Here is a 57,671-nt window from a genome sequence, read left to right as displayed (position 1 = left end):
TCACGGTCGACTTCCAGGGCGACGGGCTGCTCAGCTTTGACGCCACCTCCACCGTCGGCGAACTGCCCAAGGACGCCAGCGGCAAGCCGGTCTCGGCGCTGGTCACCAATACCGGCGTCATCCGCGCCGATGGCGGCACGGTGCTGATGACGGCGCGCGCCGTCAAAGGCGTGATCGACAACGTCGTCAACACTGACGGCATCATCAGCGCGAAGTCGGTTGGCACGCAAAACGGCAAGATCGTGCTGTCTGGCGGCGACGCCGGCACCGTCAAGATCGCCGGCACGGTTGACGCCACGGGCGCAGGCGCTGGCCAGCAAGGGGGCAAGGTCGTCGTCACCGGCGAACACGTCGACGTGACGCGCAGCGCGGCCATCGACGTCTCGGGCGCCGCGGGCGGCGGCGAAATTGCACTGGGCAGCCTGGGCGTTGCGCCGGACGACGGCTCGGCCGCGTTCAGCAACAAGTCCGCCACCGTCAAGGTGGCCGCGGGCGCGACGCTCAAGGCCGATGCGCTTGTCAAGGGCAACGGCGGCAGCGTCACGATGTGGTCCAACGACGCCACGGCGTTTGCCGGCAGCCTGTCGGCGCGCGGCGGTGAACAAGGCGGCGATGGCGGTTTCGCCGAAGTCTCCAGCAAGAAGAACATCGGCCTGACCGGTTCGGTCGACATGCGCGCGCCCAAGGGCAAGACGGGCCTGTTGCTGATCGACCCGACCGACCTGCGCATCGTTGATTCCGGCAGCGGCTCGGGCGCGCTGGACGGCAACGCCGGCGACGGTACCGTCAACGGCGGCGACGCCAACGCCGCCAACAACACCGTGTCGCGCGGCCTGTTGGAAAGCCTGGCCGGCACCACGAACATCAAGCTGGAAGCCACCGGCCAGATCACGATTGCGGACATGGCCGCGATCAATCTGAAGACGACCTCGGGCAACAGCTTCACGCTGCGTTCGACGCAAACGGGCGGCATCCGCTTCGAGAATTCGAATACCGAAATCAGCACCCAGGGCGGCGCCATCACGCTGGAAGCGCTGGGCGTGGGCAGCACGCTGGACAACATCGGCAAGCTGAACAGCCGCGGCGGCGCCATCACGTTGAACGCCACCGGCGACATCAACCTGGCCAACGTCATTGACGCTGGCACCGGCGCGGCGCTGGTGCGCACCAGCGCGGGCACCATCCGCAACACGGGCGGCGCAAACCAGGTGGTGACGGGCAACACCGTCACGCTGGACGCCAGCGGCGGCAGCATCGGCGAGATCGGCAACGCCATCAACACCGACACCACCAAGCTGGCGCTCGCCACGGGCGGCAACCTGGCCGTGGCCAACCGCTCGGTGCTGAGCACGCTGGACATCACCAGCCGCCACGCGCAACCCGGCGTCAACAATTCGTACGCGCTGTCGTCCAACGGCTTGACGTTCGCACTGGCGGATAGCGGCAGCTACCAGCTGAACACGGTTGACCAGGCGGGCCTGAACTTCTCGTTCACCGGCGACCGCACGATCAACGTGGGCAACATCGCGCTGGGCACGGGCGCGCTGTCGCTGACGTCATCGGCCGGAGACATCCTGGCCCGCAACAGCCTGAGCACCATCGGCGCCAGCACCATCGCGTTGAAGGCGGCAGGCAGCACCGGCGGCAATGGCGCCATCGGCTCCTCTGCGCTGGCGTTGAACACGCAGACGGCCGCGCTCACGGCGGCCAGCGGCACGGGCGGCGTGTATGTGAACAACGCAGGCAACCTGGCCCTGCGTTCCATCGACACCACGGGCGCGCTGTCCGTGTGGACTGATGGCCATCTGACGGTGGGCGCCATCAAGGCCGGCACGACCGTGCTGACGTCCACCGCCGGCAACATCGTGGACGATGGCGACGACACCACGTCAATCGCCACCAGCATGCTGACCCTGTCGGCGCAGAATGGCATCATCGGCGCTGCGAACCGCAGCCTGAAGACCAACGCGAACGTCGTCGCCGCCACGTCTGGCACGGGCGTTTACCTGGACAGCACCAGCAACAGCCTGACCATCACGCAGGCGCAGGCGAACAACGCCGCCATCGTGATCACGGGCGCGGGCAGCGTGTCGGCCAACAACGTCAGCTCGTCTGGCGGCGCCGTCAACTTGACCGGCAACAGCATCTTCGCCGGCCAGGTCAACGCAGGTTCGGGCAACGTCACGCTCACCGCGCGCGCGGGCAGCATCACGGGCTCGTCGGCATCGCTCATCACCGGCAACGTCGTCACCCTGCTGGCCCCCGCGGCCAGCAGCGCCTACACCGTGGGCACCACCGGCACCTTCCTGCGCACGGCGGCGGGTGAACTGCATGCCACGGGCGGCGGCATCTACATCAACCAGGCCCAGGGCTCCGTGCTGCTGGACGACCTGAAAGCGTTCAACGGCATTTCCGTCACCGGCGTCGCGGACCTGACGGCCAACAATCTCGATGCCGGCACCGGCACGCTCTGGCTCAATGCCCAGGGCGGCAACATCCTGCGCGCCAATGCGAACAGCGCGCTGGCGGGCAACAGCATCAACCTGCAAGCCCTGCAACACATCGGCACGGCCAGCGATCACCTCAAGACCTCCACCACCAGCCTGACGCTGGCAAGCGGCGGCGATATCTATGTCGACAACCCCGACAAGACGCTGACGTACCTGTCGGTCAGCAACTGGCACGCCGACCCCGCCCGCAAAAACACCTTGCTGGTTTCGGCGCCCTTCCTTGCTTTCGACGTCAATGACGACCTGGGCAACGCGTACGAATTGAAGCAGGTCTATAGCTCGCTGCTGAGCCAGTTCATCTTCAACGGCGATCAAAGCCTGAAGCTGGGCAACATCCGCGCCAGCAACGGGATTTCGCTGACGTCCACGCAAGGCAGCATCCTGGACGACGGCAACGCCGAGACGCGCGTCACCGCCAGCTCGGTCACCCTTTCCGCCAACCAGGACATCGGCACGAGCGGCAACTTCGTCGCGGTCAACGCCCCGTTCCTGTCGCTGAGCACGCGCGGCAATCTCTACGCGACCAACATCGCCGACCTTTCTTCGCTGACGGTAACCGCTCGCCACAAGGGCGAAGACGACCACTACGTGCTGGACGTGCGCGCCCCGTCGCTGCTGTTCAACATCACCGACGATGTCAGCGGCCACACCATTCACGAGGTGCGCGACAGCAACTCGGTGAACTTCAGCTTCGTCAGCGACCGCGACGTCACCGTCGGCAGCATCGATGCGGGTTACAGCGGTTCCATCACGCTGAACACCACGGGCGCGATCAGCGACGACGGCAACAAGAACACGCTGTTGCTGGCCAACTCGGTGAACCTGACCGCTGGCCGCGCCATCGGCGCCGCCGGCACGGGCTATCTGGACATCCTGACCAGCAACCTGTCCGGCTCGGCCAGCAATGGCGGCTTCTACGCCCAATTGCTCAAGCCCACCGGCTCCGGCAACACCACTGGCATCATCACGCTGAACACCATCACGGCAACCGACGCGGTGCAGATCGACGCGCGCCAGGGCGACCTGGTGGTGTCCGGCGCGGTTCGCAGCTGGAATGACGACGTTACGCTGAACGCGGCCAACGGCTCCATCCTGGGCAATGGCTCGGGCAACGTGTACGCCGGTGGCGGCGACATCTTGCTGACCGCTTCGGGGGCCATTGGCGGCACCTACGCGGGCGCCCTGCGCTACGTGGGCGTGGGCGGCGCGGGCCAAGTCAACGTGGTGGCCAATGCGGGCGGCGACCTCTACCTGAACGGCACCACCAGCGACGTCAAGCTGGTCACGCTGACGGCAGGCGGCCAGCTCGGCTACACCCAGTCGGCGGGCGGCACGACCACCGTGGGCAGCGTGCAGGCCAACGGCCTCGCGTCGCTGGCCAACGCCTCGGGTTCCATCCTGGATGACGGCGACGCCGCCACGAAGATCCAGGCCAGCAGCATTGCCTTGTCGGCGGGCGGCCAACTGGGCGCAGCGGGCGCGGCGCTGACCTTGCAGGCCCCGGACGTCAGCCTGACCAGCGGCGGCGACATTACCGTTGACAACCTGACGGGTCTGACCCGCCTGGCCGTGACGCGCAACGGTTCGGGTTACGGCTCCTATGCCATCACCGCGCCCAACCTGGCGGCCTTCACGCTGACGGATGACGCCAACGGCATCCACCTGAAGGACATCGCCAGCGCCACCAATCTGGACTTCGGCTTTACGGCCAACAGCAAGAACCTGCTGGTGGGCAACATTGACGCCGGCGCGGGCGGCAAGGTCAGTCTGGCTGCGGGCGGCAACATCACGAACGACGATCTGGCCAACCCCGGCGCCATTCGCGCCGGCACCGTCGCGCTGACGGCGGGCTCGAATGGCTCGATCGGCTCGTCGGCCACGGGCGGCACGCTGGCGTTGAACGGCACGTCGGCGCTGAGCCTGACTGCGGGCAACAGCTTCTATGTCGCCAGCGACACCGTGCTGCGCAGCCTGGCCATCAACAGCCTGCGCGGCGCGGGCGCCACCAGCACCATCGCCGTGGGCGGCGGTGCGGGCCAGACCATCAAGATCAGCGATGACGGCACCACGCAGTACCTGGAGCAGATCACGGGCGGGCTGACGGACTTCAGCTTCACCAGCCGCAAGAACATTCAGGTAGGCGCCATCACCGCCAGCGACCTGGTAAGCCTGACGACGGCCAACGGCGGCGTCTATTCCAGCATCACCAGCGATGCCGGCAACGGGCGCATTACGGCCGGCACGGTCAAGCTGTCGGCAACCGGCAGCGACAGCTACACCGCGCGCGATGCGAACACGGGCGCCATCGGCAGCACCGGCCGCGCCCTGCGCACCATGGCCAACAATCTGGTGATCGCCAACAACGGAGACATCACCCTAAACAACGGCGGTCGGGAGGTCAGCAGCATCGACCTGAACCTGACGCGCCGTGACGCCTACAACGACACGATTGCCGATACCAACGCCTATTCCTTCGCCGGGCTGGGCACCCAATCGCTGTCGATCTCCGGTGGCACTACCCTGTTGATTGCGGCAAACATGCCCGGCACGTCGCTGGCCATCAGCGCCGATTCGGCCATTGCGACCGGCAACATCAATACGGGCGCCACGGGTTCGGTGACGCTGACCTCGCGCTACGCGAACAGTTTGCTCAACCCCACTATCTCGCGCAATTCCGGCCAGATCACGGGCGACTCCGTCAGCCTGAACGCACTGGGCGCGAACGGCAGCGTGTCGGGGTCCACCAACACCAACAACCTGTCCATCGCGTCGGCGGGCAACGTCAGCGTCTCCAACGCCAAGCAGCTGGCGTCGCTGTCGCTGACGGCAAACCACAGCAATACCACCGGCGCGCAGACCAATACGTACGCGATCTCGGCCACCGGCCTGACGTTCTCGCTTGGCGATTCGAACAGCGTCAATGGCATGACGGTCAACAACATCGCGTCCAACGGCCTGGCGCTGTCCCTGTCGTCGGACCGCACGCTGACCGTCAGCAACGTCAACACCGGAGCGGGCGGCTCGGTCACGCTGGCCAGCAACGGCAACATCTACGGCAACAGCTCCAGCGCCAGCAACCCCAACATCACCACGGGCGATCTGACGTTGAATACGGGCTCGGTCTCGGGTACGTACAACACGGTCCAACCGTTGTATGTCAGCGTCGACACGCTGTCTTCGAACGTGCGCGGCAGCCTGTGGGTGTCGAACAACAAGAGCCTGACGCTGCTGAACAACAGCGCCGCCAGCTCCGCACAGGTGAACGTCACCAACGGGTCGATCTTGCAAGGCGCTGGGGGCCGCTTCGTCGCTCCCGCGCTGACGCTGACCGCCACGCAATCCATCGGCGCCGCGGGCAATGCGGTGCAAACCGATACGCGCCAGCTGGTCACGCAGACCGGCCGCGATCTGTACCTGAACAACGCGTCGAACCTGTTCAGCCTGAACGTCACGGCCAACCACGCCAACCCGGCGGTGGACAACGTCGTCCAGGTTGCCGCGCAAGGCTTGACGTTCAACGTCACCGATACCGGCGGCTACAACCTGTTTGACGTGCGCGACACCACCGGCCTGAACTTCTCGTTCTCGGGCGACCGCACGCTGAACCTGGGCAACATCGACACAGGCCCGGCCCACACCGTCAGTCTGGCCGCCACGGGCGCGGGCAGCAACATCGTCAACCTGTCGCCGGCGTCGCACGTCACGGGCGATTCGGTGTCGCTGTTCGCCACCGGCCAGATCGGCTTGGGTTCGTCCGACAAGATCCAGACGACCACCACCGAGCTCTACCTGACGGGCGGCAGCCACGTCTACGTGAACAACGACCGCGACCTGGCCAGCCTGTCGCTGTACGCCACGGGTTCGGCGCCGTCCACCTACGACATCACGTCGGACCAACTGGTGTTCGACGTCGAACACAACGGCCGCCTGCAAGTCAACGAAGTCCGTGACAACACCGGCCTGAACCTGTCGCTGTCCAGCAGCGTGGGCCAGGACATCGGCATCATCGACACGACGTCCACCGGCACCGTCCGCCTGTCCAGCAACAGCAGCATCCTGGGCAGCGCCGACGACAGCCAGCGCATCACCGGGGGCCAGGTCACGCTGACCGCCCAAGGCACGGGCGGCATCGGCGCCGCAGGCCGCGAAATCAATTTGTCCGCGCCGATTGTCAGCCTTCAGAACACCGGCGACGTCTACATCGATTCCGACACGCACATCGATTCGTTGTCGCTGTACGCGATGGGCAACGCCGCGCGCACCTACAGCATCAACTCGCCGACGCGCGACGGCGGCTACATCGGCTTTACCGCCACCGACGGCGGCAGCGGCGACGCGGCCGGCCTGGTGCTGGGCAACATCACGGACGCGGGCGGCCTGAACCTGTCCGTCACCAGCGATCGCACCATCACCGTTGGCACGATCAACGTCGGCTATGACAACGTTGCGCTGACTTCCCGCAACGGCTCGCTGCTGGGTGACGGCGACGCCAACACCAAGATCGACGCCGCATCGCTGACGCTCAACGCCAACAACGCGATTGGCGCTGCGGGCGCCGGCAACGCCATCGACACCCGCGTCAGCACGCTGACCGGCCGCACCGCCAACGGCGGCGCGTTCATCACGGTAGAAGGCAACACCAGCCTGCCGAGCTTGACGACGACGGGCGCAAGCTCGGTCAGCAACACCGTGGGCGACATCGAGCTTGGCACCGTCAACACCAACGGCAACGCGTTCTCGGTCAACAACACCGGCGGCTCCATCCTGAGCGGCACGATCAGCAACGCCACCACCGTCGACCTGACGGCCAACGGCTCGATCGGCAACAAGAGCGCCATCCGCACCACCAACATCAACGGCCTTACGACGACCGTCACGTTGAGCGCCCGCAAGACGGCCACGGCGGACGGCAGCATCACGTTGACCGAAACCTACGGGCTGCGCGCCACGTCGGTCACCGCCGACGGCAACATCACGCTGACGGCCGACACCGCCGGCAGCGGCCGCGATCTGCTGGTGGGCACCATCAGCACCACCGATGGCGCGGTGGCGCTGAAGTCCGGCCAGGGCAACATTGTCGGGGTGGACAACAACAACCGCATCACCGGCAACAGCGTCACGCTGACGGCCGACTATGGCTCGGCACGCAGCATCGGCACGAACAACTCGAACCGCATCCATCTGGACACGCCGTCGCTGACGCTGAACACCCCGGGCAACATCTACGTCGACAACCTGGCCGACCTGACCGATCTGACCATCAACCGGAACAACGCCACGGGCAACCAGAATGGCAGCACGGGTTTCCTGACCATCGACGCCCAGAACCTGACGTTCAGCGGCGCCGATACCAGCAACAACACCGCGCTGACCATCGTTCGCGACACCACCGGCCTGAACTTCACGTACCTGGCGATCGGCTCGATCACCCTGAACGATATCAACGTGACGTCCAACGGTTCGGTCAACCTGTCGACCAATCCGTACTACTACACGGGCGGCTCCATCCAGGGCATGACCGGCTCGTCTAAGATCACGGCGGGCGACCTGACGCTGTCCACCGCGTCGGGCAACACCACCAACTCGATCGGCTCGGCCGGCCGCGCGCTGAACACGCAGGTCAACAACATCTCGGCAACCGCCTCGGGCGGCATCTGGCTGAGCCAGACCGGCTCGATCAACCTGGGCAACCTGCGCGCAGGCGAAGACTTGTCGGTGACGACGACCACGGGCGACATCCTGGTCGGCACGGTCAGCTACGGCACCAACAAGACGCTGACCTTGAACGCCCAAAACGGCAGCATCCTGGACGGCGGCGGCGCCATCTCGGGTTCTGGCACGGGCGCCATCACGCTGACGGCGAAGAACGGCATCGGCACGAACGACGCGGCGATCAAGATTGCGGCCCCGCTCAACCCGGTATCGGCCACCGTGACCGGCACGGGTTCACTGTTCCTGAACAGCACGACAAGCCTCACGGGCGGCCTGACGACGTCCGTCGCCAATGGTCAAACACGTGTCACGTCGGCGGGCAACCTGGTGCTGACCAGCATGACGTCGGCCACCGATGCGGCGGGCAACGGCATTTCGGTGAACACGACCGCAGGCAACATCACCGTCAAGAACGTGCAGGCCGGCGCCACGCAGGGCCAGATCACGCTGAACGCGGAAAACGGCTCCATCCTGGCGGATGCGGCGGGCGCCACCATCAAGGCATACGGTGTGACGCTGAACGGGCGCACGGGCATCGGCTCCAACAGCACGCTGGGCCGCATCAACGCAACCGGCCAGCGCGTTGAAGCCACGACCAACGGCGCGATGTACCTGGCGGCGGACAACAATTCCGTCTACTCGTACCTGTCGGGCAACATCATCGACATCGCCGCAGCCGGCAACCTGCAAATCGCCAACGCCATCGCCGCCAACGGCAATGGCGCGATCAAGATCGTGGGCAATGGCACGAACAGCCAGCTGGTCGCGGGCAACATCGACGCAGGCACGGGTTCGGTCAACATCGACTACAGCAAGGCAGGCAGCACCATCGTCGACGATCGCGAGCAGTCCACGCGCATCATCGGCAATTCGGTCACGCTGAAGGCCGCCGCGGGCATCGGCGGCGCCGAAGGCTCGCCGGACAACGTGCAGACCACCGCTGGCCAGATCACGGCCGAAGTCACCGGCAACGGCTCGATCTACCTGGACGACAACCGCGCGGCCGGCACGACGCTGATGTCGGTCATCACGCAGAACGGCGCCATCGGCATCACCACCGCCGGCCCCACGCTGGTCAACAGCGCCGTCACCAAGACGAACTCGGCGGCCAACGACATCTCGATCGCCACGTCCAATGGCGACCTGTCGATCAACACGATTGACGCCTTGCAGCTGGGCGACGTCAATTTGAAGGCGGCCGGCTCCATCCTGGGCGCGCTGTCGGGCAACCTGATCTTCGGCAACAGCCTGACGGCCACGGCCGGCGGCAGCATCGGCTCGGCCACCAACCTGGCCAACGGCACGGGCGGTATCGCGCTGCGCACCAACGTCGCATCGCTGGGCGACCTGACCACCGGCGCCGATGGCGCGGTCATCGTCCTGAACAACGTGGGCACGCGCGCCTTGACGCTCAACGGCGACGTCACCCAGACGGGCGACAACAGCTCGGTGTACATCCGCTCGTCGGGCGACCTGAACGCCAGTTCCGGCTTGTCGAACACCGCCGACAACGTGCTGCTTGCTTCGTCCGGCACGCTGACGGTCGCCAGCACGGGCGTGCAAGCCAATGACACCGTCACCCTGACTGGCACGCGTGACGTCGTCGCAGCCGGCGTCACGCCGCGCGACATCACCGTCCGGGGCGGCACGCTGAACTTCACGAGCGGCGCGGCAGGCGGCAACACGGCATTGACGACGGAAGTGGCGAACGCCACCGTCAGCCTGACCGGCGCCAGCGCGCCGGCGGACCTGACGCTGAACAACACCGGCGCATTGAATGCCACGCTGTCCACCGCCAACGGCAACATCACCGCCAACGCGACCGGCACGCTGGATGTGTCGGCTTCGGCCAGTGGCAACAATCGCACCATCAACCTGAGCTCGCAGCACGGTGACTTGGCGTTCGGCACCATCAATGCCGGCGCCACGAACGGCGCGGTCATCCTCGCCGCCGCCGAAGGTTCGCTGGTGGGCGCAGGCACGGACCTGACGACCAACAGCCTTGATCTGACCAGCTTGAACAGCATTGGCGACGGCAACGCCGCCTTCACCACGTCGGCGCGTTATCTCAAGGCCAACGTGCTGGGCGCAGGCGACATCGTCGTGGACGCGACCGGCCCCTTGACGCTGGGCAACATCGCGACGGCCGATGGCGACATCCAGATCGCCGCCGTGGGCGACTTGATCAGCACGGTCAAGCTTGCCGCGGGCAATCACGGCGACGTCCTGCTGGGTTCGTCGGCGGGCAACGTGGGCGTCAACCACGCCATCGCCAACACCGACGTCAACAACCTGACGGTGACCGGCGCGCAAATCGGCATGGCCGCCGTCAACACCGCTGGCGCGCAGACCTACGAAGGCAATGTCACGCTGAACGGCGACCTGACCGGCACGGCCATCGACATCACGGGCAACGCCACGCTGACGGGCGGCAAGCGCACGCTGACCGCGAATGGCGCGAACGGCGGCGTCAACATCGCGGGCGCGCTCAATGGCGGCAACCAGCAGGCCGTCATCGTCGCCAATGATGGCGACGTCGCGCTGGGCGGCAACGCCATCAACCTGGCCAGCCTGACCATCGACGGCGCCAACATCGGCCTGCAAAGCGTCACCACGACCGGCGCGCAGCAGTACAACGGCGACACGACGCTGCGTGGCATCTACACGACGAGCAACAGCGCCTTTGGTGTCGACGGCGCCACCATCCTGGGCAACGGTGTCAACGTGTCCACCGGCAACGGCGCGGTCACGTTCACGGGCAACGTGTCGGGCGCCAACGCCCTGAACATCACCACCACCGGCACGACCACGTACGACGGCGCGGTCGATATCGCCTCGCTGAACCAGGCGGGCTCGGGCGTTACCGCCATCAACGGCGGCGAGGTCACCACGTCCGGCACGCAGCACTACGCCGGCCGCGTGGTGCTGGGCGACGACACGACGTTGACCGGCAGCACCATCACGCTGAGCAATGGCGCAGACGGCGCGCACGCGCTGGAAATCGACGGCGCGGCTTCGCTGGCGGGCGCCATCGGCGCCAACGCCAAGCTGGCCAGCCTGACCGTGACCGGCCCGGCCACGCTGACAACAAGCAGCGTCGCCACCACCGGCAACCAGCACTACCAGAACGCCGTGACGCTGGGCAGCGACCAGTCGCTGTCCACCACCACCGGCAACGTCACGTTTGACGGCGCGTTGATCAGCACCCGCAACGTTGTCATTGACTCGACGGCAGGCGGCGACGTCAGCTTGAACGCCGTGGGCAGCGCTGGACAGCGTCTGGGCGACGTGACGGTCAATACCGCCGGCGCAACCACGTTCAACGGCGCGGTGTACGCCGCCTCGGTGCAGACGGACGCGCCGGGCACGGTGGCCATCAATGGCGGCCTGGTCGATACCACGGGCGATCAGACCTTCCGTGAACGAGTGACGCTGGGCGCAGACACCGTGCTCAAGGGCAGCACCGTCAATCTCTTGGGCGGCGGCAACGGCAAGCACGGCCTGACCATTGACGGCGAGACCGTGCTGAAGGGCGCGTTCGGGGCGCAAGATGCGCTGGCCAGCCTGACGGTGAACGGCACGGCCAGCCTGGACGGCAGCATTCGCACCACGGGCGAGCAGTCGTACAACGGCGCAGTGACGCTGGACGGCGACGTCGCGTTGGCAACGCAAGGCGGCAATATCACGTTCAACGACAAGGTCGTCAGCAGCCAAGGCGACGACCATGATCTGTCACTGGCCGCCAACGCCGGCAACGTGACCTTCACGAGCACCGTTGGCGATGCCACCGGCGGCCGTCTGGGCGATATCACCATTGCCAGCCAGGGCGCCACCACGCTGAACGACGTCGTCTACGCGGCATCGATCACGTCCGACGCTGGCGGCACGATCGCCATCAACGGCGGCTTGGTCGACACGACCGGCACGCAGTCCTACGGCGAACTGGCCGTGCTGGGCGGCGACACCGTGTTGAAGGGCAGCACCGTCAGCCTCTTGGGCGGCGGTGACGGCGCGCACGACCTGACGATTGACGGCGACGCCGTGTTGAAGGGCCCGTTCGGTGCGCAAGACGCGCTGGCCAGCCTGACGGTCAACGGCACGTCCACGCTGGGCCAAGGCAGCATCGCCACCACGGGCGACCAGTCGTACAACGGCGCGGTTACGCTGGGCGGCAACGTCACGGTGGCCAGCCGCGACGGCGACATCGGCTTTAACGGCTCGGTTGACGGCACGCACGATCTGGCGGTCTCGGCAGGCAACGGTGACGTCACCTTCGCCGGTCCGGTTGGCCAGGATTCCCGTTTGGGTAACGTGACGATCAACGCCGCGGGCGACACCGTGCTGAACGGCCCGGTCCGCACCGCCTCGCTGCAAACCAGCGGCAACGGCGACCTGCTGATCAACGGCGGCTCGGTCAACACGACGGGCACGCAGCTGTATGGCCAGCACGTCATCCTGTCTGGCGTGGACACCACGCTGACCGGCACCAACGTGCAACTGAAGGCAGGCGTGGACGGCACCGAGCCGGGTCAACAAGGCCTGATCATTGCCGGCAACGCCGACATCCAGGGCGACATCGGCGCCACCACGCCGCTGCGCGGCCTGGCGGTGCAAGGCACGACCACGATGGGTCCGGGCAAGGTCGTCACCACGGGTGACCAGGTCTACACCGGCGCGGTCACGCTGACGGGCGACCGCGAACTGACCAGCAGCACGGGTTCCGTTGTGCTGGGCAGCACGCTGGACGGCGGCAATGGCAACAACCTGTCCATCAACGCCGGCAAGAACGTGCAGGTGGCGGGCGACGCCACCGGCCTGGGTTCGCTGACCTTGCGCGCCGTTGACACCATTGTGTTCAACGGCGACGTCAGCGCCTACCGCGTGCAGCAGCTGGAAGCCAAGACCGCCAGCTACAACGGCGCGGTGCGTGCAACCGGCCCGGACGGCATCGACATCTCGGGCGGCACCGTGTCGTTCGGCAAGGATGTCACCGCCGACACCGGCGCGATCCGCGTCACCAACACCGATCCGGCCGGCACGACGACGTTCGCTGCCGGCTCCACGGTGAAGGCCGCGACGGGCTTCACCCAGACCGGCGGCGCCGGCCTGACGCTGCCCGCGCAACTGCTGGTGACCCAAGGCCCCATCAACCTGGGCGCCCCCGCCACGCTGCAAGGCGCGAACGCCACCATCAGCACCAACGGCGACATCACCGCCGTCGGCCTGTCTGGTCCGCAAACGACGTTGACGCTGGCCGCCGGCCCGCTGGGCGCGCTGCGCATCGGCCTGAACGACGCCAACCTGAGCCACAAGCTGGACGTGGCCGGGCTCATCGTTCCCACCGCCGGTTCGGCCGACGTGTGGGGCACGATTGGCGGCAAGACGGGCGCCTTGGCGGCCGCTTCCATCAAGAGCTCGCTGGTGGGTTCGCCGTATTACCTGAACGGCGTCACGTGGGGGCCGACGGGCGTCATCGACCGCTTGGCCGCCATTACCGCGCCGCAGCCGATCATCCCGAGCACGCCTACCGCCGAATCTTTGTTCCGTGGTACGGTCCCGTCTGATGGTTTTGGCCCTGATGCGCTGGGTGCATACGCCGATCCGCAGGTGCTGAAGGTGGCTACTGCGAGCTTTAACTGGCTGCTGCCTTCCGGCGACAACGCCATGCTGAACGTACCGGCCGGCAACACGTCGGTACTGCAAGCCCCTGGCAGCAACCCGCAACAACCTGTCGCCGAAGGCAATCCGTCTTCCGACGACGAGCGTCGCGACCACGACGCGCAATCCCGCACTCTTTGATTCGACACCATGACTACGCAGACTTCGCTTCCCCTGTTCTACGAACAACCCCGTCCTCTGGCTGCCGGCGTGCACGCCAACCTGTCGCTGGCCGGCAACACGGGCTTTGCCTATGCCGCCAACACGAACGCCGTGCCGCTGGTGGCTACCGAGCTGCCCACCGCGTGCCGCCACTTCCCCATCGTCTTCACCGATGGTGATCAACCCACGCCCGTCGCGGTGCTGGGCGTGCGCGGCCAGGAAAACCTGTTCGTCGACGCCGACGGCCAATGGCGCGCCGGCACCTACATCCCGGCCTACGTGCGCCGCTACCCGTTCATCTTCATGGAGAACGAAGACCGCAGCCAGTTCACGCTGTGCGTGGATGAAAAGGCCGCGTCCGTGGTGGAAGGCCGCGACAACCCGTTCTTCGACGATGCCGGCGAGCCCACCGACCTGGCCCGCAGCGCCCTGGAATTCTGCCGCGACTACCAGAACCAGCACGCCTACACGATGGAGTTCGCGCAAGCGCTGGCCGCTGCCGACCTGCTGATCGAGAACCGCGCCGACATCACCCTGCCCGACGGCCAGCGCCTGGCCATGTCCGGCTTCAAGGTCATCGACGAAGCCAAGTTCAACAAGCTGCCGGATGAAGAGTTTCTGCGCTGGCGCGCCAACGGCTGGCTGCCGCTGGTCTATTGCCACCTGCTGTCGATCAACACGTGGCCTGCCCTGATCAACCAGGTGCAGCCGGAGGCGGTGGCCGAGGAATCCGCCGAGGCGTGATTTCACGGCAGCGCGGCAAGACCGGTCACCGTACCGGCTTGCCCCCGCCCACTCGGAAAGTTTTTTCGAGGCCTTTAGGCGCCGACGCAATCGGCGCCTTTTTTTTGCCGGGCGCGTGGCCGGAGCCGGCCGTAGCCGGCGCCGGCGTTAAAAGTCCACCGTGGCCGACAGCAGGACGGTGCGCGGTGCGCCTATCGTCAGGCCGTTGGAAGAGGCGGAAGCCCAGTACGCTTTGTTGAAGACGTTCTCGACGGTGGCGCGCAACGTGACAGGAGTGTTGCCCGCGCGAAACGCATAGCGCGCGCCCACATCAACGCGCGTCCAGCTGGGGATCTCCTGACGGTTCGCGGCGTCCAGGTATTGCGACGTCGTGCGCAGCGCGCGCGCCGACATGGTCAGGCCGGCCAGAAAGGGCGTGTCCCATTCCACGCCAAGGTTCATGCTGTAGCGCGGCGAGCCGGGCGCGACGTTGCCCTCGGTGAGCGCATTACCGGTTTTCGTCAACCGGCCATTCAGAAGCATGACGCCCGCCAGCACGCGCACGTTGTTGACGGGTTCGCCGAACACGTTGAACTCCAGCCCGCGATTGCGCTGCATGCCGTTGACGGCGTAGATGCCTGTCGACGGGTCCGTGAGCCCGCTGGGGCGGCGGATCTGGAAGGCGCTGAACGTTGCGCCCACATCGCCGTATTCGACCTTCACGCCCGCCTCGATCTGTTCGGACTTGATGGGCGCAAACACCTCATTGGCGTTCACCGCGGTAAGCGGCGCGGTCGGCCCTTCGCTCAGGCCTTCGATGTAGTTGGCGTACACCGACACGTGCTGCGACGGCTTGCCCAGCAAGGCGATGGCGGGCGTGACTTTGCGTTTGTCGTACCGGCTGGTGTGATTGCCGTCCTCGTCGTACTGATCGGTGACCACGCGTTGCGAGCGCGCGCCCACCGTCAGTTGCAGCCGCTCGTCCCACACCGACAGCGTGTCGGCCAGCGCAAAGCTGGTCAGGCGCGATTCGCCAGACTTCGGAATGTCGGTGCTCAACCCCGCCACGGACGGTGCGGTGGTAGCAAGCGGGGCGTAGAGATTGGAGCGCACCGTGGCGAAGTCGTAGCTGAGATTGCCGAAGGTCTTGTCGAATTGCGTGGCGCTGAGCGACACGGCATGCGACACCGCGCCGGTGGCAAAGCGCGTGCGCGCACCGATCTCGCCGGTGCGGACCTCTTCGTCACGCAGGAAATAGCTGGGGCTGCCCGAGAAATTTCCCGCGGCATCGCGCGCCGTGACGTTCAGGCGCAGAAACTTGTAATCGCCCTGGCGGGCGCCGAACGCGCCATAGACCATCGTCTGCTCGGTGACATCATGCTCGGCGCGCAAGGCGATATAGCTGTCGCGTGAATTGGCATACGTCCAGTCAGGTGCGTATCCCCTGTCAACCCGCCCCGCGTCCGGCACCGGCACGCCGGCCGCCACGCCCACGCGTTCTTGCGGCGCGTCGACCTTGCGGTCTTGGTGGCCAAGATCGGCGGACCAGCGCGTGCGCTCGCCGCGGTAGTCCATGCCCAAGGTCATCAGGCCGCGCGTCATGTGCTGCGACCCGACGCCCGTGTCGCCGCCCTTGTAGGCGCCGTTGATGCGGATGCCGAGCTCGCCCTTGTCACCGAAGCGTTGGCCCAGGTCGACATGGCCGCCCGCCACGTCATGCGTGCCATAGCTGGCCGTGACCTGCCGCGTCGGGGTGTCTTCCGCCCGCTTGGGCACCACATTGATGGCGCCGCCCACGCCGCCCGACGGCGCCATGCCGTTGAGCAATGCGTTGGGGCCTTTCAGCACTTCGACGCGCTCCAGGCTTTCCACCGCCAGCGCATACGTCGGCAACACGCTGTACAAGCCGTTTAACGCAATGTCGCTATTCAAGACCGGAAAGCCCCGAATGGAGAACTGGTCGAAGCGGCTGGTCCTGGGGTTGGTGTTTTGCACGGACGCATCGTTGGACACGACATCGGCCACGCTTTGCGCCTGCTGTTGCTGCATCAGCGTGCTGGTGTAAGCGCTGACCGAAAAGGGCGTATCCATGATGCCTTTTTCGCCCAGCATGCCCAGGCTTGCGCCGCTTGCGACCTGGCCGCCCGCGAACGCCGGCATCAGTGCGCCCGAGTATGCGGCGGTGACGGTCACCGCCTCCATTTGCGCGACGGGCGCGGAAGCCGCGGACAAGGTGTAGGCATTGGCGCCCGCGCGCACCGCGGTCAGGCCGGTTCCGGACAGCAACGCCGCAAAGCCCGCGTCCACCGTGTAGCTGCCGCTCAAGCCCGGCGATTGCATGCCTTGCACCATGGCGCCCGCAAACGACAGACGCACGCCGGACTGGGTGGCGAACTGCGCAAGCACGGACCCCAGCGAGCCGGCCGGCAGCCGATAGTCGCGCGTGGCGGATGACGTGGCGGGGGGGTGTTCCTGCCCCTGCGCCTGCGCGGCGCCGGCAGCGGGCAATAGAACGGAAAGACAAAGCACCGCGGTCGCACGGGCTACGGAAGAACTGGACTGGGACATGAGGACGGCGCCGCGAAAGTGGATGTTCAAAGAAACGGTTTCGGATCGGAACTCAGCCTGATCCCGATGCGGTTTCAAGGCCTATATCCTGTACACCGTTCGACGCCGGAAAACATGCCACCTGCCTGTGATGCAACCCTGCGCAGCAAGCTGCCCGCGCCGGTCTGCTAGGCGTCGCGCGCCTGGATTTCCACCCAATACCGCGTGCGCAAGGCGATGCGCACCGGCAGGGTCCGCGCCAGCAGCGCCAGGCTGGCGTCGGTGTCTTGCAGCGAAAACGAACCGAAAACACGCAGGTCCGCGACGTTGCTGGCGCACCGCATGATGCCCGGGCGGTAGCGCGCCATGGCGTGCGTCCAGTCGGCCAGCCGCAAGTCGTCCGCGGTCAGTACGCCCCTCTTCCACGCGGGTTCGGCTTCGGGCAACGCGGCGTCTTGCGCCACGGTGGCGGCGTCAAAGCGCACCTGCCGGCCGGCGCGCACAACCTGGCTGCCAACGCCATCCCTGGGCCGCACCATCACCGCGCCGTCATAGACGTTGACCTGTGCGCTGTCTGCATGAAGGCTGACCGTGAACTGTGTGCCAATGGCCTGCACCATGCCCACGGGCGTCTGAACCAGGAAGGGGCGCGCGCGCGGTGCGGCGTCCGGGGCCGTCGCGACGAAGATGCGGCCACCCCGCAGCCACAGCAATCGCTCGGTATCCGAATACCGCACGTCCACTCGCGTGGCGGTATCGAGCGTCAGCGCCGTGCCGTCCGCCAGCGTGGTCTGGCGGATCTGGCCGGTGCCGCTTTCCAGATCCGCTTGTTGGGTGCGCCACGCCAGATAGGCGATGGGCGCCACTGCCGTCAGGCACAGCAGCCGCGCCGCCAGGCGCCGGCGATCCGGCTTGGCCAGGCCTTGCAGCGCCTGCGCACGCATGGCTGGCGGCACTTGGCCAAAGGTTCCCATCACGCGCTCGGCACGCGCCCACGCCTGCGCGTGCGCGGGACTGCATGCGATCCAGCGGGACAACGCCCGCAAGCAGGCTTCATCATTGGGGGCATCGTGCAATCGGGCCATCCAACCGGCCGCTTCGGCCAGCAGCGCGTCGGGGACGTGCGCGGACGTCATGCGTCGATCGCCGTCAAGCAAGCCAGATACGCGTGTTGCATGTGGCGATTGACGGTGCGCACCGACAAGCCGGTTTCAGCGGCGATCTCGGCATACGTCAGCCCATCAAGCTGCGCCAGCAGGAAGACATTGCGCACCCGGCCCGGCATAGCGTCCAGCATCCGGTCGATGCAGTACAGCGCTTCCAGAATCAGCGCGCGCGTCTCTGGCGACGGCGCGGTGTCGGGGGGCAGCGTTGCAACCGAATCGGCATAGGCCTGCTCGACATTGCGATGACGCCATAAATCGACGACCAGGCCTTTGGCGACGTGGGTGAGAAAAGCGCGCGGCTCCGGCATTTCCAGGGAGCGATTGCTGGAATACACGCGCAGAAACGTGTCGTGGGCCAGATCCGCGGCGTCCCATGCGTTGCCCAGACGTTTACGGAGCCAACCGTATAGCCATTTGTGATGATCAGCGTAGAGACCACTCAGGGCCAGGGGACGAGGCGCGCAGGTTTGGGACATGGGACCAGGAACTGCCAGCAGAAGATCTTAGTGATAATGAGTTCTGTTAATAATACTGGAATCTATTGCTGGAATCCCGTCCTGCTTTTGCATCACGCTTTTGCATCACGCTCTTGCATCGACTTCCGCCCGGCGTTCGCCCGGCGTTCTCCCGAATCATCCGAACAGATGGACCCAGCCCATGGCCTCGCCCACAAATAAGCCCTGCGACAAAAGCAACAGCGCCAGCCACAGCCATCGCCACGGCCACATGCCTGCCCACGCCTCGCGCACGGGCGTGGCGGGTGCGCCGCCATGCCCGGCCTTGGCCCTGACCGCCGCGCTGCCGCCCGCAATGCGCAGCCCATACAGATAAGCGCCCGTCAGGCACAACGCTGTCAACGCCGCGCCGAACAGAAACCAGATGACGCGCACCGGCCAAGGGCCGAACGAACCGAAATGAATGGGATCGGCCAGCTCCGAAATGCGCTGGTGCACGCTGAGGTCGGCTGCGCTGCGGCGCGCGGGCTCGCCCTGTTCCAGCGGCAGGCGGATGGCATTGGCGCGATCCCGCACCAGCCAGGCTGCGGTCTGCCCTTCCACCTGGCCTGCCCGGCCGTCCGCCTCCAGCCGCAAGACTCGGATGTCGAGTTCAGGCCATTGCTGGCGAATCCGGGCTATGGCCGAGTCCAGCGTCTGCGCGTTGAATGGCGCGGCGGCGCGCGGCGCATCTTTGGCCGTGATAGCCGGCAGCGGCGGGGCATGGCCGCCCAGCGATTCGATCAAATACCACAGCCCCGACACGGCAATGACCACGGCGAACCATAGGCTCCATACGGCCAGCAGCCGATGCACATCGCCCCACATCAGCCGGCGCTTGCCGCGCCGTGGCCACGCCAGAAAGCCGCGCCACCAGCGCTTGTAGATGACCAAGCCGGTCACGATCAGCAAGGTCAATGGAATCGACAGCGCCGACACCAACGGCACGCCATAACGTGTGGGCAAAAACAGGTGTCGATGCGTATTGCGCAGCCAACGCTGCATGCTGAACCACGACGTGTCGCCGGTGACGGCGGCGCGGTAGGGATCGATCCAGACGAAGCGCTGCTGGCCCTGCGGCGTGCGCATCAGCGCCTGCGCAGCAAAGCGGGAGGCATGGGGCGCGGTGATGGATAACAGCGTCCAGCCCGGGTACGCCGCCTGAGCGGCCTGGGCCATGTCGCCCCAACTGGCGTGGCGCGATGCCGGCTCAACCCGCATCGCCGGCTGCACCAGCCAGTCGAGCTCGGTGGCGATAACCGCCAAGGTGCCCGTCATGCAGATGAAGGCCATCAACAAACTGAGCTTCAACCCCGCCCAGCTATGAACGGAAAACCACCATTTCCGCTTGGAGGAACCGGCCGATGCAGTAGCGGAGCGTGGGCTGGTGGAGGCTGAAGCGGCTTTCATTCTTGCACCCGATGACTGGCCGCCTGCGAATGTGCAGGGGCCTTATCAGGTACACCGGGCCAGACGAAAAAAGATGCCAGCGCGTGACGCATGCGCTGTCGTCGCGGCCGGTGTGGGCCGCTTAGGTTCACCCGCCCTTTACGAGGTCGAACCCTTCTCCCTTGAACACGCGCCCCGGGCTGCCGCGTTCCACCTCGTGATGCAATTGCCGGCGCTGCGCGCGCTGAGCCGCCCGCAGATCCTGCTCACGGTTGGCCAGCCGATGCGCAATCAGCAGCACGGCAATGCGCTTGTTGGCATGCTGGCTGCGCTCGGTCTGGACCTTCACCGAGATGCCGGTCGCGACATGGGTCGCGCGCACTGCCGATTCGGTTTTGTTGACGTGCTGGCCGCCGGGGCCTGACGCCCGCGTCGCTTCAAACCGGATGTCGCCAGACAGAATCGTGGCGGGCGCCTCACAACGCGAAGCGCCGATGAACCAGTTCTTGCGCAGATGCCCGGGCCGGTAAGGGCTTGGGCAGATCCACTGGATCGACCCTTCCCACGCGGCCGCCAGCGCGTCAGCGCCTTCGCCGTCCAGGCTTAACAACACGGAACGCAACGTGCCTGGCCGGCCCCCGGCTTCGCTTTCCAGCACATCGGCGCACACGCTGCGCGCGCGCGCTTCGCGCAACAGAAAGCCCAAGGCCTTGGCCACCGCCAGGCAGCACTCGTCCGGGCCGTGCGCAGCGGATAACTGTAATAGCACCATCAGCAGCAGCCTCCGCGCGTCTTGTAGGTCAACACCGGACGCAGCTTTGCCAGCACCTTCACCAAGCCCGCCTCGGCAAGACTGGCGACGATGCTGTCCACCGGTTTGTACGCTTCGGGCGCTTCTTCATAGATCAGCGCCTTGTCTTGGCAGACAACGTGATTACCCAGCTTGGTCCGGCTCAGTTGCGCGGGCGTGTAACGCTTGATCAGCCGGTCTTTGCACTCGCTGCGCATCCACTTGCGCCCCGCCCCATGCGCCAACGAAAACAAGCTGGCCTCGCTGGGAAGCGGCTGCACCAGATAGCTGAAATCCCCACGCGACCCCGGGATGACAACCATGCCCGCATCCGCAGGCGTCGCGCCCTTGCGATGCAGCCAGCCCTGCTCACCCTGGATGCGCGCAGGCGTGACCAGGTTGTGGTCCACATCCAGCAATGGTTCGCCGGTTGCACCCAGGCGGCTCAGGATGCGGCGCGCAATCAATTGCCGGTTGGCGCGCGCAAACTGCAACGCGCCGTCATGCTGCGCCAGATAATCCTGGCAGTCCGCGCTATCGTCCGCCAAGCCGTGATGGCCGTGACGCTGAACGTGCTCTTCAAGAATGGCACGGCCCAGTCCGCGTGAACCGCTGTGCACCAGCAGCACAAGCTGCTTGGCGTTGAACGGCGTCGCGGCGAGCGCCTGCGGGTCATAGATGTCGTCGATGCGTTGCAGCTCGGCAAAATGATTGCCTCCGCCGATCGTGCCCAAGGCCTGGCCAAAGCCCACGCCAGCCGGCGCCAGCTGCGCAACCAGCGTTTGCCACGATGCGTCCAGCGGACCATCGATATTGCCCAGCCGCTTCTCAAGCTTGTCGACCGCCACCTTGCCCGCGGCAAGGTTGGTGGACCACAGCGCCATGCCGCAGCCGATATCCCCGCCAATCAACGCGGGATACAGGCGTCCCACAGAGAAAAACGAGGCGCCTACCGGATACCCCCGGCCGGGATGCAAATCAGGCAAGCCCGCCACACGGCGCATGCCGGCAAGCTTGGAAGTGGTGTGTAGTTGTTGGATCGCGTTGCCTTCGATCCACGTGTCGTCCGAGGCGATGAGTGTCACGCTCTCGGACAATTGTTGAATGCAATTGCCCATGGAAATTCCAGATCAGGTCATGAAAGGGCTTGCTTGCATCGCAGGCGTGCGCGCGCCGCCGTGCCGGCTATGCAGGCGTGGCGCGGCGCGCAGACGCGCACGCGAGGCCCATCCATGCAGGATGCGTGCGCGCGGGCGATGCTTGCGGAAAAACCCTGTGTGACAGGTCCGGGCCGAGATACTGCGAATGCGTTCTGTAGCGATTACAGAAGAAAGAATTCGGTCTGACTAGGCGCGGCCTGCAAGGCGGGAAGTTTGTTTTTGCATGATGATTTCCTCCTGTGCAGTACGGTGGTTATTGGGGCGGGCCGAAGCGGATACCGTTTGGGTTTGCGTGGGACGCAATGATCAGCTGCGGCTGCGATCAGGTTTGATCCAGGGCAATGTTTTTTTGCTGCGCAGGGCGCATATTGCCGAGTGCGAGCACTTTATCATCGGTTCTTGTGAGCGGTATCGATGGGGATGGAAAAATCCTTCGATGAACTACGTGGTGTCGGAAATTCGCGACACCCGTACATCATGCATATCGTCACGGCAGGCCACCGCGCAGTCGCGCGGCATTCTGTGAACCGGCCCGGCATCGATGCCTTGCATTCGTCGCGGGCGCTGAAGAAAGGAAAAACCATGTCCATCAAGAATTCCGACAAGCAGTATGCAGGCCTGGTCATCGCCATGCACTGGCTCATGCTCGTGGTGCTGGCCTTGGTCTACGCCTGTATGGAATTGCGGGGGCTGGCCACGAAGGGCAGCGATTTGTACAACAACATCAAGGCGCTGCATTTCTCGCTTGGGCTATGCGTGGTCGGGCTGGTCGTGCTGCGGCTTGTGATCCGAATGGCAGCAGGCAATGCGCCCGCCGTCCGTCCGCCGATGCCTGGATGGCAAGACATTCTTGCGCGGCTGATGCACTACGCGCTGTATGCCTTCATGATCGCCACCCCGATTCTGGGCTGGCTGACGCTTAGCGCAGCCGGCAAGCCGATTCCGCTGTTTGGCCTGAACGTGCCCGCCTTGGTGGGCGCCGACAAGGCCCTGGCGGACCAGATGAAGGAACTGCACGAAACGTTGGCGACGGCCGGCTACTTCCTGGTGGGCTTGCATGCCGCCGCAGCGCTGCTGCATCACTATGCTTTCCGCGACAACACGCTTGTGCGCATGCTGCCGGGCCGGCGCTGACACGTTGTTTGATGCCGGCCTGCGGCTGGCGCACAGGCGGCGCTGCGCGCTGCCCCGTCTACGCGCCGTCCCGAAGCGGGCGTTCAGCCCGCCCCCGCCCCCGCCTGCGCAAAATGCGGCGACTGCCCAAAATGTTCGATCAACAAGTCCGTCAACACCCGTATCTTTCGTGCGGGATGCTGGCCGGGCGGCCGGATGACGTAAGCGCCCGCAGGCGGCGGCGGATAACGGGTCATGATGGGTACGAGCGCGCCAGCCGCGACATGCTCGTGGGTAAGGCAATCGGGCAGGTACGCAACGCCAAGCCCCGCGAGGGCGGCGGCAATCAAGGCCGCGCCGTTATCCGCCTTGAAACGCCCTTGCGGACGCACCGTGACGATCTTTTCGCCATCCAGGAACTGCCAGGTTTCGGCCCCCTGCATCAGGGCCTCGTGTGCGACGAGCTGCTCGGGCGCGTCGGGCGCTCCATGCGCCTGGATGTAGCCGGGGCTGGCAAGCAGCTTGCCGAGGATGGGGCCAACGCGCCTTGCGATCAGGTTTGAATCCTGAAGGTAGCCCACCCGTATCGCGCAGTCGTACCCCTCTGCAATGAGATCGACGAAGCGATCGCTATAGCAGGTCTGCACATGAAGCTTGGGATGGCGCCGAGCCAGCTCTGCGACAACGGGCGCAAAATGCGTCAGGCCGAAAGACACCGGCACGGCCACTCGCAAGCGGCCACGTAGTTCACCCGCTGGCGCGATCGTTTCCCGCGCCACGTCGATTTCGGCGCAGGCTCTGGCTGCGTGGTCCCGAAAAATTGCCCCGGCCTCGGTCAGTGCGGCCCCGCGTGTGGTGCGTGCCAGCAACTGGACGCCAAGCGCTGATTCCAACCGCAGCAAGCGGCGGCTGACGATGGATTTGGACACGCCCAGACGAAGCGCGGCGGGCGACACGCCCCCCGCATCGGCCACTTCGATGAAGGTTTGAAGTTCTTCGATATCCACTTGAACGGCCCCCATTTCGCGTTGCATTTCGCCGCAGGATAGCACTGCCGTATCAAGGCATTCCCGCCGGCCGCCAGCGTTCCTATTCGTGCGACACAGTTCGCCCTGGAACGGAACTACCGCATCAACATCGCCGAAAACATAATGTTGGATCTGGGTGGCGTCGCCACAAGCGCACGCTTTTCAGGAAAGCAATCTGCGGCGCAACGGGCGCTGCAACTATCGCAAACCACAGCAAACCAGGGATCACTCATGACTTTTCGCAATGGCCTCGATTCGCTTCTCCGTCCCAAGGATTCGGTGCTCGTCCTGATCGACCACCAGCCCTATCAATTGACCAACCTGAACAGCCACGATCCGCATGCCGTCGTCAACAATTCGACAGCCCTGGCGAAGGCGGCAAAGGCCTTCGGCGTGCCCACGATTTTGACCAGCGTCATCGCGGATCGCGGCGGCCGGATCTTCCCTCAGATTACCGATGTATTTCCCGGCCAGGAAGTCATTGACCGCACGTTCATCAACACGTGGGAAGACAAAAAGGTGGTCGACGCGGCCAAGTCCACCGGCCGCAAGCAGTTGATCATCGCCGGGCTGTGGACAGAAGTCTGCGTCGCCATGCCGGCGATTCAGGCGGCGGGTGAAGGGTGGGACGTAACGGTGATCACCGACGCGTCGGGCGGCGTATCCGTCGAGTCGCACGAAGTCGCCCTCCAGCGCATGGCTAGAGCCGGCGTAAACCTGATGACGTGGATGGCGCTGGCCGCCGAATGGCAACGCGACTGGGCGCGCACCGACACCGCCGCCGCGCTCACCGACATCCTCGTTCAGCATGCCGCGGGTAGCGGCATCGCCTACCTGTGGGAACAGCAATTGCTGAACACGCCGGTACCCCCGTCGGCAGGCTGACCGGGCGGGGGATGACGTGGCGCATTGCGAAGCACCGTGTGCGTCACGATGCGCCGCCACTCATCCCAGGCACGGCTGCCGTAACCTGGGCCAACGTCAGGAGACACCATTCGATGACGCGCCCCTGCTCATGAACCCGACGCGCTATCTGGGCGTCACGGGGTTCGCGCTGATCGCCGTCTGCTACGGATTTGCCCGCTTCGCCTTCGGGCTGTTCCTGCCGGGCATCGATGCAGACCTGGGCCTGTCGTCAACCCTGAGCGGGTTGATGTCGGGCGGGGCTTTCCTGACCTACTGCATCGCGGTCACTCTGTCCGCATGGCTGACGGAACGCGTCGGCGCCCGCAGCGTCGCCATCGCCGCCGCGCTGATCGCCGCGGCGGGCATGGCGGGAATTGCGGCAGCGCCTTCAGCCCTTTGGCTTGCTGGCGCGGTGATGGTGGCCGGATCAAGCACGGGGCTGGCGTCACCGCCATTGGCCGCGGCGGTGGCTGCCGCGGTCAGCCCAGCTCGGCAGAACGCCACCAACACCATGATCAATGCGGGGACCGGCGCGGGCGTGGCCTTGTCTGGCTCCGTGGCGCTGATGATGGGCGAGCAATGGCGCCTTGCCTACACGGGCTTTGCCGCGGCCGCAATCGCTCTGTCATGCGCCGTGGCGCTGACCGTGCCGCCAAGTGCGCCGGCCACCAAGCACGCGGCAGATGACATGCCATCGTTTGACCGCGCGCGGTGGCCCTTGATCGTGGCGGCATTGCTGATGGGCGCGGCCAGCACCGCCGTCTGGTCCTTTGGCGGGCAACTGGCCGAGCTTCGGCTTGACTGGGGCGGCACGGGCGCAGGCCTGCTCTGGATCGCCATCGGCGCGGCGGGCACCGCGGGCGCCGCGGCCGGGCATTTAGTCGCGCGGTTCGGCATTGACGCCGTGCACCGGGCAGTGCTGGCCATCATGGCGGCCAGCATCTTGATGGTGGGCGTCGAAGGCACGTCGGCAGCCCTGATGTTGAGCGGCGGCGCGCTATTCGGCGCCGCCTACATCACCCTCACCGGCGTGTATTTGCTGTGGGGCGTGTCGGCGCTACCGCATCGGCCCGCAAGCGGTGTGACCATCGCATTTCTGGCGCTGGCGATTGGCCAGGCCGCGGGAGCAGCTGGGTTTGGGTGGTTGATGGACCGGTTGACTGCCCATTACGCCGTCATCATTTTTGCTTGCGTTGCGCTTGCCGCGGGGCTGGCGCGCGCTGGCATTGCGGAGAGGTAGAGGCAGAGGCAGAGGCAGAGCGGTAGAGGCAGAGCGCTAGCCGCCGTTGTGCGCCAGAAAGCGGTAGCCGCCGTTGTCCGCCAGCCCTTCCGCCTGCGACGGCCACGCGGCAGGCGACAGGCGACAGGCGGCAGCCGGAAGGCGGCAGCCGGAAGGCGGCCCGTGGGCTCAATTCGTCAGAATGAGTTTGCCGAAGCTCTGGTTGGTTTCCATGCGGCGATGCGCGTCTGCGGCTTGCGCCATCGGGAACGTGCTGTCGATGACCGGGGTCAAACGCCCTGCGCCCAAATCCTCCAGCCAGCGGTCGCGAAAGCGCGCCACCATGGCGTGCTTCACCGATTGCGGACGCGACTTCATTACCGTTCCCATGATCTGCAGATGCCGATATAGAACGGCTTGCAGATCAATCTCTGCGCCCGCGCCGCCTGCCAGCAAACCGACCTGAACCAAACGGCCACCAAAATTCATCGATCGGATATTGCGGGCGAAATTGGGCGCGCCGACAAAATCCACAATCACATCCACGCCGGCGCCTGCGGTCTCACGCGTGACCACATCATGAAAGTCTTCTGACCGGTAATCGATCACCACGTCCGCGCCCAGCGCGCGCAAGCGGGCGGCCTTCTCTGCGGTGGTCGATGCGAACACCTTGGCGCCCACGGCGTGCGCCAGTTGCACGGCGGCCGACCCCACACCGCCCGCCGCAGCGTGAATCAGAACGGCTTCGCCCGGCTGAAGCCGTCCAAGATGCATCAGCGCCTCGTGCGCGGTCACAAACACTTCCGGCACGGCGGCGGCGTGCACGTAATCCAAGCCCGCGGGAATCGGCATCGCCATGCGATAGTCGACGCGGGCGTACTCGGCGTACGCGCCGCCCCCGGTGATGGCCATCACGCGGTCACCGGCCTGATAGCCCCGCACCTCGGCGCCTATCTGGACCACCTCGCCCGCGGCTTCCAGCCCCATCAGATGGGAATCACCAAAGTCCGGGCGGCCGTAATGGCCGGTGCGCAGCAGCAGATCCGCACGGTTCACGCCTGCCGCGTGCACCTTCAGCAACAGGTCATGCGGCCGCAGCTCGGGCTTGGGCGCATCCACGCCATGCAGTACATCAGCAGAACCAAAAGTATCGAAATCAATGGCTTTCATGGCCATCTCCATCAGGTGGTAGAACGCCCGGGCGACCATCGCCAAGGCAATATGAATAAGGATTAATGTCCGAACACGATGCGAGCCGCATCCGCCACGCTGCCGGGCAAACCCACAATGTCGAACGCGGTGATCGCCAACGCCGAGCACCAGCCCAACACCAGCAAGCTCCACGGCGTGGGCCAGTTGCCCATCAGGCGGCGAGCGGTCACGAAATGCAGCAAGGGAAACATCGCGAACGGCAATTGCATCGCCAATACGACTTGGCTCAGAATCAGCAGGTCGTTGACGCTGCTGTCTCCGCGCATACCAATAATGAGGACCGCCGGCACGATGGCCAGTGAACGTGTCATGAGCCGGCGCTTCCACGGGCTTAGCCGCCAGTGCGTGAAGCCTTCCATCACGACCTGGCCGGCCAGCGTGCCCGTGATGGTGCTCGACTGCCCAGACGCCAACAGCGCCACCGCAAAGATCAGGCTTGCCACCGCGGTGCCCAGCGCGGGCGTGAACGTCAGGTAGGCGAGCTGGAGCCAGTCGGTGTCGTCCCCCAGTACATAGCGATGGCCGTTCACGAGTATGTCGCTGCGGCCATGAAAGACCTTGGCCGCCAAGAGCAGGATCGCGGCGTTGACCAGGCATGCCATCGTCAGCGACGCCACCGTCGACACGGCGTTCAACCGCAACGCCACGTTCGCGGACGCCTTGCCGCCGGCCGGCTCCGCATCCGCGTCCGCGTCAGAACGCTGCACCAACGCCGAATGCAAATACAAGTTATGGGGCATCACCGTGGCGCCGATGATCGCAACCGCGATGCTCGCCATGCCCGCACCGGCAAGCGATGGGTGCACGAGCGCCGCGCCCATCTCATGCAAATTCAGGCTGGTGCCGGGAAGCACGAAGAGCTCGACAAAGAACGCCCCTGCGATGGTAAGCACCAACACAACAACCACGCGTTCAATGGCGCGCATTCCGCTTTTTTGCAGAATGAGCAAGAGGAGCACGTCGGCGGCGGTGAACAGCACCGCCATCAGGATCGGTGTGCCGAACAAGAGATTGATCGCGACGGCGGAGCCGAGCACCTCGGCCAGATCGCACGCGCCAATCGCGATCTCACAAAATATCCACAGCGGCAAGCGGCACCATTTGGGATACCAGTCGCGGCACGCCTGGGCCAGGTTCTTACCAGTGACGATACCCAGACGCGCCGCCAGCAACTGCAACACAATCGCCATCGCGCCGGCCAACGCCACCACCCACAGCAGCGCGTACTGATACTGCGCGCCCGCTTGCAGGTCGGTCCCCCAGTTGCCCGGGTCCATATAGCCCACGCTCACCAGCAGCGCCGGGCCAAGAAACCTGCGTGATCGCTTGAGCGTGGCCACACCGCGCGCCCAGAGATCCCGGCCACGCACGCCGGCCATCGCGGCCGCGCTGGCGCCTGGCGCCACATTGAGCTGTTCCTGTGCGGGCACAGCAGTCTCCTGTTCAGGCAGACAGCAACGGCCGGGCGCGCCGCCGCGCCCGGCCCCATCAGGTGGCTCAAGCCGCGCCCGCCAACGCGCGGCGTTCGATGCTGGCGGCAAACAGCGGCGTCTCGCGGCTGTTGTGGTCGCCGCCGTCTCGCTGACGCGCGTCGGCGGCGTCCTGGAACGGCGTGCCATGCTGTTCGATGAAGTTCAGAAATTCCTGCGTCGGATGCGCCACCACGCTATTGGTGTATTCGCAGGTGTTGTCGTCGATCTTCTTCACGCTCAGCGTCCAGATCACTTGCACCCGCGTGCGGCCATTGGGCGTGAACGCATCCGAGGTCGAGACCATCTTGCACAGCGTGGGCGTCGCCACTTCGGCGACGTAATGCTGAACCATCAAGGTCTTGCCGATCATCTCGACGTTGATCGACATACGCTTGCCGTCGTCGGTCGTCGTGGCGCCGGCCGAGATATGGTCAGGCGCGCAGCAGCGCTGGTACTCGGCCTCGGGCAAGTTGAACAGCCAGTCGGCGATATCGACCTTTTCAATCGGAGCGTTGATGACCGCGCTGTAAGCGGAAGAGGACAGCTGCTTTTCGGTGATGATGATGTCGGACATGATCAGATTTCCTGGTTGGCAATGAGACCTCACTATCGGCCTGAATCAAGCCGTCAACCAGTTATCTCTTGGTATGCGGAACCGACCGGAAAGGTCATACCAAAGCGTGGTTCGCCCCGGAATGGCGGACCTTTTTGCGGAGCGTGGCCTATAGCGGGAATTCGAACAGACAGCCCGACAAGGGCGCCTTGGCCAAGGTATCCAGCGCAACGGGCTGCCTCGCAGTCGTCACGATCATGCGCGCACCGTCCGCCACCAGGTCGGTCGGACATGGCACTGGCAAACCCACCACCCGATCCAGCACCCCATCGCGCGTGAATCGCACAACGCTCCAACCGTCGCAAAGCGCCGTCCAGATGCCGCCATTGATATCCAGGGCCAGCCCGCTGAGCAGACCAGACCCTTTGGGCATGCTGGCCAAGCGCCTCACACTATCGTGGCCGGGTTGCAGAATCAGGATGGCGCCCGACTCTGGCGTGACGGCGTAGAGCTCGCCTTCTTTCGCGCACCATTGCAAGGCCTGCACGGGCTCGGCAATGGGCCAATGCGGTTCAAACCGCCCATTCGACAACGTGATCACGCCCACGACGCAGCCTGCTCCCTCGTCCTGTTCCAGCGCGGCCCAAGCTTCGCCCGCATTGCCGCCCGGGCACATGGCCAGCAGGTTCGCGCCGGGCCAGGCGGCCAGCGGCTCAATCGCGCCATCACGCTTGATAAGCACGGCGCTGTTGCCGCCCGCCACCCACATGCCATCGGGCTCGACAAGCAATGCTTTGATCGGACTGTCCAGCCGATACGCCAAGTCATCGCGCGCTGGCCGGCAAGTCATGTCAAGCCGCCGCACGGAGGGCGCCAGCACATCCGCCCAGTACAAGCACTTGCGATCCGAACTCCATTGCGGATGTGCGCCATGAAAGGCCCAGGGACCGGCAATTGCCACTGCCGCGGTCTCGTCCGCGGCCGGCTTTACGGTTTCAAGTTGCGCGCCCACGCGCCGGGCAGCCTGCGCCACTTCGGGTCCCAGCAGCTCCACGCGCGCGCGCGTCAGCCGATAGGCCGGCCCCGCCACGCTGATCGCCCCGCGCACCACTCCCGCTGCGTCCACAATGGGCGCGCCCACGCAGCGCACACCCAGCACGATCTCCTCATCATCGATGGCATAGCCTCGGGCGGCGGTGATCTTCAATTCCGCATTCAAGCGCCGGCGGTCGGTGATGGTATGCGGTGTGAAGGATTTCAGGGTCACGTCGCGGACGATGTCCTCGCGAGCCGGCGCCTCCATGGCAGACAGGATGGCTTTGCCCTGGCTCGTGCAATGCACGGGCTTGCGCTGTCCCAAGACCGCCGCCGATCGAACGCTGTGCGCGCCATCGCAGCGTTCCAGCGAAATAACTTCAAGCCCGTCCAATGTGGCCAGATAGCAGGTCTCTCCCGTCAGGTCACGCAAGCCACGCATTTCCAACGCCGCCGCCGCAGCCAGATCGGGCATCGTGTAGGCCTGGCGCGCCATTTCAAAACAACGGAAACCCAAGCGGTAGACCTTGCGCAACGGATCGCGGCGCAACATGCCACGCGCGACTAGCGTTGCCAGCAAGCGGTACGTGGTGGTTCTTGGCAAAGACAACTGCGCGGCCAGATCCGTTTGGCTCAGCCCATCGGCTGCCGCACCCACCGCCTCGAGCATATCGATGGCCTTCTCCAAAGAGCCAGTTCCATCACCAGTATTTGCTGTCATCGGGGCGCGTCTCAATATGTGGAAAAAAGCGCCGAGTTCGGCGTCTGGATGCTGCTGCACTCCATATTAAGTTCGAGACAACTTCAATACCATTTCATGAACGGATGCCCCCCGAAGCCGGCGCGGACATTCATCCCGGAACGTTCCACCATTTGGGACAAACCGCCCATTTCTCTTCATTCAGAGCAACAGCCACGCATCATGAGCGTCTCCAATCCCCCTCCCTTGGCCGTCATCCCCCAGCGCGCGCCGGCGCCCTATGTCCCCGACTCGGTGCTGGATCGCCTGGCCCGCGCCACCAGCGGCTCTCTCACCACACAGCTGTACATCAAAGGCCTGCGTCAGCCCGTCCTGCACGGGCTGACGCCGCTGAATAAAAAGGTCAAACCCTTCGCCGGCCGGGCGTACACCATGCGTTTCATTCCCGCGCGCGAAGACGTGGATGTCTACGGCAACCTGACGACGTCGCCCTCGGCGGACAACCTGCAATGGGTCGGTGTAGAGCAGATCGAGCCCGGCCATGTGCTGGTCATCGACAGCAATAAAGACGGCCGCGCCGCTTCCATGGGCAACATGCTGATCACGCGGATGATGATGCGCGGCGCCCGCGGCGTGATCACGGACGGCACCTTCCGTGATGGCACAGAATTAAGCCAGATGGACTTTCCCATCTGGAGCACGGGCGTCACGGCGACCACGCGGCTGAGCTATCACCACGTCGCCGACCTGCAAGTGCCCATTGGCTGCGCCGGGGTGGCCATCTACCCGGGCGACGTGATCCATGGTGACGGCGACAACATCACCGTCATTCCCGCGCACCTGGCAGAAGAGATGGCCGACCTGTGCGAAAAGCGCGACGACATCGAAGCGTATCTGGCCCTGCGCGTGCAAGCGGGCGAGCCGCTGTGGGGCCTGTATCCGCCCAGCGAGGCCACGCGCGCGCAATTCAAGCAATGGGTTGCGGACGGACGGCCGACGATCCCCGCGGCCAAGCCCGCGGGCAGCCGTTGACCAAGCCACATTCAGGAGCATTCATGAGCAGAACGTTCACCCCCGAAGACCACGCTGCGTTGATCCGCCGCTATTTCGACGCCTGCAATGCCGCCGACTATGACGCGCTGGTCGACTGCTTTACCCCCGACGCGGTGCACTACTTTCCCGCCGGCCTGCCGGAAGTGCCGTGGCGCACCGCCGACACCATCGCCAAAAAATGGGTGTGGTGTGTCGAGACGCTGGGTTCGCAATGGACGATCGAACGCCTCATCGTCAGCCACAACACGCCCGAAGCCATGATCGAATGGACGCACTGGAAGAACAAAAGCGGCACGGCGCTACGCGGCGCCGAATGGTATGACTTTGATCCCGAGACGGGAAAAATCTCTGAGATTCGCGCCTACTACGCATCGCCCGCCGACCCCTCCACCCGCATCAATGAGCTCGTCGCGTTCGACTACGCCGAGCGCGGCTATCACCTGCAAAGCGCAACGAAGGCAAAGGCATGATCCGGCATATCGTCTTGTTTCGCAGGCGGCCTGACGTGCAGCGCGATACCGCGCTTGAAGCCCGCCTGGCTGCCCGCATGACCGCCTTGGGCGCCGACATTCCGGCGATACGGTTTTGGCGGGTTGCGGCCAACGAGCTGACGCGCCCCATCAGCTGGGACTACGTCCTGGAATCCGAAGTCGATAACGCAACCGAACTGGATGCTTACCTGTTCCATCCGCTGCATGTTGCGCTGGTGGCCGACCTGAAGCCGTACTTCGAGTGGGCTGCGGTGGACTACACGGTGTAGAAAAAAAGGCGAATTACCTTGCGAGACTGCAATATGAAACTGTCTGGAAGCATGCTCATTGGCGCTTCTGGCGTACGGGGCGACCAAGGCGTCGCCCATGCCATCAATCCGGCAACCAATCAGGCGATCGACGAGCCGGCGTTTGGCTTGGGCGGCGCGTCGCATGTGGATCGCGCAGCCAAGCTGGCCGCGCAAGCCTTTGACGCCTACCGCAAACAACCCTTGGCAACGCGCGCCGCGTTGCTCGAGGCCATCGCCAGCCAGATCGAGGCGCTGGGCGATGCGCTGATTGAACGCGCCCATGCGGAAACGGGTTTGCCCGTGGCGCGGCTGCAGGGAGAGCGCGGCCGCACGGTTGGCCAGCTCCGCCTCTTTGCGGGCGTCGTCCGCCAAGGGCACTTCCTGCGCGCCACGCTGGACTCGGCCCTGCCGCACCGCCAGCCCTTGCCGCGTAGTGACCTGCGCATGGCCAAGCTGCCGCTGGGCCCGGTGGCCGTCTTCGGCGCCAGCAATTTTCCGCTGGCCTTCTCCGTGGCGGGCGGCGACACGGCAAGCGCACTGGCGGCGGGCTGCCCCGTCATCGTCAAAGCCCACTCGGCTCATTTGGGCACCTCGGAACTCGTTGGCCGCGCCATTCAACAAGCAGTGAGCAGCCTGGGACTGCATGAAGGCGTGTTTTCACTGCTGATCGGTTCAGGCCGAACCTTGGGCGAAGCGCTGGTGGCGCATCCGGCCATCAAAGCGGTCGGGTTCACCGGATCACGCCAAGGCGGTCTGGCGCTTGAGCGCATCGCCCAGCAACGCGCAGAACCGATTCCGGTCTATGCCGAAATGAGCAGCGTCAACCCGGTCTTTCTGTTGCCGGGCGCCTTGGCCCATCGCCCTGAAGCGCTGGGCAACGCGTTCGCCGATTCGCTCACGCTGGGCGCCGGCCAGTTCTGCACAAATCCTGGCCTGGTGTTGGCGATTGAGGGTCCGGGCCTGGACGCGTTCATCGCCTCGGCCGCGCAGGCGCTAAGCGGCAAGCCCGCTCAGACCATGCTGACACCCGGTATCCACGACGCGTATTGCTCGGGCAAGGCCGCATTGCAAGCGGCCGGCGGCGTTTCAACGTTGGCGCAAGGCCTGCCCGCCGATGGCAGACCGAATGCAGCGCAGGCCGCGCTGTACCTCAGCGACGCCGAGCATCTGTTGGCCGATGAAGCGCTACAGGCCGAGGTCTTCGGCCCGGCCTCGTTGCTGATTCGCGTTAAGGATGAGGACGCTTTGCGCCGGCTGGCCGAACACCTGGAGGGCCAACTGACCGCCACGCTGTTGCTGGACGATGCCGACCTCCCGATGGCGCGCACGTTGCTGCCGGTGCTGGAACGCAAGGCGGGCCGCATCCTGGCCAACGGCTTTCCGACGGGCGTGGAAGTCTGCCACGCGATGGTTCACGGTGGCCCCTACCCCGCTACGACGAATGCGATGGTCACGTCAGTCGGCGCGCAGGCCATCGACCGCTTCTTGCGGCCCGTGTGCTATCAGGACATGCCAGAAGCGCTATTGCCCGCTGAACTGCTTGCGGACAATCCGCTCAAGCTCTGGCGGCTTGTGGATGGCGAGTTGACGCAAGGCTAAGCGCGCACGCAGCAAAAAGCGCGTCAGTCCTGAAGACTGACGCGCTTTTTTTATAACGGTATGTGGTGGCTAACCTCAGGGACGCTTGCCGAACTCTTCGAAGCCCGCGCGCCAGGCAATGGCCTGATCACTCAGCGAAAATCCCAGCCCGGGACGATCCGACACATACATGCGGCCGTCCTTCAAATGCATTTGTTCATTGAACATCGGGCCCAGCCACTCGAAGTGCTCAAGCCACGGTTCGATCGGATACGCAGCCGCCAGATGCAAGTGAATTTCCATGGCGAAATGCGGAGCCAGCTTGCGGCCTTTGAACGCGCCCAGCGCCATGATCTCCAGGAACGGCGTGATGCCGCCCACGCGCGGCGCATCCGGTTGAATGAAATCACTGCCTTCCGCCAGGATCAGTTGCGCGTGTTCACCAGCGCTGGTCAGCATTTCTCCCGTGGCGATGGCGGTATCGAAACGGTTCGCCAGTTGCGCATGACCTTCGAAGTCATATGCGTCCAGCGGCTCTTCGATCCAGGTCAGGTCAAAATCCTCAAAGGCGCGGCAAGCGCGCGTCGCCTTCTGGCGATCCCATTGCTGATTGGCGTCGACCATCAGGGGGAAATCATTACCCAACAGCTTGCGCACCTCTCCCACGCGCTGGACATCGATGGCCAGATCCGGCTGCCCTACCTTGAGCTTGATGCCGCCGATGCCGCTTTCGCGCGAAATCTGCACGTTCTTCAGCACTTGGTCCAGCGGCGTATGCAGGTATCCGCCCGACGTGTTGTAGCACTGCACCGAATCGCGATGGGCGCCCAACAGCTTGGCAAGCGGCAGCCCCGCGCGCTTGGCCTTCAGATCCCACAGCGCAATATCAAAGGGCGCAATCGCCTGCGTCGTCAGGCCGCTGCGGCCCATCGACGCGCCCGCCCACAGCAGCTTGGTGAACAGCTTGGAAATATCGCTGGGGTCTTCGCCCAACAGATTGGGCGCGATTTCCTTGGCGTGCGCGTACATGCCCGGCCCGCCGGCGCGCTTCGAATAGCCGAAGCCAATTCCCTCATGGCCGTCACGCGTCCGGATCTCGGCAAAGATGAAGGCGATTTCTGTCAGCGGCTTCTGCCGCCCCGTCAGCACTTTGGCGTCACTGACAGGCGTCGCCAAAGGCAGATACACCAGCGACACCTTGATCCATTCGATACGGTCGCCACTCTCGGCCGCAGTGCGGGCATTGGCGTCCGCCTTGGCATAGGACACGATGTTGGATTGGACAGCTTTCATTTGATCAATTCCGGGTAGATAAAAAACAAACAATGGGGCGTGCTCAGTTGAGCTTGATGCCCGCCTTCTGCACGACTTGCTCCCAACGAGCGATTTCTTCCTGCACAAAGCGGCGGTAGTCCGTTGAACCGGACGCCACCACGACGAAGCCGCTGGCTTCGAGCTTGGCTCGCGCCGCCGGGTCAGAGAAGCCTTTGATCATTGCCGCCTCCAGCTTTGCAACGACGGCGGCAGGCGTGCCTTTGGGCGCGGACAACCCCGTCCACGACACGGCGCTGAATCCCGGATAGCCCGACTCGGCTACGGTCGGCACATCGGGGTAAAGGGGATTGCGTTCGATACTGGTCACAGCCAATGCCCGCAACTTGCCGGCTTTCACGTGCGGCAGCACCGCATCCTGGTTGGTGAACATGCCGGGAATCTGGCCCGCCAGCACATCATTCAAGGCCGGTGCGCCGCCCTTATAAGGAATGCCCACCATGTCCAGGCCCGCCACCTGTTTCAAATATTCGGTCGTGACGTGGCCCGATGACGCATTGACCTGGCCGTAGTCAAATTTTCCAGGATGGGCTTTGACCCAGGCGATGAATTCCTGAAAGGTCTTCGCCGAAAAGGCTGGGTTCACGACCAGCACATTCGGCCCCGCCGCCAGTTGCGAAATATGGACGAAATCACGATTCGAGTCGTAAGGCGGTTTGGGCGTGAAGCCGTGGATGATGGCGTTACTGCCTATCCCCGACAGCAACAACGTATAGCCGTCCGCCTGCGCACGCGCCACCTGCTCGGTGCCGATCGCGCCGCCGGCTCCTCCCTTGTTCTCGACAACAAAGGCCTGCTTGAGCTCGCGGCCAAGCACATCGGCGATCAAGCGGCCCATCAAATCGCTGGTGCCGCCGGCAGGAAAGGGGACGACAATTTTCACGGGGCGCGACGGGTAGTCAGCTTGCGCCCGCACGGCGCCAGGCAGCGTCACCATGCTGGCCACCACGCATAGCGCAAAGAATAGGGATCTACGGCTCATGCTTTGTCTCCTGTGCGGTCGTCGCCGCTTTTTATGGGTGCGTTCCGTATAGAATCATGGAAGCGCTTTCATTGTGAACGCGCGCCAGGAATTGGCAATCCACCCCTTTTTTCGACACCGCCGCGCGTCCCACACTTTGGAATTTCTGGCGCACTACGCCTGACTTAATCCGTGCGGTTGACCTCTCCGGCCTACTTCCGACTTGCGCTGAACCATGCCCTCCGTTGCAAGGCCCGCTCAACCTTCCGTGTCTGCGCCCAGCAATGCGCGCATGAGCGATGTCGCCCGGGAAGCGGGCGTCTCGCTGGTCACCGTTTCCCGGGCATTGAACACACCAGAAAAGGTGTCGCGCGATACGCTGGCGGCGGTGCGCCGCGCCATCGACCTGCTGGGCTATGTGCCCAACCTGATGGCGGGCAGCCTGGCGTCAAACCGTTCGCGCATCGTTGCCGCCATCGTTCCCACCATTTCCAATCTGGTCTTCGCCGAAACCATTGAAGCGTTGACGCAAACGCTGGCCAAAGACGGGTATCAACTGCTGCTTGGCCAAAGCGGCTACAGCAAGCAAGCGGAAGCGTCGCTTGTGGATACCTTTCTTGGCCGCCGCGTTGACGGACTGGTGCTGACGGGATTCTCACAACCCAAGGCGTTACGGCTGAAACTGCAACGCGCCAATGTGCCGGTCGTACAAACCTGGGGCCTGCCCGGCCCCGGACAGACGACGCTTATCGATATGGCCGTGGGGTTTTCCAATGTGGGCGCAGGCCGCGCCGCCGCACGCCATCTCTTGGCCCGAGGCCATCGGGCGCTGGCCTTCATCGGCGCGGACGAGGCGCGTTCGCGGCAACGGCTGCAAGGCTATCGAGCCGAAGTGCTGGCCGCAGGCTTGCCCGACGTCGAAGCCGCATTTGTCCCGCCTCCGGTGCAGGTCGACGCCGCAGGACCGTGCCTGGATCGAATGCTGGAGCGCCGTCCCGACATCACGGCGGTCTTCTGCAACAACGATCTGTTGGCGGCGGGTTTGCTGTTTGCTTGTCAGCGACACGGGCTACGTGTCCCGGACCGCCTGGCAATCATGGGTTTTGGAGATTTGCCGATCTCCAGGGCGGCATGCCCTGCCCTGTCTACCGTGCGTATCCGCCGCGCCGAGATGGGCGAACAGGCCGGAAAAATGTTGCTCGCTCGCTTGAGCAGCGTTGCGCTTGAGGCCACCAGCGCCGATCTGGGCTTCGAGATCATTGAAAGGAGCAGCACATGACGCGCGCCCCAACCCGCGTCCAGATGGCTGACGTCGCCCGCGAAGCCGGAGTGGCGCGTGTCACGGTCTCGCGCGTGATCAATGCGCCCGACAGCGTCGCTCCCAAAACGCGTGACGCCGTCCTGGCCGCGATCGCCCGCTTGGGTTTTGTGCCCAATCTGAATGCCGGCACGCTGGCGTCGCGCCGTTCGCGCATTGTCGGCGCGCTGGTTCCCACCCTGTCCAACGCGTGGTTCGCCGATACGATGGACGGCTTGTCCGTTCGGCTGGCGGCAGCCGGCTATCAGCTGTTGCTGGGGCAGACCCGTTATAGCGAGACCGAAGAGGAACGTCTGGTGGATGCCTTTATCGGCCGCCGCGTCGACGCAATCGTATTGACCGGCACGCAGCATCTGCCGGCCGTACATGCAACGCTGCAACGCGCGGGGATACCGGTCATTGAATGCTGGGATCTGGTCGATGCGCCCATTGACACCGTAGTGGGCTTTTCCAACGCTGATGCGGGCACAGCCGTCGCACGCCATCTTATCGGCCGCGGCTGCCGGAACCTGGGATTTATCGGCGCAGACGAATACCGCTCCGCGCTGCGCTTACAAGGATTCCGGGAGGCCGCAAGCGCGGCAGGCGTTCAAGCCGTGCATGCACACCTCGTCACGCCCCCATCCGGCATCCATGATGGCGCGCGTGGACTGGAGGCGTTGGTGCACGCGCATCCCGCCATGGATGGCGTGTTCTGCAGCAACGACACGCTGGCGCTAGGCGCGCTGCTGGCGGCCAGAAATCACGGCTGGCGAGTACCCGAACAGATTGCCGTGGCCGGGTTTTCAGATCTGCCCGTGGCGGCCGCCAGCGTCCCGGCGTTGACGACCATCAGAATTGAGTCACGCGCGCTGGGCGAGTATGCGGGCGAATTGCTGGCGCGCCGTTTGCGCGGCGCGTCTGATGATGCCGCGCGCGTGCATGACATGGGGTTCACGCTTGTTGTTCGCGACAGCGCGTGATCCTCAACGCACGGTCACGGATTGGCTGGCCGGGGCCGCGCCTCGGTTAACGCGGGCGCGGGGCGTTCAGGCTCAAAGCGTTCAATGCGTCCGACCAGCAGCCAATAGCTGGCCACGGCCACGACGCCATGCAAACCCACAAACACCAACGCCTGATGAAACGAACCCGTGGTGGCCAAGATGTAGCCGATGACGACAGGCGTGGTGATGCCCGCCGTGTTGCCAATGGCGTTGAATACCCCGCCCGTCAGGCCAATCATCGACCTGGGAGCGGTATCGGCTACCACCGTCCAGCCCAACGAACCGAACCCCTTGCCGAAGAACGCCAACGACATCAGCGCCACAACGATCCAATCGGTATCGACGTAGTTGCAGCCAATCATGACCGATGACAGCAACAGGCCTATCGTGATGGGCACCTTGCGCGCAATCGTCAGGGACTGCGTGCGCTTGAGCAGCCAGTCCGACACGAATCCCGTCAGGACGCCGCCCACGCAACCCGCAATGGCGGGCAAGGATGCAACAAACCCTGCCGTCAGAATACTCATGCCCCGCTCTTTGACGAGATACGTCGGAAACCACGACACAAAGAACCAGGTGATCGCGGTGATGCAGTATTGCGCGAGGAAAATGCCAGACAGCATCCGGCTGCGAAACAGGTCAAGCAGGTTGGGCGCGGCTGGCGCGGACCCATCCCCGTCGGCCGGGGTCTTTGCGTCGTCGGATGGCTCGGTGCCGCGCGCCGGCAAGTCGACCAATGCGCCCCCGCTGCGCATCAGCTCCAATTCTTCGGCAGTGAGCTTGGGGTGTTCGGAAGGGACCTGATAGGTCCGCCACCACAGAAGCGCCAGCAACAGCCCCAGCGCCCCCATCACCGAAAACACATGTTCCCAGCCGAACTGATGGTCCAACCATCCCATCAACGGTGTGAACAGGGCCAACGACAGGTACTGCGCACTGTTGAATATGGCGCCAGCCACACCGCGTTCCTGCGACGGAAACCATGCCGCAATCACGCGCCCCGAGGCTGGGCCGACTGGCGCTTCAAATGTGCCCAGCAAGAAACGCAACACCAGCAACGCGGCAAATGCGGAAGCGAACCACCCGGCCGCGCCCATGAACATCGTGCACGCCGACCACAGCACCAGGCCGCCCAGCACGGTGCGCTTGGCGCCTAGTTTGTCGACCAGCCAACCTGCGGGAATATGGGCCAGCACATAGGCCCAGGCGAAGGACGAGAACAACCACCCCATCTGTACCGGCGTCAGCCCCAGTTCCTTTGACATGCCAGAACCGGCGACCGACAACGTCGCCCGATCACCCGTGCTAAATGCAAGCACGATCGTGATCAAAGCCAAGATTAAATAGCGCTGGCGCGCACGCAACATGACAACGTCTCCAGATTATTTTTGTTGAGGCGGGCCGTGCGCATTGCCAAGTAATGCACACCGCGCAGGACCGCACCCGGTGCTCGGCTCAGAGTGTGAACCGGCGCCTGCTGCCGCTCAAGCGCGTGCGCAGGCGATCGGGCGGCTTTGTCTCAGACTATGGAATTGAGCAAGCAGAATTCAAAAAATATCCGGCTCGCGCGCGTGCTCACCGTCCTGCGTCAGCAGGAAATCCATGTCACAGCCTTGATCGGCTTGCTGAATATGGTCAGTGAACATCCTGCCGTAGCCTCGGCTGAAGCGGGCTTGCGGCGCCTGCCACTGCGCCCGCCGCCGTGCCAACTCTTCGTCACTGACTTCCAGCCGGATATGACGCGCGGGCACGTCAACGGCGATGATGTCGCCGGTCTGCACGAATGCCAGCGCACCGCCCACATAGGCCTCGGGCGCGACGTGCAGCACACATGCGCCATAGCTGGTGCCGCTCATACGTGCGTCGCTGATGCGCAGCATGTCTCGCACACCTTGCCTGACCAGTTTCAGCGGCACGGGAATCATGCCCCATTCGGGCATGCCGGGGCCGCCTTTGGGACCCGCATTACGAAGCACAATCACATGGTTTTCCGTCACGTCCGCATCCGGGTCGTCCAGCATCCGCTTGAGGCTGGGGTAATCGTCGTACACCAACGCGGGGCCGCGGTGATTCAGAAACTTCGCGCTCATGGCGCTGGGTTTGATCACGCACCCATCCGGCGCAAGGTTGCCGCGAAGCACCGCCAGCGCGCCCTCTGGATACACGGGCCGCTCCAGCGGACGGATCACGTCGTCGTTGCAAACCTGCGCCGTCGAAAGATTAGCGTGCAGGCTCTGGCCCGTGACGGTTGCTGCGCTTGTATGCAGGTGCGCGCCCAGGCGCGACATCAACGCCGGCAAGCCGCCCGCAAAGTAAAAATCTTCCATCAAATACGGGCTGTCTCCATTGGGCCGGATATTCGCAATGACCGGCACCTGGCGGCTGATCTGGTCAAAATCATCCAGCCCCACCTGTCTCTGGCCGGCACGACGCGCCATCGCGATGAGGTGGATGATGGCGTTGGTTGAACAGCCCATCGCCATGGCGACCGTGATGGCGTTCAGAAAGGCTTCGCGGGTCAATATCCTGCCCGGGTGCAGGTCCTCGTGCGCCATGGCGACGATGCGCCGGCCCGTCTCTGCCGCCATGCGCTGGTGAGCCGCGTCCACGGCCGGAATGCTGGAAGCGCCGGGTAACGACATGCCCAATGCTTCGGCAATGGCGGTCATCGTGCTGGCCGTTCCCATCGTCATGCAAGTGCCAGGGCTGCGCGCAATGCCGCTGATGATGCCGTCCCACTCCGCCTCGGAAATGAGGCCAGCGCGCCGTTCATCCCAGAATTTGAACGCGTCCGATCCCGACCCCAGCGTCTTGCCGCGTGAATGGCCGCGCAGCATCGGCCCCGCAGGCAAAAAGATGGCGGGCACGCCAGCGCTGATCGCCCCAAGCAGCATGGCTGGCGTGGTTTTGTCGCAACCGCCCATCAGCACCACGGCATCCACGGGATAGCACCGGATCATCTCCTCGACTTCCATCGCCATCATGTTGCGGTAGAGCAGCGCCGACGGCTTGACGAGCGCGTCGTTCAGCGACATGGCAGGCATCTCCAACGGAAAGCCGCCCTCCTGCAAGACGCCGCGTTTGACATCGTCAACCCGCTGCCGGAAATGCATGTGGCAGGGGTTGAACTCCGACCAGCTGTTGATGATGGCGACGATAGGTTTGCCTTCCCAATCTTTTCTTTCGTAGCCCATTTGCATGAAGCGGCTACGGTGATTGAAGGTGCGGAAATCGTCATTCGCGAGCCACCGCTGGCTGCGCAGCGCGTTGGATTCGGCCATCGCGGCTTAACGCCCAGGCGCCGACCACACGCCGGCCGCCTGCAACAGGCCGCGCGTGTAGCCCAGCGCGAACGCCATGAACCGCTCGCGCCCTTCGTCGATGTCAGAAACAGGCACGTGATCGGGGCACAATGGCCCGGAGTATCCGCCCCTGCGGTAGGCCTTGACGGCCTCCAGCATGTCGACATCCCCCTCGTCGGGAAAGACCTCTTGAAAGTCGAGATAGCCGCCGCGGATATTGCGAAAGTGCACCATGAAGATACGGCCCGTGGAGGCGAACTCCTCGATCACGGGAATCATATGGGCCGCCGGTTCCTTGAACATTTCGGCGACCGTCCCTTGGCAGAAGTTGAGTCCATGGTTCTTGCTTGGGGACAAGGCCAGGAAGCGGCGTATCCCGTCGGCCGACCCCATCACGTGCTCAATTCCATTGAGCCCCCCAATGGGATACGCCGGATCATGCGGGTGGCACGCCAGCCGCACGCCGGCCCTGTCGGCCGCGGGCACCAAGCCTTCAACCAGAAACTCGATGGCATCCCAGCCCGCCCGCTCGGTGACCGGCGGCACGTCGCGCGCCATCTTCTGGCCGCATAGCAGCGCCGACGCCGATCCCCCCTCTTCTTGATTACTGGGATACCCGACGCCCCAGTACGAATGCCTGCGATCGTCATCAGAAGAATATTCGGCGTAAACAAACCCTGAATTCTGCGCGCCGCCGCGTCCCGGCTTCAGACCCGTGCGCGTGATGCCAACCATCTGAACGTTGTACTTGAGGCAAGTGATGCCTGCATCGGCCGCCTTTTGAATATTGGCGGCCAGGGTGGCCCGCTGCCGCTTGGCGCTATCCAGGTCGACCATCGAATCCAAAAGAATCGAGCCGACGTCCAGCGCAAACACATCCAGCTTCAGGCCGAACCCTTCAACCCATTTCCGATATTGGGTCAGCTTGCCCGCGTCCCATTCACTGACGCCGCCGCGTGCGGACACCAACTCTGTGCCACGGTTGTCCAGAACGACGCTTTGCACGCCTAGTTGAGTCGACAAGCGCAGTCGGCGCTCGTCCGGGTTGAGCAGTTGCTCGCTGATATACATGGAGTCTCCCGATTCCGATCACGGTCCAACTCAAAATGGACACGTGTTCATTCTGGAGCAGCATCCACAGGGCTATCAAGCGGAGAAGACGCCGGGCGACAGAGGATCGGGCTTGGAATCTCAAATGGTGGGACGCCAGCAGTCGACGCGTCATTGGCCGTGGAACCGCTACGGCCACTCAGTCAAAAACTTAGCGAGCAATGTTGCACAGACGCCGCACCACAATCGCATTGATAGTCTTTCTCATTCTTATTAGTTAGACTTGCGGGCATCTTGTCCACGCCCGACCCGCTCACCCTCCCTGCGATCGAAACCCTGTACCGCCGCCATCACGGCTGGCTGCGGGGGTGGCTGTGCGGAAAGGTCGGCGACGCCAGCGATGCGGCCGACCTGGCGCAGGACACGTTCGTGCGCCTGATGGCCGGCCGTCAGGGCACGGTGTTGCGCGAGGAGCCGCGCGCCCTCATCACCCATATCGCCAAGGGCCTGCTGGTGGACCACTGGCGGCGCCGCGCCGTGCGGGAGGCCTACCTGGAAGCGGTGGCCCACTTGCCGGAGCCGCAGGCGCCGTCGCCCGAGACCGGCCTCATCATCATCCAGACCCTGATCGAGATCGACGCCATGCTGAGCCGGCTACCCGCCGTCACGCGCGATATCTTCCTGCTGGCTCAGCTCGAGGGCCTGACGCTGGCCGAGATCGTCGCGCGCACCGGCAAGCCGCTTATCACCGTGCGCCGCCATCTGCACAAGGCGCTGACGGCATGCATGGCGGTCGCGACATGAGCGCCGCCGATGGCGCGATGGACCGCGCGCTGCTGGACGCGGCGGCCGACTGGGTAATTCGTCTGCGCTACGACACCCCCGATGCCGATACCCGCGAGGCTTTCGCGCGGTGGCTGGCCCAGAGCGACGCGCACGCGCAGGCCTGGGCGCGCGCCGAACGGGTGCTGGACCATTTCGATCGCGTTCCTGCCAGCATCGGCCACGACGTCCTGCGTTCGCGCGGACGCCGCTCGGTCGTGCGCGCCCTGATCACGGGCGGGCTGCTCTTGCCGGCCGGCTGGATCACCTGGCGGCAAGCTCCGGTCTGGACGGCCGACCTGCGCACGGCGACGGGCGAACAGCGCGATTGGGTGCTGGACGATGGCACGCGCGTCGTGCTCAATACGGGCAGCGCCGTGGATGTGCGTTTCACGGCCACTGAGCGCCGGCTTGTCCTCGTGGCCGGTGAACTGCTGCTGACCACCGGCAAGGACGCGGCCCGGCCACTGCTCGTGCAAACGCCGCACGGCGACGTCCAGGCCCTGGGCACGCGCTTCAGCGTGCGCTTGAACGAGCACGCCTGCAAAGCTGCCGTGTTCGAGCATGCCGTCGAAATCCGCCCGCGTCATGGTCAGCCGCTGCGGCTGGAGGCCGGCCAATCCGCCCGATTTACCGAGGCGGGCATCGACCTGCCCCTGCCCGCCAATGACGACGATACCGCCTGGCGGCAAGGCATGCTGGTGGTGCGCGACGAGCGTCTGGCCGATGTGGTGGCCGAGCTGGGCCGCTACCGTCCCGGCGTGCTGCGTTGCGACCCCGAGGTCGCCGGCCTGCGCCTGTCGGGCGCGCTTTCGGTCCGCGACACCGACGCAGCCCTGCGTGCGCTGGCCGCGCGACTGCCGGTCAAGGTGCGGCGCGTCAGCGCCTATTGGGTAACGGTCGGCCCCACGTAAAAAAAAATTTGTCGGACATGAGCACTTTTTCCTTCTCGTGCGGCTAGGGAATTGACACCGCTTCGGCGGGCGAATTTCCCCAGATGACTGAAAGGACGAAAGAGTGACTGCACGCAATCACGCCGGGTTGGGCCCGCGCAAGCTTTGGATGTTGTCGGCGCTATGCGGCGCCCTGGTGGCCGGCGCCGTGGCCCTGCCGGCCATCGCACAGGCCCGCCCGGTCGCCATCGCCGCCGGCCCCTTGAGCTCGGTACTCGCCAGCTACGCAGCGGCCGCGGGCGTGCAACTGGTGTTCGACCAGGCCCAGCTTGCCGGCCGCCAAAGCCCCGGACTGAGCGGCAACTACGGTGTGCAGGAAGGCTTCGATCGCCTGCTGGCCGGCAGTGGTTTTCGTGTGGTGTCCGATGGCGCCGGGGGCTATGCCCTGCAGCGCGAGTCCAACGTCACCGAACTCGCTCCGGTGACCGTCACCGGCATGGCGGAGCGCGCCACCAGCGAAGGCACCGGCTCCTACGCCTCCGAAGCCGTCACGATCGGCAAGGGCTTGCAGCGCCTGAAAGACATCCCGCAATCGGTGTCCGTGATCACGCGCCAGCAGCTTGACGACCAGAACCTCAACAGCCTGGGCGACGCCATGCGCAACGTCACCGGCGTCACCGTCGAAACGCTCAGCACCGGCGGCGGCATGTCGGGCTTCATCTCGCGCGGCTACTCGTTGGACAAACTCCAGGTCGATGGCCTGTCCACCCCGGCTGGCGCAGGCAACCTGTCGCCGGGCTTCGACCTGGCCATCTACGACCGCATCGAAGTCCTGCGCGGCCCCGCTGGCATCTACCAAGGCACCGGCGAACCCGGCGGCTCGATCAACCTGGTGCGCAAGCGGCCCCTGCAAGATTTCGCCTTCAGCGCCCAAGCCAGCGTCGGGTCGTGGGACTACTACCGCGCCGTCGCCGACCTGAGCACCCCATTCGACAGCGAAGGCAAGGTGCGCGGCCGCTTCATCGCCGCCTACGAAGACCGCGGTTCCTTCGTCGACCGCGTCGAGTCGCAGCGCCCGACCCTTTACGGCATCGTCGAAGCCGACCTGACGTCCCGCACCACCGTTGCCGCCGGCATCACCCACCAGCGCATGCGCGCCACCCCTGCCTTCGGCCTGCCGGCCTACGCCGACGGCGGCCTGCTCGACGTGCGGCGCTCCACCAACCTGAGCGCCGACTGGAACCGCATCGAAGAAGAAACCACCGAACTCTTCGCCGACCTCGAGCATCGCCTGGATGGCGGCGGCCGCGTGAAGGCCGGCGTCTTTCATCGCGACACCGACACCCCCGTGCGCGACTTCACCTGGCCCAACCGCGCTGTCGACCCCGCCACCGGCAACACCAACCTGATCGCCTGGTCCTACCGCAACCACTGGAAAACAACCGGCGCCGACCTCAACCTGAACCAGCCCTTCCAGGCCTTCGGGCGCGAACACTCGCTGCTGATCGGCGCCGATTACAGCTACACCCACAAGAACTTCACCTATGGGGGTGGCTCGATCTTCCCGACCAACATCTATCAGCCCATCACCAACATGCCCAAGCCGGACATGGAGCAGGTCAACGGCAGCGACGGGCGTGTCAGCGAATTCGGCCTTTACACGCGCGCCAACCTGCAGCTGGCCGACCCGCTCAAGCTCGTCGTCGGCGCGCGCCTGGCCTGGTGGAAAAACGACGCCCGCAGCGACAACGTGTACTTCGGCGACTTCAGCCAGAATGTCGACCGCATCGACGCGCGCACCTCGCCCTACGCCGGCCTCATCTTCGATCTGACCCCCCAATGGTCGGCCTACGTCAGCTATACCGACATCTTCCAGCCCCAGACGGCCACCAACGCCCAAGGCTCCACCCTCCAGCCGCGCACCGGCCGTCAGGTGGAAACTGGCCTTAAAGGCGAATTGCTCGACGGCCGCCTGAACACCCACGCCGCCTTGTTCCAGATCGTGGACCGCAACCGCGCCATGACCGACCCGGACAACCCGCTCTTCTCCATCGCCGCGGGCAAAGTGCGCAGCCAGGGCTTCGAAACCGAAGTCAGCGGCTCCCCGCTGCCCGGCTGGGAAATCACCGCCGGCTACGCGTACACCAACACCAAATACCTTGAGGCCCCCGCAGCCACCCAGGGCATGGCATACAGCCAGATCACCCCGCGCCATGCCATCAACCTCTGGACCCGCTACCACTTCAGCCAACCCGAGTTGCAAGGCTTCTCGGTCGGCGCGGGCGTGCGCTACAACAGCGGCTTCTACCAGCAAACCGGCAATGTCCGCTGGGATCAGGGCAGCTACACCACCCTCTCAGCCCAGGTCGGCTACCGCTACAACAGGCATTTCGACGCCACCCTCACCGTCGACAACGTCTTCGACCGCGTCTACTACGAAAAACTCGGCGGCGGCTCGCGCCAGAACTACTACGGCCAGCCGCGCAGCGTCATGCTGACGATGCGGTATCAGTATTGAAGAGAAAACAAGCTTGATCAGCCCCTCCGGATTTCGTGCGGTGCCGGTATGGAGTCCGGGGTGGAGGCCTTTCTGGTGGAGAACTGCGCGAAATAGGAAACCAGGACGGCAGCGTATTCAACGGGTTAGAAGCCTTCAATCTCTGGCATTGGGATCGGGTGATCACCTAAGTTGAGATTTTGCTGTGAAAGCGTCACTTAGCTTGGAAGTTTGCGATATCGGCAAGCCGCCCTGCGGCTTCGATCTCGGCCTGGTGAGATCACTGCAGCGCCATCGAACCGGCGATCGGACACAGGGCGGCTCCCTTTTACTTCGGCCCCCACAGGATGCTTTTAAATAGCAAAATTCGCCCCCCCCGGAGGGCTTCGCGTATTACTTGCCTGCGGCGCGCAGCGCCTCTGCCCAGTTCTTTTTCACGGCAGCGATGCGGTCCACGTAGGCGGACTTCAGGCAGGCGGCGTCGGGGCAACGGTCGCGCACGGTGGTGCGCCATTGCGTCTGCTCTTTCGCTACAGGATCGCGCCATTCACCGCTTTCACCGTCACGGCCAGCGGTTTCGGCCTGAATCTTGTCGTAAAGCTCCTTCACCTGATCGTCCAGCTTGGACAACGATGGTTCGGCGCAGATGAGATGTTCGACATGGGTTTTCGCGGCCTTGCAGTCGAAGCCGGCGGCATAGGCGGCGTCGATTTGCAGGAAAGGAGCGCTGGCGAGGACCGCGCAGATTACAGCATGCAGGATCGCGTGTTTGCCTTGAGCGCTTTGCCGGCACCGGCCTTCGATGATGCCGGTCGGTATTGCCGCGAGAACGGGGTTGCGCACGTCCTTCACTCCTGAATAGTCTGCGGCCACGGATAGGGTGGGCCAAGCGGTCGATTTTCCCGTTTGTCGAAAAGTTGTGCAACGTTGGCTCTCGCATGCCTTGAACCCGTGGCAGGTGTTCAAGCGCTACATCGATGAGGGCCGGTTTAAAGCGACATCACCCTAGGCGTGACACACGAAACTGGACCTCCATGGCGAGGTTCATTGAAGGTGGAAACTCGGCATGTTGTAAATCATGGACTTAGCGAAATTTGGTTCATTCACTTTGGCCGCAGTGGTTCATTGAACATCGCATTCTTCCCCAGAAAGTTCATTGAACTTGGGTGATGATTGGGACCATCACATCTCGAGGCCCCCATGCCAGTGCGCCTGCCCTACCCTACAACGGCTGTGAGCTAGACGCGGTTGACGAACGTCTGCCAGCGGCCTGGAGCGGTCACTGGAAAGTTTGGCTGAGTGCCCGCTTCAGGCTGGTAGCAGTCATTCCGTCCTAGGGGATTTCACCAGTCAAAAGGTTGGCAAGCGCCCCTGCTTTAGAGCCTCGCCCCACAACCTCCTTGGGCCACCGAGCAGTCGCGGGCTTCCCCATTAAAAGCTACACTCTGCGGCTGCGCCGCGAGGTTTGGTGGCGCGTTTAAGCGGTCGCTCTCACATTGGATCCTGAGCGACACCACCCTTCTCCATGACCGAAACCGAACGCTCCCGCCTAATTGCCCGCATCTTCTCCCGACCTGTGCTTGATGACATCGCACGGCGGGGAACGGCGAAGCACGTCGCGAAGCGACTCGCGGGGCTAGGTGTGCGGACAGCCAAGCACGACGCCTCCGTAGCGGATCTGTTCGATGCATCGCTTGCTGAACTGGGACAGGAATTCCGCTGCGAGTACGTGTACAAGGCGGCCATTGCCAACCGCATTGTCTTCGGCAGGCATAGCCCTCGCACCTCCAGCATGAGCATCGAGCTCGGCGTCGCTGGTTCCATCATCGATGTGGCTGTTTTCAACGGAACTTCGACGGCCTACGAGGTCAAGACCGAATACGACAGCCATCGACGATTGAACACGCAAACACCTGCGTATCTTCGAGCCTTCGATAGCGTCTACGTGGTGACACATCCAGACCTCGCCCGGCGCTACGCATCATTGGTCGACGAACGTGTGGGCATCCTTTGCCTTACCGACAAGGGCAGCCTCCGAGAGGTGCGTAAGTCCGTCCGTGACATTTCTCGCGTTGAAACCGCGGTCGTCTTCCGCATGCTGCGCCGTCAAGAGTACATGGACGCGGTTCACAAACACTTCGGGCCTCAGCCAGCGATGCCCAATGGGCGTCTCCATCAGCACTACGAGCAGCTCTTCTGCCGCCTGACTAGTCCGCAAGCGCACAAGGTACTCGTCTCCACCATGCGTGCGCGCACGACTGACGAAGATTCGGTGGCGTTCGTTTCCTCCCTGCCGCAGAGCCTTCGCGTATTGGCGTACGAGACGCCGCTTTCACGACCTAAGCGACAGCGCCTTTTGGATGCCCTTGCCGAATCCATTTAGTCCCATTACATTTACCTCCTAATTATTAGATTTCGTAACGGATACGAGATTGGGGGAGGTGTCATGTATTTCCCGTTTGTCTATGGGCGTCGTTCCGAATTCCTAGCCTTGCGCGCCATGCTGGACGACCATAGGTCGCTCGAGGCTCTGGTGCCGGTGATAGAGCCGGTCAAGCGCAATAGCTCAGACCTTGCTAGATGCATCAAGGAGTTCGGCAAGGCCGGTCAAACATTGGCAGTCATCCTCAACCCAGACAAGCATGAGTTGAAGCCCAAGGACGAGGCAAAAGCATGGCTTAAAGAGGTCCTGGAGGTCGTTGATGAGCACGATTCCATCTTGCCGACTTTCCGATGCGTCTCGACTACGACGCTCGCCCATGTTTCGTCCTTCCTCAAGCGCTTTGCCGGGCGAAAAGTCGCACTAGCCTACTCAAGCCCGGCCTTGACTGACGCTGAGCTAAAGACGCTTGCCGCCGATGCGAACGTGCGTTTCCACATCGTGTTGAACGAGAAGATGACCGTAGCTCAGCAGACGCTCCTGCCGTCTGCCAGGCGGGTTGACATCCGCGATTATTTCAATAAGTTGGACCGCAACTCCGACTACGACGGCGCTGAACTCTTCACCGACCGGTACAAGACGTTCAAACCCTCGTGGGTGGGGTTCGGCGACTATGCAGCCATTGGCTCGGCATTCACGCCAGGTGGCGGTCAGCCTGCGGCCGTAGCGATTCACGCCATCTACAAGCACAAGTCCAGCGACGTATGGATTGAGCACTTCGTGTCTGACGACACCGACAAGGATGTCGGGAGCACCGAAGACAAGTTCCTCCAGGCCGCCCGCAAGCTCGTGAAGGCTGCGAAGACCCGCCCCAAGGAATTCGGCACAAATTTCGCGCTAGACGGGTACGCCAATCACGTCGCAGCGAGCCATTTCCCCGGACTCGGTACCAACAAGGTTCTGCAGCTAGAACATCACATCTGCCTGATGCTGGACCTACTTGACGGCACTCTCTAAAGTCGGCACGAGCCTTCTGGGACCAGCAGTCCAGACGATATAGCTTGGCCGCTGCAAAGATGTCCCATGTTTGCAACCCTTTCTTGCCGGATGAGGTGTGAGCAGTGTCGCCACTCCCCCCCTCAGTTGGAGAACGTGTTGCACTTGGTTTGCCTAGCCGCGACTGGTTTACCGTGCCGTAGGCGTACAGGCATCGGAACGTGTTCGGCGGCTAGCAACTAACTCAAGCCGGCTCAGATGGCTGTCCCGAACTGTTCCGCAGGCTAGGTCCACTATCGCTGCATTGCAGCCGATCAAACTATCTAGACCAATGGCCGTAATGGGTCGGAAGCGGCCCGTCGTCCAATAGCAGACCAGGTAGAGAGCGACCGTGGTTTGGCAGCAGTATTTGGCGTACACGGCCAAAGCAGGTACTGGCGGGCGTCGTTTGACACGTCGCAGTGCTAGCCGCAGGCAAAGGCACCATACCGCGGAGAACGGCGGATCGCCCTACTGTGGTGACTCAGGAAATCGGACCTTCAGGGGTGAAATCGGGCTGGAGGCCGTGCCAGCGCTTGTATATCGAAAATTATCGATTCCCAAACTGGATGACGTAAATCCCGAGTTAGATGAATTTCGACACGGGGTGCGTCCCCGATACGCCGCTATCGGCCCACCCACCCAAATATGTAACAGCGCAGCCTCCCCCCCTTGAACCCCGGAACATCATCCCTATAATTAGCACTCGACACCGGTGAGTGCTAACAGCCCTCCCGGGGCTAACTGATCATTCACTTTTTAAGCAAACAGGAGTTCCTCATGGCCTTGCGTCCCCTGGGCGATCGCGTGATCGTCAAACGCCTCGAAAACGAGCGCAAGACTGCCTCGGGCATCGTCATCCCCGACAGCGCCGCAGAAAAGCCTGATCAAGGCGAAGTCGTGGCCGTCGGCCCCGGCAAGAAGACCGAAGACGGCAAGATTCTGCCGGTCGACCTGAAGGCTGGCGACAAGGTTCTGTTCGGCAAGTACGCCGGCCAGTCCGTGAAGGTTGATGGCGAAGAACTGCTCGTCATCCGCGAGGACGAAATCCTCGCCGTGGTTCAGTAAACCCCGCCTCAAACGAATTTTCGAAGGAAGCTAAGAAATGGCTGCCAAGCAAGTATTGTTCGGTGACGACGCCCGCGTGCGCATCGTCCGTGGCGTGAATGTTCTCGCCAACGCTGTTAAGACCACCCTGGGCCCCAAGGGTCGCAACGTCGTGCTGGAGCGCTCGTTCGGCGCCCCGACCGTGACCAAGGACGGCGTGTCCGTCGCCAAGGAAATCGAACTGAAGGACAAGTTCGAGAACATCGGCGCACAACTGGTCAAGGACGTTGCTTCCAAGACCTCCGACAACGCCGGTGACGGCACCACGACCGCCACCGTGCTGGCTCAAGCCATCGTCATGGAAGGCCTGAAGTACGTTGCCGCCGGTTTCAACCCGATCGATCTGAAGCGCGGTATCGACAAGGCTGTCGCCGCCGCCGTCGCCGAACTGAAGAAGCAATCCAAGCCGGTCACGACCAGCAAGGAAATCGCTCAAGTCGGCTCGATCTCGGCCAACAGCGATTCCTCCATCGGCCAGATCATCGCTGACGCGATGGACAAGGTTGGCAAGGAAGGCGTCATCACCGTCGAAGACGGCAAGTCGCTGGAAAACGAGCTGGACGTCGTCGAAGGTATGCAATTCGACCGCGGCTACCTGTCGCCCTACTTCATCAACAGCCCGGAAAAGCAAGTTGCCGTGCTGGAAGATCCGTTTGTCCTGATTTTCGACAAGAAGATCAGCAACATCCGTGACCTGCTGCCCGTGCTGGAGCAAGTTGCCAAGTCGAGCCGTCCGCTGCTGATCATCGCAGAAGACGTCGAAGGCGAAGCGCTGGCCACCCTGGTTGTGAACAACATCCGTGGCATCCTGAAGACCACCGCCGTCAAGGCTCCGGGCTTCGGCGACCGCCGCAAGGCCATGCTGGAAGACATCGCCATCCTGACGGGCGGCACCGTGATCTCCGAAGAAACCGGCATGTCGCTGGAAAAGGCCGGCCTGGCTGAACTGGGCCAAGCCAAGCGCATCGAAGTGGGCAAGGAAAACACGACGATCATCGACGGCGCTGGCGACAGCAAGTCGATCGAAGCTCGCGTCAAGCAAGTTCGCATCCAGATCGAAGAAGCCACGTCCGACTACGACCGTGAAAAGCTGCAAGAACGCGTGGCCAAGCTGGCCGGCGGCGTTGCCGTGATTCGCGTTGGCGCTGCCACCGAAGTCGAAATGAAGGAAAAGAAGGCTCGCGTCGAAGACGCCCTGCACGCTACCCGCGCTGCAGTGGAAGAAGGCGTTGTGGCTGGTGGCGGTGTTGCACTGCTGCGCGCCAAGCAAGCCATCGCTGACCTGAAGGGCGACACGCCTGACCAGAACGCCGGTATCAAGCTGATCCTGCGTGCTGTGGAAGAGCCGCTGCGCACCATCGTCACGAACGCCGGCGAAGAAGCCAGCGTCGTGGTCAGCAACGTGCTGAACGGCAAGGGCAACTACGGCTACAACGCTGCAACCGGCGAGTACACCGACCTGGTCGAGCAAGGCGTTCTGGACCCCACCAAGGTGACCCGCACCGCCCTGCAAAACGCTGCCTCCGTCGCCAGCCTGCTGCTGACGGCTGAAGCCGCCGTGGTCGAACTGGCCGAAGACAAGCCCGCTGCCCCGGCCATGCCGGGTGGCATGGGCGGCATGGGCGGCATGGACTTCTAAGTCCCGCTTCCCTTGCAAGGCCTCCCCGGCGCCAAGCCGGGGAATGCAGTATCCCGAAAGACCCCCGGACCTTCGCCCGGGGGTTTTTCTTTTTGTGGCGGCGCGTGTTGATGAGGCTAATCCTTGTTGCTTCAGTGACTTGCGAACACGTTTGCGCACAATCTGGCGGTTTCGCCTGCGCGCATGCGTCCCTACAATGAAGGCTTCCCAGCCCCAAGCCGCCCTGCCTTATGCGACTTCCCCACAGCCTGCGCGCCTTGCGTCCGTCTCAGATCGGCGGACTGTTAATGGATTCCGCCAACCAGTGGTCCAGCCACCGCGCGTCCAGCAAAGGCGCCGCGCTGGCGTTGTATATGGTGTTTTCGCTGGCGCCCATGCTGATCCTGGTGATCGCCGTGGCTGGCGCGTTCTTTGGCGAAGAGGCCGTGCGGTCGGAACTGTTCACGCAATTGCGCGACCTGACAGGCGAACGCGGCGCGGAAGTCATCCAGACGGTGTTGGCCAGCGCGCATGAATCCGGCGGCGGCTGGATTGCGGCGCTGATTTCCATTTTTGTGCTGATCTTCAGCGCCACCACGGCCTTTGCCGAACTCAAGGCCAGCCTGGACGACTTGTGGGATGTGCCCGCCAACCAGAAAGGCGGCATCCAGGGCATGGTGCGCAGCCGCATGCTGTCGTTTGGGCTGGTGCTGGTGCTGGCGCTGTTTTTGCTGGTGTCGCTGACCGTCAACGCCGCGCTTGGCGCGGCCAGCAAATTCTATGGCGACTTGTGGATGGCCTCCACCTTCGCGACGGTGGCGGATTGGCTGTCGACGTTGTTTTCGTTTTCCATTGTGGTCGCGCTCTTTGCCGTGATCTACAAGCTGTTGCCCAGCGCCAGGATCTCTTGGCCCGACGTGATTCCGGGCGCCATCGTGACGGCCGCGCTGTTCCTGGTCGGCAAGTGGGGGATCGGCCTGTACCTGAGCCGGGGTGCCGCCGTGTCGGCCTACGGCGCAGCCGGGTCGCTGATTGCGCTGCTGCTGTGGATCTACTATTCCGCGCAGATCTTTTTCTTTGGCGCGGTGTTTACACGGCAATTCGCGGTGCGGTTTGGCAAGGCGGCCATACCCCCCGCAGCACAGAGCACGATGCCGGCGCCGCCGTCGGCCCCTGCTTCGGCTTCTGCTTCGACTCCTGCTTCGGCCGCTGCGCCGACGCCTACGTCGCAGCCTTCGACGCCGCCTGGTTCGTCGCCTTCAACGCCGCCTGGTTCAGCCCCTTCGTCGTCCCCTTCCTCGTCCCCTTCCGCGTCCCCTTCCTCACCCCCGTCTTCCGCCCCCACAACACGCCCGCCCGGCGCGTAAAGCCGAATCAGGCCGGCTCCTGCGATTCCAGGCCGGCCATCAGCCGCAGACATTTCAAAAACACTGGCCGTAGTTCTTCAGGAATCGGCGCCAGCACCTGCGCCTCGACTTCGGCATCTTGCGGCAGAATGCGCGCCAGCAGCGCCACGCCGGCATCCGTGATTTCCAGCGCATACGCGCGCCCGTCTTCGGCGGATCGTGTGCGGCGCACATAGCCCTTGGCCGTCATGCGCGCCATCATCTCGGCAAACGAATTGCGGTCCAGCGCGATCAACTCGGCGATGCGGTTCTGCGTCGCGCCGGGGTTCTGATACACCGTGATCAGCAGGGCTTTCTGGCGCGGCGTCAGGTCTTCGTCCGGAAACGCCTGCACGAACAACGCTTCGGCGCGAAAGTGCGCGCGGCGCAGCAGGTGCGACGCCACTTGGGTCAGATCGAAAGACTTCAAAGCACGGGGCGAGGCGGGTCGGACAGTAGAGCTCATGGGGCTTCCCAGGGTAAGACGCTTGGCGATTGTAGGCGCTGCCCCGCTCGCAAATGCGCATTGACTTGGGCAGGCGCGCTGCCTATTATCCGAACAATTAGTACGTATACGTATTTATTTATACCTGATTCCCGTCAGACCCGAACACCATTCAAGGGGCCCGATCGTGACGATCCGCCAACTGCGCAATTACATCGACGGCCGCTTTGAAGACGGCGCGTCCACCTTCGACAAACACAGCCCGGTTGACGGGCAACGCATCGCCCAGGTGCACGAAGCCAGCCGCGATCAGGTCAACCGCGCCGTCGCCGCCGCGCACCGTGCGCTGCCGGCCTGGGCGGGCCTGTCCGTGGCGGCGCGCACCGATCACCTGCTGGCGCTGGCCGACGGCATCACGCGCCGCTTCGACGACTTCCTGCAAGCCGAGATCGGCGACACCGGCAAGCCCGTCAGCTGGGCCAACAAGATCGACATTCCGCGCGGCGCCGCCAACTTCCGTGCTTTCGCGGAACTGGCCCGCACGCTGGATATGGAAAGCTATATGACCGACACGCCCGACGGCCGGCAGGCGCTGAACTACGCCTATCGCAAGCCGCTAGGCGTCATCGGCGTGATCTCGCCGTGGAACCTGCCCCTGCTGCTCTTGACGTGGAAAGTCGCGCCCGCGCTGGCGTTTGGCAACACCGTCATCATGAAACCGTCCGAAGTCACGCCCAGCACGGCCACGCTGCTGGCCGAAGTGGCGCACGACACGGGGCTGCCTGCCGGCGTGCTGAACCTGGCGCACGGGTTCGGGCCGGACTCGGCGGGGGAATTCATCACGTCGCACCCGGACATCGACGGCATCACGTTCACCGGCGAATCCGCCACGGGCGCCACCATCATGCGCGCGGTCGCGGCCGGCGTGAAGCCGGTGTCGTTTGAGCTGGGCGGCAAGAACGCCGCGCTGGTCTTCGCCGACGCCGACTTCGACGCGGCGGTGGATGGCGTTACGCGCTCGGTCTTCGCCAACTGCGGGCAAGTCTGCCTGTGCACCGAACGCGTCTACGTTGAACGCCCCATCTACGACCGCTTCGTGGCCACGCTGGCCGCGCGCGCCCGAGACATGCGCATCGGCTGGCCCATGGACCCGGATACGGAAATGGGCCCGCTGGTCTCGCGCGAGCATCGCGAAAAAGTGCTGTCGTACTTCGCACTGGCGCGCGAAGAAGGCGCAACCGTTGTCGCGGGCGGCGGCGTGCCGGTGTTTGGCGACGCGCGCGACGCGGGCGCTTACGTTCAGCCCACCATCTGGACCGGCCTGAACGAAAACGCGCGCTGCATCAAGGAAGAAGTGTTCGGCCCGGTCTGCCACATCGCGCCCTTTGACACCGAAGACGAAGCCATCCGCCTGGCCAACGACACGCGCTACGGCTTGGCCGCCGCCGTCTGGACCCAGAACCTTACGCGCGGACACCGCGTGGCCCAAGCCATGAACGTCGGGCTCGCCTGGGTGAACTGCTGGTTCCTGCGCGACCTGCGCACGCCGTTTGGCGGCAGCGGCCTGTCGGGCATCGGACGC

The 57,671-nt window shown here is 64.3% G+C and carries 38 protein-coding genes and 1 pseudogene (2 of these 39 only partly in view); 21 read left to right on the top strand and 18 right to left on the bottom strand.

Annotated features, from left to right (window positions below):
• Positions 1-14,021 carry the 3' portion of a filamentous hemagglutinin N-terminal domain-containing protein gene (locus ACFZAI_RS04320; RefSeq protein WP_391565743.1) on the top strand. The gene continues 643 nt to the left of window position 1, outside the view, so 14,021 of the gene's 14,664 nt are visible here — the last part of the coding sequence; the start codon falls outside the window, past its left edge; it ends in the stop codon at positions 14,019-14,021.
• A gap of 9 nt (positions 14,022-14,030) precedes the next feature.
• On the top strand, positions 14,031-14,786 hold the full coding sequence (locus ACFZAI_RS04315) for a SapC family protein (RefSeq protein ID WP_391565742.1): 756 nt from the start codon (positions 14,031-14,033) through the stop codon (positions 14,784-14,786).
• 147 nt (positions 14,787-14,933) lie between these two features.
• Here ACFZAI_RS04315 and ACFZAI_RS04310 read toward each other — a convergent pair whose 3' ends face one another.
• The 6 genes from ACFZAI_RS04310 to ACFZAI_RS04285 all read right to left on the bottom strand — a co-directional run bounded on the left by ACFZAI_RS04310 (position 14,934) and on the right by ACFZAI_RS04285 (position 22,269).
• Positions 14,934-17,333: a TonB-dependent siderophore receptor gene (locus tag ACFZAI_RS04310; protein WP_391565741.1), complete on the bottom strand. Its 2,400-nt coding sequence runs from the start codon at positions 17,331-17,333 to the stop codon at positions 14,934-14,936.
• A 167-nt stretch (positions 17,334-17,500) separates the two neighbouring features.
• Positions 17,501-18,448 (bottom strand): FecR domain-containing protein, encoded by a 948-nt coding sequence (locus tag ACFZAI_RS04305; RefSeq protein WP_391565740.1) that lies wholly within the window; start codon positions 18,446-18,448, stop codon positions 17,501-17,503.
• Entirely contained in the window at positions 18,445-18,954 is a 510-nt protein-coding gene (locus tag ACFZAI_RS04300; RefSeq protein ID WP_391565739.1) for a sigma-70 family RNA polymerase sigma factor, read from the bottom strand. The genes ACFZAI_RS04305 and ACFZAI_RS04300 overlap by 4 nt, the downstream gene beginning before the upstream one ends.
• Before the next feature lie 156 nt (positions 18,955-19,110).
• Positions 19,111-20,265 (bottom strand): PepSY-associated TM helix domain-containing protein, encoded by a 1,155-nt coding sequence (locus ACFZAI_RS04295; RefSeq protein ID WP_391565738.1) that lies wholly within the window; start codon positions 20,263-20,265, stop codon positions 19,111-19,113.
• A 244-nt stretch (positions 20,266-20,509) separates the two neighbouring features.
• The gene (gene prfH / locus ACFZAI_RS04290) at positions 20,510-21,133 is read right to left on the bottom strand and encodes a peptide chain release factor H (RefSeq protein ID WP_391565737.1); all 624 of its coding nucleotides are present in this window, start codon (positions 21,131-21,133) and stop codon (positions 20,510-20,512) included.
• Positions 21,133-22,269 (bottom strand): RNA ligase RtcB family protein, encoded by a 1,137-nt coding sequence (locus tag ACFZAI_RS04285; protein WP_391565736.1) that lies wholly within the window; start codon positions 22,267-22,269, stop codon positions 21,133-21,135. Before ACFZAI_RS04285 ends, prfH begins: the two co-directional genes overlap by 1 nt.
• Positions 22,270-22,534: 265 nt before the next feature.
• Between ACFZAI_RS04285 and ACFZAI_RS04280 the strand changes: the two genes are divergently transcribed.
• Together ACFZAI_RS04280 and ACFZAI_RS04275 are read left to right on the top strand one after the other, a co-directional pair.
• Complete coding sequence (locus ACFZAI_RS04280; RefSeq protein WP_391565735.1) at positions 22,535-22,837, top strand: hypothetical protein; 303 nt, start codon at positions 22,535-22,537, stop codon at positions 22,835-22,837.
• Between the two features lie 56 nt (positions 22,838-22,893).
• Positions 22,894-23,445 (top strand): cytochrome b, encoded by a 552-nt coding sequence (locus tag ACFZAI_RS04275; protein ID WP_391565734.1) that lies wholly within the window; start codon positions 22,894-22,896, stop codon positions 23,443-23,445.
• Between the two features lie 83 nt (positions 23,446-23,528).
• Here ACFZAI_RS04275 and ACFZAI_RS04270 read toward each other — a convergent pair whose 3' ends face one another.
• Complete coding sequence (locus ACFZAI_RS04270) at positions 23,529-24,446, bottom strand: LysR family transcriptional regulator (protein ID WP_391565733.1); 918 nt, start codon at positions 24,444-24,446, stop codon at positions 23,529-23,531.
• Between the two features lie 237 nt (positions 24,447-24,683).
• Here ACFZAI_RS04270 and ACFZAI_RS04265 point away from each other — a divergent pair, with 237 nt between their 5' ends.
• Together ACFZAI_RS04265 and ACFZAI_RS04260 are read left to right on the top strand one after the other, a co-directional pair.
• Entirely contained in the window at positions 24,684-25,337 is a 654-nt protein-coding gene (locus ACFZAI_RS04265) for a hydrolase (protein ID WP_391566265.1), read from the top strand.
• A gap of 130 nt (positions 25,338-25,467) precedes the next feature.
• Positions 25,468-26,598, top strand: coding sequence for an MFS transporter (locus ACFZAI_RS04260; RefSeq protein WP_391565732.1), 1,131 nt, complete (start codon positions 25,468-25,470; stop codon positions 26,596-26,598).
• Positions 26,599-26,766: 168 nt separating this feature from the next.
• Here the strand turns inward: ACFZAI_RS04260 and ACFZAI_RS04255 are convergent, their stop codons facing one another.
• The 4 genes from ACFZAI_RS04255 to ACFZAI_RS04240 form a co-directional block, all read right to left on the bottom strand.
• On the bottom strand, positions 26,767-27,747 hold the full coding sequence (locus ACFZAI_RS04255) for an NAD(P)H-quinone oxidoreductase (protein WP_391565731.1): 981 nt from the start codon (positions 27,745-27,747) through the stop codon (positions 26,767-26,769).
• Between the two features lie 62 nt (positions 27,748-27,809).
• On the bottom strand, positions 27,810-29,219 hold the full coding sequence (locus ACFZAI_RS04250) for an Nramp family divalent metal transporter (RefSeq protein ID WP_391565730.1): 1,410 nt from the start codon (positions 29,217-29,219) through the stop codon (positions 27,810-27,812).
• Between the two features lie 67 nt (positions 29,220-29,286).
• Positions 29,287-29,835: a hypothetical protein gene (locus tag ACFZAI_RS04245; RefSeq protein WP_391565729.1), complete on the bottom strand. Its 549-nt coding sequence runs from the start codon at positions 29,833-29,835 to the stop codon at positions 29,287-29,289.
• 148 nt (positions 29,836-29,983) lie between these two features.
• Positions 29,984-31,537, bottom strand: coding sequence for an IclR family transcriptional regulator C-terminal domain-containing protein (locus tag ACFZAI_RS04240; protein WP_391565728.1), 1,554 nt, complete (start codon positions 31,535-31,537; stop codon positions 29,984-29,986).
• 234 nt (positions 31,538-31,771) lie between these two features.
• Between ACFZAI_RS04240 and ACFZAI_RS04235 the strand changes: the two genes are divergently transcribed.
• The 4 genes from ACFZAI_RS04235 to ACFZAI_RS04220 are packed head-to-tail and all read left to right on the top strand — an operon-like array spanning position 31,772 to position 34,982.
• Positions 31,772-32,581: a ribonuclease activity regulator RraA gene (locus ACFZAI_RS04235; protein ID WP_391565727.1), complete on the top strand. Its 810-nt coding sequence runs from the start codon at positions 31,772-31,774 to the stop codon at positions 32,579-32,581.
• 23 nt (positions 32,582-32,604) lie between these two features.
• Complete coding sequence (locus ACFZAI_RS04230; RefSeq protein ID WP_391565726.1) at positions 32,605-33,072, top strand: nuclear transport factor 2 family protein; 468 nt, start codon at positions 32,605-32,607, stop codon at positions 33,070-33,072.
• Entirely contained in the window at positions 33,069-33,362 is a 294-nt protein-coding gene (locus ACFZAI_RS04225) for a Dabb family protein (RefSeq protein WP_391565725.1), read from the top strand. Before ACFZAI_RS04230 ends, ACFZAI_RS04225 begins: the two co-directional genes overlap by 4 nt.
• Before the next feature lie 33 nt (positions 33,363-33,395).
• Positions 33,396-34,982, top strand: coding sequence for an aldehyde dehydrogenase (NADP(+)) (locus tag ACFZAI_RS04220; RefSeq protein WP_391565724.1), 1,587 nt, complete (start codon positions 33,396-33,398; stop codon positions 34,980-34,982).
• Positions 34,983-35,057: 75 nt separating this feature from the next.
• Here the strand turns inward: ACFZAI_RS04220 and ACFZAI_RS04215 are convergent, their stop codons facing one another.
• Together ACFZAI_RS04215 and ACFZAI_RS04210 are read right to left on the bottom strand one after the other, a co-directional pair.
• Positions 35,058-36,254, bottom strand: coding sequence for a mandelate racemase/muconate lactonizing enzyme family protein (locus ACFZAI_RS04215; RefSeq protein WP_391565723.1), 1,197 nt, complete (start codon positions 36,252-36,254; stop codon positions 35,058-35,060).
• A gap of 43 nt (positions 36,255-36,297) precedes the next feature.
• The gene (locus ACFZAI_RS04210; RefSeq protein WP_391565722.1) at positions 36,298-37,275 is read right to left on the bottom strand and encodes a Bug family tripartite tricarboxylate transporter substrate binding protein; all 978 of its coding nucleotides are present in this window, start codon (positions 37,273-37,275) and stop codon (positions 36,298-36,300) included.
• Positions 37,276-37,546: 271 nt separating this feature from the next.
• Between ACFZAI_RS04210 and ACFZAI_RS04205 the strand changes: the two genes are divergently transcribed.
• Both ACFZAI_RS04205 and ACFZAI_RS04200 read left to right on the top strand, forming a co-directional pair.
• Complete coding sequence (locus ACFZAI_RS04205) at positions 37,547-38,533, top strand: LacI family DNA-binding transcriptional regulator (protein ID WP_391565721.1); 987 nt, start codon at positions 37,547-37,549, stop codon at positions 38,531-38,533.
• Positions 38,530-39,534, top strand: coding sequence for a LacI family DNA-binding transcriptional regulator (locus tag ACFZAI_RS04200; RefSeq protein ID WP_391565720.1), 1,005 nt, complete (start codon positions 38,530-38,532; stop codon positions 39,532-39,534). The genes ACFZAI_RS04205 and ACFZAI_RS04200 overlap by 4 nt, the downstream gene beginning before the upstream one ends.
• Before the next feature lie 14 nt (positions 39,535-39,548).
• Here ACFZAI_RS04200 and ACFZAI_RS04195 read toward each other — a convergent pair whose 3' ends face one another.
• From ACFZAI_RS04195 to ACFZAI_RS04185, 3 genes are all read right to left on the bottom strand, one after another.
• A complete protein-coding gene (locus ACFZAI_RS04195; RefSeq protein WP_391565719.1) occupies positions 39,549-40,922 on the bottom strand; it encodes an MFS transporter in 1,374 nt (457 codons plus the stop codon).
• A 180-nt stretch (positions 40,923-41,102) separates the two neighbouring features.
• Complete coding sequence (gene araD / locus ACFZAI_RS04190) at positions 41,103-42,836, bottom strand: L-arabinonate dehydratase (RefSeq protein ID WP_391565718.1); 1,734 nt, start codon at positions 42,834-42,836, stop codon at positions 41,103-41,105.
• A 6-nt stretch (positions 42,837-42,842) separates the two neighbouring features.
• Positions 42,843-43,928: a mannonate dehydratase gene (locus ACFZAI_RS04185; RefSeq protein WP_391565717.1), complete on the bottom strand. Its 1,086-nt coding sequence runs from the start codon at positions 43,926-43,928 to the stop codon at positions 42,843-42,845.
• A 273-nt stretch (positions 43,929-44,201) separates the two neighbouring features.
• On the opposite strand from ACFZAI_RS04185, the gene ACFZAI_RS04180 reads away from it, so the two are divergent.
• The 3 genes from ACFZAI_RS04180 to ACFZAI_RS04170 all read left to right on the top strand — a co-directional run bounded on the left by ACFZAI_RS04180 (position 44,202) and on the right by ACFZAI_RS04170 (position 48,140).
• Complete coding sequence (locus ACFZAI_RS04180) at positions 44,202-44,711, top strand: sigma-70 family RNA polymerase sigma factor (protein WP_391565716.1); 510 nt, start codon at positions 44,202-44,204, stop codon at positions 44,709-44,711.
• The gene (locus tag ACFZAI_RS04175) at positions 44,708-45,643 is read left to right on the top strand and encodes a FecR domain-containing protein (protein WP_391565715.1); all 936 of its coding nucleotides are present in this window, start codon (positions 44,708-44,710) and stop codon (positions 45,641-45,643) included. The genes ACFZAI_RS04180 and ACFZAI_RS04175 overlap by 4 nt, the downstream gene beginning before the upstream one ends.
• Before the next feature lie 103 nt (positions 45,644-45,746).
• On the top strand, positions 45,747-48,140 hold the full coding sequence (locus ACFZAI_RS04170) for a TonB-dependent siderophore receptor (RefSeq protein WP_391565714.1): 2,394 nt from the start codon (positions 45,747-45,749) through the stop codon (positions 48,138-48,140).
• 372 nt (positions 48,141-48,512) lie between these two features.
• On the opposite strand, the gene ACFZAI_RS04165 is transcribed toward ACFZAI_RS04170, so the two are convergent.
• Positions 48,513-48,962, bottom strand: a complete 450-nt coding sequence (locus tag ACFZAI_RS04165; protein ID WP_391565713.1) for a lysozyme inhibitor LprI family protein — start codon at positions 48,960-48,962, stop codon at positions 48,513-48,515.
• Positions 48,963-49,644: 682 nt separating this feature from the next.
• Between ACFZAI_RS04165 and ACFZAI_RS04160 the strand changes: the two genes are divergently transcribed.
• The 5 genes and pseudogenes from ACFZAI_RS04160 to ACFZAI_RS04140 form a co-directional block, all read left to right on the top strand.
• Positions 49,645-50,502 carry a sce7726 family protein gene (locus ACFZAI_RS04160; RefSeq protein WP_391565712.1) on the top strand — a complete coding sequence of 286 codons (858 nt, stop codon included), beginning with the start codon at positions 49,645-49,647 and terminating at the stop codon, positions 50,500-50,502.
• A gap of 63 nt (positions 50,503-50,565) precedes the next feature.
• Positions 50,566-51,516 carry a sce7725 family protein gene (locus ACFZAI_RS04155; protein WP_346551456.1) on the top strand — a complete coding sequence of 317 codons (951 nt, stop codon included), beginning with the start codon at positions 50,566-50,568 and terminating at the stop codon, positions 51,514-51,516.
• A gap of 798 nt (positions 51,517-52,314) precedes the next feature.
• On the top strand, positions 52,315-52,602 hold the full coding sequence (gene groES, locus ACFZAI_RS04150; RefSeq protein ID WP_006221616.1) for a co-chaperone GroES: 288 nt from the start codon (positions 52,315-52,317) through the stop codon (positions 52,600-52,602).
• Positions 52,603-52,639: 37 nt separating this feature from the next.
• Positions 52,640-54,280, top strand: coding sequence for a chaperonin GroEL (gene groL, locus ACFZAI_RS04145; RefSeq protein WP_006227642.1), 1,641 nt, complete (start codon positions 52,640-52,642; stop codon positions 54,278-54,280).
• A 230-nt stretch (positions 54,281-54,510) separates the two neighbouring features.
• A pseudogene (locus ACFZAI_RS04140) lies at positions 54,511-55,377 on the top strand (YihY/virulence factor BrkB family protein); the annotation flags it as partial.
• Positions 55,378-55,633: 256 nt separating this feature from the next.
• Here the strand turns inward: ACFZAI_RS04140 and ACFZAI_RS04135 are convergent.
• Positions 55,634-56,110: a MarR family winged helix-turn-helix transcriptional regulator gene (locus tag ACFZAI_RS04135; protein WP_391565711.1), complete on the bottom strand. Its 477-nt coding sequence runs from the start codon at positions 56,108-56,110 to the stop codon at positions 55,634-55,636.
• Positions 56,111-56,276: 166 nt separating this feature from the next.
• Here ACFZAI_RS04135 and ACFZAI_RS04130 point away from each other — a divergent pair, with 166 nt between their 5' ends.
• Positions 56,277-57,671, top strand: partial view of a 2-hydroxymuconic semialdehyde dehydrogenase gene (locus tag ACFZAI_RS04130; RefSeq protein WP_391565710.1) — the 5' portion only. It continues 63 nt past the right edge of the window; only the first 1,395 of its 1,458 coding nucleotides appear in the window; the start codon lies at positions 56,277-56,279; its stop codon lies off the right edge, out of view.

The sequence above is a fragment of the Achromobacter sp. NPDC008082 genome, from assembly GCF_042957345.1.
In the GTDB taxonomy this organism is placed as follows: Bacteria; Pseudomonadota; Gammaproteobacteria; order Burkholderiales; family Burkholderiaceae_B; genus Achromobacter; species Achromobacter kerstersii_A.
This window is presented reverse-complemented; position numbering and strand designations above follow the sequence as displayed.

Bases quoted from the DNA above. Each gene is read 5' to 3' on its own strand.
- ACFZAI_RS04185 (WP_391565717.1), bottom strand. From the start codon at position 43,928: ATGTATATCAGCGAGCAACTGCTCAACCCGGACGAGCGCCGACTGCGC.
- ACFZAI_RS04295 (WP_391565738.1), bottom strand. From the start codon at position 20,265: ATGGCCTTCATCTGCATGACGGGCACCTTGGCGGTTATCGCCACCGAG.
- ACFZAI_RS04135 (WP_391565711.1), bottom strand. From the start codon at position 56,110: ATGAGCTCTACTGTCCGACCCGCCTCGCCCCGTGCTTTGAAGTCTTTC.
- prfH (WP_391565737.1), bottom strand. From the start codon at position 21,133: ATGGTGCTATTACAGTTATCCGCTGCGCACGGCCCGGACGAGTGCTGC.
- ACFZAI_RS04195 (WP_391565719.1), bottom strand. From the start codon at position 40,922: ATGTTGCGTGCGCGCCAGCGCTATTTAATCTTGGCTTTGATCACGATC.
- ACFZAI_RS04215 (WP_391565723.1), bottom strand. From the start codon at position 36,254: ATGAAAGCTGTCCAATCCAACATCGTGTCCTATGCCAAGGCGGACGCC.
- ACFZAI_RS04160 (WP_391565712.1), top strand. From the start codon at position 49,645: ATGACCGAAACCGAACGCTCCCGCCTAATTGCCCGCATCTTCTCCCGA.
- ACFZAI_RS04210 (WP_391565722.1), bottom strand. From the start codon at position 37,275: ATGAGCCGTAGATCCCTATTCTTTGCGCTATGCGTGGTGGCCAGCATG.
- ACFZAI_RS04260 (WP_391565732.1), top strand. From the start codon at position 25,468: ATGAACCCGACGCGCTATCTGGGCGTCACGGGGTTCGCGCTGATCGCC.
- groES (WP_006221616.1), top strand. From the start codon at position 52,315: ATGGCCTTGCGTCCCCTGGGCGATCGCGTGATCGTCAAACGCCTCGAA.
- ACFZAI_RS04305 (WP_391565740.1), bottom strand. From the start codon at position 18,448: ATGACGTCCGCGCACGTCCCCGACGCGCTGCTGGCCGAAGCGGCCGGT.
- ACFZAI_RS04300 (WP_391565739.1), bottom strand. From the start codon at position 18,954: ATGTCCCAAACCTGCGCGCCTCGTCCCCTGGCCCTGAGTGGTCTCTAC.
- ACFZAI_RS04200 (WP_391565720.1), top strand. From the start codon at position 38,530: ATGACGCGCGCCCCAACCCGCGTCCAGATGGCTGACGTCGCCCGCGAA.
- ACFZAI_RS04175 (WP_391565715.1), top strand. From the start codon at position 44,708: ATGAGCGCCGCCGATGGCGCGATGGACCGCGCGCTGCTGGACGCGGCG.
- ACFZAI_RS04155 (WP_346551456.1), top strand. From the start codon at position 50,566: ATGTATTTCCCGTTTGTCTATGGGCGTCGTTCCGAATTCCTAGCCTTG.
- ACFZAI_RS04285 (WP_391565736.1), bottom strand. From the start codon at position 22,269: ATGGGCAATTGCATTCAACAATTGTCCGAGAGCGTGACACTCATCGCC.
- ACFZAI_RS04230 (WP_391565726.1), top strand. From the start codon at position 32,605: ATGAGCAGAACGTTCACCCCCGAAGACCACGCTGCGTTGATCCGCCGC.
- ACFZAI_RS04225 (WP_391565725.1), top strand. From the start codon at position 33,069: ATGATCCGGCATATCGTCTTGTTTCGCAGGCGGCCTGACGTGCAGCGC.
- ACFZAI_RS04310 (WP_391565741.1), bottom strand. From the start codon at position 17,333: ATGTCCCAGTCCAGTTCTTCCGTAGCCCGTGCGACCGCGGTGCTTTGT.
- groL (WP_006227642.1), top strand. From the start codon at position 52,640: ATGGCTGCCAAGCAAGTATTGTTCGGTGACGACGCCCGCGTGCGCATC.
- ACFZAI_RS04275 (WP_391565734.1), top strand. From the start codon at position 22,894: ATGTCCATCAAGAATTCCGACAAGCAGTATGCAGGCCTGGTCATCGCC.
- ACFZAI_RS04235 (WP_391565727.1), top strand. From the start codon at position 31,772: ATGAGCGTCTCCAATCCCCCTCCCTTGGCCGTCATCCCCCAGCGCGCG.
- ACFZAI_RS04205 (WP_391565721.1), top strand. From the start codon at position 37,547: ATGAGCGATGTCGCCCGGGAAGCGGGCGTCTCGCTGGTCACCGTTTCC.
- ACFZAI_RS04270 (WP_391565733.1), bottom strand. From the start codon at position 24,446: ATGGGGGCCGTTCAAGTGGATATCGAAGAACTTCAAACCTTCATCGAA.
- ACFZAI_RS04265 (WP_391566265.1), top strand. From the start codon at position 24,684: ATGACTTTTCGCAATGGCCTCGATTCGCTTCTCCGTCCCAAGGATTCG.
- araD (WP_391565718.1), bottom strand. From the start codon at position 42,836: ATGGCCGAATCCAACGCGCTGCGCAGCCAGCGGTGGCTCGCGAATGAC.
- ACFZAI_RS04255 (WP_391565731.1), bottom strand. From the start codon at position 27,747: ATGAAAGCCATTGATTTCGATACTTTTGGTTCTGCTGATGTACTGCAT.
- ACFZAI_RS04315 (WP_391565742.1), top strand. From the start codon at position 14,031: ATGACTACGCAGACTTCGCTTCCCCTGTTCTACGAACAACCCCGTCCT.
- ACFZAI_RS04245 (WP_391565729.1), bottom strand. From the start codon at position 29,835: ATGTCCGACATCATCATCACCGAAAAGCAGCTGTCCTCTTCCGCTTAC.
- ACFZAI_RS04280 (WP_391565735.1), top strand. From the start codon at position 22,535: ATGATGATTTCCTCCTGTGCAGTACGGTGGTTATTGGGGCGGGCCGAA.
- ACFZAI_RS04220 (WP_391565724.1), top strand. From the start codon at position 33,396: ATGAAACTGTCTGGAAGCATGCTCATTGGCGCTTCTGGCGTACGGGGC.